Below are 56794 nucleotides of genomic sequence, written 5' to 3' on the forward strand. Positions count from 1 at the left end.
CCGGGATCCTCGCCGAGGCCGTCCTGGCATCCGAGGACCCGGCCGTGGTCATCGGTATGGGGCTGAACGTGTCGCAGAGCCGCGGGGAACTGCCCGTGCCGACAGCTGTGTCCCTGAGGAGCGAGGGCGCCACCGACCTGGACCGGGGCATGCTCCTGGGCGCGTTCCTCGGTGAGTTCGAGGAGCTCTACACGGTGTGGACCGCTGCCGGGGGCGATGCCGAGGCGAGTGGGCTGGCTCCCCTCTACCGGGATCTGTGCTCGACCGTGGGCCGCCGGATCACCGTGCACCTGCCCGACGGTGAACTCCTGGAGGCCGTTGCCACCGGGATCGACGACCGGGCCCGCTTGGTGGTGGCCACGGCGTCGGGGGAGCGGGTGCTGAGCGTCGGCGACGTCGTGCACGTGCGTCCCCGGGCCTGACGACTCGACCGCGGAGCCCCGAACGCGCTCGTCCACAGGGATCTGCTTCACCTTCACGGCCCGGTCCGGCTTGTGCCATGATCACCGGTATGGCTCACGTGGACCGTTGTCTTGCCGACGAGGAGGAACTCGTCCATGTCGCACGCCGGCACCGGGCCGTTCCGGCGGACGAGTGCGTGGCACCGGCCCTCACCACCCAGCGGTCCGTGACGAGAGAGGGCATCGGCTCCGAACAGGGCCGCCCCGAGCCTCTGACCCGAGTGAACGGCGTCTCCTACGGTGTTTCCCTCTGGGAACGTCTGATGCGGTACGGAACGTTGTCAGTGCAGCCGGCTTCGGTGAAGGAGAGCATGACGCTGCAGCGTGTGCCCCGTCCCCAGCGCTTCCGGACCGTGACCCACCGCCGGGTGAGATCGGCGCAGAGCCCCGGGTGCCGGTCGGCCCCATCGGCCTGACCTGGGGCCGGGGATAAACTGGGAGACCTGGAACTCAACGAGCCGTCGCCAGAAGAACGTGCTCCTCGCAGCCTCGCGGGGACGGGCAGTGAAAGAGAACGTATGCCGCCGAGTCCTGACCCGAAAGAGATCGAGGCCGTCCTCCTCGGCGGTGAGGCGGTGTACACCCGGGCCCAGGCCATCGAGCTGTCCGGTGTCGACCCCGAACTCGCCGGCCGTATCTGGCGCGCCCTGGGGTTTCCCACACAGGGCGACGAAGAGGTCATCTTCACCGAGAGCGACGTGGAGGCCCTGCGTGTCACCAACTCCCTGCTCCAAGGGGGTGCGCTCGACGACGAGGGCGTGGTCCGTTTCGCACGGGCGATGGGCCAGACCATGGCCCGCTTGGCCGACTGGCAGACCAGTATCCTGAGCACCCTCATCTTCAAGGACGGGGAGAGCAGCACCGACAACCCTTTGACAGGGCAGGTCAAGGAGTTGCTGCCCGACGCAGAGCGCCTCCTGTTGCACATCTGGCGCCGCCAGCTCGCCGCCTCGACCTCGCGCACCCTCGCGGTGATGTCCAACGGCAACGACATCGTCCCGAACTACTACCCGCTCATCGTGGGCTTCGCAGACCTGGTCTCCTTCACCACGCTCAGCCGCGAGCTCGACGAGGTCGAACTCGCCGGTGTGGTCGAGTCCTTCGAGGCGGCCGCCGCCGACATCGTCGCCTCCGGGGGCGGGCGTGTGGTCAAGACACTCGGCGACGAGGTGCTGTACGTGGCCGACTCGGCGGCCGAGGCCGCCGACATCGCGCTCCGGCTCGCCTCGGGAATCCGCACCCACGTGGAGGTTCCCGACGTGCGGGTGGGTGTGGCCTCGGGCCCGGTGCTGACCCTGCACGGCGACGTGTTCGGCACGACCGTGAACCGCTCCAGCCGCCTGACCTCCTTCGCCCGCCCCGGCACCGTCCTCATCGACGACACACTCGCCGGCGACCTCGAGGGTGCCGAAGGGCTCCAGGTCGTCCAGGTCCGTGCCCGCCATGCGCACGGCCTCGGCCTGATCCAGCCCTACACGCTGCGCCGCAACTTCGAACCCGGCGGCCATCCCCAGGCCTGACCTTCCGGGAGGGGAGGACCCACCGGCGCGGAACCGGGTCCGGAAAAGCTCGAAGTTCCACAAAGTCAAACGCTGCTCTTACCCGACACGCAGGTGTCGGTGGGGGCTCGCGGTATAGGCTCTTCTCCGCGCCGTGTCCGACCGTGAGACGTGTCTTGGTGGTGAGAGAGTGAACTCCCCTTCCCCTGTCGAGCGTCTGCGAACCTCGGGTGTGATCAGCCTCGAGGGCGGTGAGTTCGACGTAGAGAACAACGTGTGGATCGTCGGTGGCGAGGAGAACGCCGTCGTCATCGACGCCTCGCACGATCACGAGGCGATCGCGCGCGGCCTGGGCGACCGCGAACTCATGGCGATCGTCTGTACCCACGGGCACAGCGACCACGTCAACGCCGCTGCCGATCTCGCCGACCTCACCGATTCACCGATCCTGCTGCACCCCGACGACACCGAGCTGTGGCACCACGTGCACCCGGGGCGGGAACCCGATGCCCCGCTCCTGCACGGCGAAGTGCTGCGCGCGGGTGGCGTGGAGCTCCAGGTGTTGCACACCCCGGGCCACACCCCGGGCGGGGTCAGCCTGTACGCGCCGGAGCTGTCGACGGTCTTCACCGGTGACACTCTCTTCCCCGGAGGGCCGGGCGCCACGGAGCAGGCCTCCTCCGACTTCCCGCGGATCATCGCCTCGATCCGCGAGCACCTGGTGTCCTTGCCCGGTGACACCGTTGTCCACCCCGGGCACGGGGAGTCCACGACCGTCGCCGAGGCGGCCGAGAACCTCGAGGTCTGGGCCAGCCGGGGGTTCTGAGTCCCGGGCCGGGTGCTTCTTGCGCAGGGCGCGGCTCTGGTCGGCAACCGGTTCCGTCGGCCCCGTTCGAAGGCCTTCCGGGCGCGGGCTTCGTGTGGAGGCCACCGTGGATTCCATCTCCTGGCGATTCGCTCCAGGAGGCCACGGTAAATCGCTGTGGCCAACGTCACGCCGCGGGTTTCGGGGAGGCCCCAGGAAAAGGGTGTGAAATGCGCCACTATCTGTGTCTGTTCGGGGGGCTTTTTGTCGGTTGGTCGGATCAGAGGCTCTTTATGGAGAACACGGTCGGGGAGGCGGAATCCCTGCCGTACAAGGGATCACAGAATTCCGGAGGGTCTTGTGCAGTGCAGGAGAAACCGGGCCGGAACGGGAAAGGTCCTCAATCGGCGGCCGTTTCCTCCGAAAGTGACAACCGGCCCCGTTCGGCTGCGCCGGCGTCCACGGCGGAGATGAGTACCTCCAGGTCCGGGCCGAGCTGTTCCGGGGGCAGCTCCAGCAGGTAGGTGTTCAGGTGCCGGCGGAAAGCCTCCGCCGAGTGGGAGGGTTCCACGTCCCGCCGCCGCGCCAGGGCGATCGTGCGCAGAAGCCGGGGCCGCGCCAGCGGGGTCCCGCGCAGGCCGGGACGGTTCTTGAGCACCATGCTCGGCACCACCGCGAGGCCCAGGCCGACCTCCACGAAGCGCAGGACCGCGTCCATCTCCCCGCCCTCGACCGCCAGCGCGGGTTCGAACCCGGCAGCCCGGCAGGCCCGCAGGGTCGCCTCGCGTACGTCGTAGCCGCGGCGGAACATCACCAGGGGCCGTTCGCGCAACTCGGTGATGCGCATCGACGCCCGTTCGTTGGGGGAGGGGTGCGCCATCGAGCTGGCCACCACGAGGCTCTCCCGCAGGATCGGTGTGGTGATGAAGTCGGGGTCGCTGCTCTGCAGGGGCAGGATGATCAGCGCCAGATCCAGCTCGCCGCGGCCGAGATCCCTGATCAGGTCGCGTGAGCCGCTCTCCTCGACCTGGAGTTCGATGCCGGGGAAGCGGGTATGGAAATTGGAGAGCACGTCGGCGAGCAGCCCTGCGCACAGGGACGGTGTGGCACCCAGCCGCACCCGGCCACGGCGTACTCCGGCCAGCTCCGCCACTTCACGGCGGGCGGTCTCCAGGTCGGTGAGCATGCGTTGCGCGAGGGGAAGCAGCGCTTCACCCGCCGGGGTGAGTGTGATGTTTCCCCGGGCACGACTGAATAACGGCGCACCCAACTCACGTTCGAGGCTACGGATCTGTTTGCTCAAACTCGGCTGTGCGACACCGGAAACCTCGGCTGCGCGGGTGAAATGGCGTGTGCGGGCCACTGCGAGGAAGTATGCGAGCTGTTGGAACTGCATGCTGTATAGCCTACGGCTATCGACACCAGGGCTCTCATGACTTGGACGTCGGACTTAACGCGAAATTAAAGTGACAGCTTGTGGCGAACAGTACCTTGACCAAGAAGCGGTCTACGGCCTACGGGTCCACGGTGGCGCTCAAGGCAGCGATGGCGGTCACCGGTGCGATCCTCGTGCTGTATTTGATCGCGCACATGTACGGCAACCTGAAAGTCTTCTCGGGTCAGGAAGCCTTCGACGGCTATGCCCATAATCTCCGCGTGCTGGGCACTCCGCTGCTGCCCGAGCACGGCTTCCTGTGGCTCGCCCGTCTCATCCTTCTGGCGAGCGTCCTGATCCACATCTACGCGGCGGTCAGCCTGTGGCTCCGTGCACGGCGGGCACGGCCGGCTTCGCAGCGCTACCAGGTGACGAAGCGGGTGCACCGCACCTACTCCTCCTACACCATGCGGTGGGGAGGTGTGCTGATCGCGCTCTTCACGATCTTCCACATCCTGCACCTGACGGTGAACGTCATCTCGCCGGGAGGCGCCTCCGACAGCCCCTACGAGCGACTCGTCAACGGCTTCCAGCCCGAGTTCTGGTTCGTGACGCTCTTCTACGTCGCGGCCGTCATCGCCGTCGGGTTCCACCTGCGGCACGGCATCTGGAGCGGTCTGGCCACGCTCGGCGTGAATCAGGCGAACCGGCAGCCCAAGATGAACGCTGTGGCCACCGGTCTCTCGCTGATCTTGACCGTCGGTTTCCTGCTTCCGCCTCTGGCGGTCACCTTTGGACTGGTGAGTTAATTGTCTGAGAACGACCTCTACATCGAGGGCGAGCCGATCCGGGACGAGAAGGCCCCCGAGGGCCCGATCAGCGAGCGCTGGGACCAGCGCCGTTTCTCGGCCAAGCTGGTCAACCCCGCGAACCGGCGCAAGCTCTCCGTCATCATCATCGGAACCGGCCTGGCCGGTGCCTCCGCCGCAGCGACCATGGGCGAGGCGGGCTACAACGTCACCACGTTCTGCTACCAGGACAGCCCGCGGCGCGCGCACTCCATCGCCGCCCAGGGCGGTATCAACGCGGCCAAGAACTACCGCAACGACGGCGACAGCATCCACCGCCTGTTCTACGACACGGTCAAGGGCGGCGACTTCCGTTCGCGCGAGTCGAACGTGTACCGCCTGGCCCAGACCAGCGTCGAGATCATCGACCAGTGCGTCGCCCAGGGCGTGCCCTTCGCGCGCGAGTACGGCGGCCTGCTCGACAACCGCTCCTTCGGCGGTGTCCAGGTCTCCCGTACCTTCTACGCCCGGGGCCAGACGGGTCAGCAGCTGCTGATCGGCGCCTACCAGGCCCTGGAGCGCCAGATCGCGGCCGGCAGCGTCCAGATGCACACCCGCCACGAGATGCTCGAGCTGATCATCTCCGGGGGCAAGGCCCGCGGTGTGATCGTGCGCGACATGCTCACCGGCGAGATCGAGACGCACTTCGCCGACGCCGTCGTCCTGGCCACTGGTGGTTACGGGAACGTCTTCTACCTGTCCACCAACGCCATGGGCAGCAACGTCACGGCGACCTGGCGTGCTCACCGCAAGGGTGCGCACTTCGCCAACCCGTGCTACACGCAGATCCACCCGACCTGCATTCCGGTCAGCGGCGACTACCAATCCAAGCTGACCCTGATGAGTGAGTCGCTGCGCAACGACGGCCGCATCTGGGTGCCCAAGGACAAGGGGGACAAGCGCGACCCGCGCCAGATCCCCGAGGACGAGCGCGACTACTACCTGGAGCGCAAGTACCCGGCCTTCGGCAACCTGGTGCCGCGTGACATCGCCTCCCGCGCCGCCAAGAACGTCTGCGACGAGGGCCACGGTGTCGGCCCCAGCGGTCTGGGCGTGTACCTGGACTTCGCCGACGCCACCGAGCGCATGGGGCGCGAGGCCGTCGAGTCCAAGTACGGCAACCTCTTCGACATGTACCAGCGCATCACCGGTGAGAACCCCTACGAGGTTCCGATGCGCATCTACCCGGCCGTGCACTACACCATGGGCGGGCTCTGGGTCGACTACGACCTGCAGAGCTCCATCCCGGGCCTGTTCGTGACCGGTGAGGCCAACTTCTCCGACCACGGCGCGAACCGTCTGGGTGCCAGCGCGTTGATGCAGGGTCTGGCGGACGGCTACTTCGTCCTGCCGAACACCATCAACGACTACCTGGCCGACGGCCCGTTCGAGGCGATGGACGAGAGCCACCCCGACGCGCAGGAGGCCAAGGAGCAGGTCACCTCCCGCATCGACAAGCTGCTCTCCATCCAGGGCTCCCGCACCGTCGACTCCTTCCACAAGGAGCTCGGCACCATCATGTGGGAGTACTGCGGCATGGAGCGCACCGAGGAGGGCCTGCGCAAGGCCATCGAGCTCATCCGCAACCTGCGTTCCGAGTTCTGGCGCGACGTCAAGGTGCTCGGTACCAACGAGGAGCTCAACCAGGCTCTGGAGAAGGCCGGCCGTGTGGTCGACTTCCTCGAACTGGGCGAGCTCATGTGCATCGACGCCCTGCACCGCCGCGAGTCCTGTGGCGGCCACTTCCGCGCCGAGAGCCAGACCGAGGACGGCGAGGCGCTCCGACACGACGACGAGTTCGCCTACGTCGCGGCCTGGGAATTCGGTGGCGATGACAACAAGCCCGTACTCCACAAGGAGAACCTGGAGTACGAGTACGTCGAGATGAAGCAGCGGAGCTACAAGTGAACATCACCTTGCGCGTGTGGCGTCAGAAGGGCCGTGACGACGAGGGCCGGATGGTCACCTACAAGCTCACGGACGTCTCGCCCGACATGTCCTTCCTGGAGATGCTCGACGTCCTCAACGAGAAGCTCACGCTGGAGAGCGAGGAGCCGGTCGCGTTCGACCACGACTGCCGCGAGGGCATCTGCGGTGCCTGTGGTGTCGTGATCGACGGCGAGGCACACGGTCCGGAGCGTACGACCACCTGCCAGCTGCACATGCGCAGCTTCAACGACGGCGACACCATCACCGTCGAGCCGTGGAGGGCCAGCGCCTTCCCGGTCGTCAAGGACCTGGTCGTCGACCGCGGCGCGTTCGACCGCATCATCCAGGCGGGCGGCTACGTCAGCGCCCCCACGGGTACCGCGCCGGACGCCCACGCCAACCCGATCCCGAAGCCGGACGCCGACCGCGCGTTCGACGCCGCGACCTGCATCGGCTGCGGCGCCTGCGTGGCGGCCTGCCCGAACGCGTCCAGCATGCTGTTCACCGCAGCCAAGGTCACGCACCTGGGCATGCTCCCGCAGGGCCAGCCCGAGCGGGCCTCCCGCGTGGTCCAGATGGTGAACCAGCAGGACGCCGAGGACTTCGGCGGCTGCACCAACATCGGTGAGTGCGCCGCGGTCTGCCCCAAGGGCATCCCGCTGGACACGATCTCCCAGCTGAACCAGGACCTGCTGGGCTCGCTCGGCAAGGGCATCGGCTAGTGCCGCATCGGCCGAGGTCCGCTCCTTGACGGGCAGACCCTGACCGACACAGCACTGGTACCGGTTCCACCCGGACACGACGAGGGCCGCGCCCCCTTCGAGGGGACGCGGCCCTCTGTCGTCGCCATGGGGTTCTCGCTCCCCCGGTCGGCAGGGGATCAGGAGGCGGCCGGGCGGAGCATGCTGTAGGCGGTCGGGGTCCCGGTCTCGTCCATGACCTTCGTGACCCGGAAACCGTGACGCTCGTAGAAGGGCAGGTTGTCGGGGCTCATCGTCTCCAGGAAGACGGGGAGGCCGTCGGCATCGGCACGCTCCAGTCCGGTTCGCATGAGCGCCGATCCCACACCGGTGCCCTGCACGACCGGGTCGGCGCCGATGGCGGCCAGGTACCAGTGCGGCTCGGCCGGGCGCGCCTCACCCACCCGCGCGAAGTACCGGGAGACCCCCGGAAGCCGGGAGAGGCCGACCAGTCCGGCCAGGTGCGGGAGGCTGCGCAGCAGGAACGACGGCCGGGACTCCGCCTCGTGTCCCGGGGCGTCCCACCACGCGGCCCCGCGCACGACCGGGCGCGGCGGCGACTCCACCCGTTCCTCGACCACGTCCACGGTCCCGTCGGGCACGTACGCGAACCCGGCGAAGAGCGCGTGGAAGCGGGTCGTCCGAGCGCGGCGGGTCATGGTGTCCGGGAACAGCCACCGGTACAGCGGGTCGTCCCAGAAGGCGAGACCGAGGGCCCGGGAGATGCCGGGCACGTCCTCCGTCGTCGCGGAACGCACGGTCCGGGCCGTCACCGCGTAGCTCATGAACGAAACCTCTCTGACGTGGTCTTATGTCGCTCATGTTAGGTCAGGGGCCGGGCGGCGGGCGTGGACCGTGTTCCGCGTCCCGGGCGGCGGAAACGGGCCCCTCCGGCTCATCCGCGTTGGAGGAAGTGGGTGGTGCCGCCCTCCAGATGGTCGACCTCACGGACCACCTCGAAGCCGAACCGCTCGTAGAACCCGATGGCCTTGTCGTTCATGGTCTGGGTGAAGACCGGCATCCCTTCGCTGTCAGCGCGCTCCAGGCCCTGCGAGAGCAGGGCGCCGCCGACCCCGGTGCCGGCGACCGCGGGGTCCACGCCCAGTGCGGCGAGGTAGAGGTGGGGGTCCTGCGGGGCGGCCAGTTTCCACTCCGCGAAGACCCGCACGAAGGAGCCGATGCGGCCGCGTCCCAGCAGCGGTCCCCAGTGCGGCCACAGGCGGGGTGAGACCAGCGGCCCCTCGGGGTTGCGCTCGGCCGGGGCCCACAGCGCCGCCGCACGCACCACGGGTTCACCGGCCGTGGGACCGGCGGACTCGGCGACCCGGGTGTCACCGTGCGGTACGTACCCGAACCCCGCGGCCATCGCGTAGAAGCGGCGGGTCCGGGCCATGCGGGTCTGTTCTTCGGGGAACAGCCACTGGAAGAGCGGGTCGCCGTGGGTCGCCCGGCTCAGGACTCGGGCCACGGAGGGGACGTCATCGATCGTGCAGGGGCGGGCAGACGCGGACACGGTGGCGCTCATGCGGAACTCTCCGGGCTCGGGGGTGACTCCGCCCATGATAGATCACGCTGGGATCACGACAAGGTGGGGAATTCGCTACGGGAGGGCGCCCCGTCGACGGATTGGTCGAACACGTGCGCCCGCACCCAGGCGTGCATGGCGACCGCCGCGGCCGCACCGGCGTTGATCGATCGGGTCGACCCGAACTGAGCTATGGAGAGCACGGCCTCGCAGTCGCGGCGTGCCTCCTCCGACAGGCCGGGGCCCTCCTGTCCGAACACGAGCACGACCGACCGCGGCAAGGGATGCTTCTCCAACGGCACGGCACCGGGAAGGTTGTCCACACCGATGAGGGGGAGTTCGCGCTCGTACGCCCATTCCAGAAGGGCCGCGGTGTCGGGATGGTGGTACACGTGCTGGTAGCGGTCGGTGACCATGGCGCCGCGTTTGTTCCAGCGCCGGCGGCCGACGATGTGCACACCGGCGCAGTTGAACGCGTTCGCGGTACGCACCACCGAACCGATGTTGAAGTCGTGCGACCAGTTCTCCACCGCGACGTGGAACGGATGGCGCACGGTGTCGAGGTCGGCGACGATCGCCTCGCGCCGCCAGTACCGGTACTCGTCGACGACGTTGCGGCGGTCGCCCTCGGCCAAGAGCTCGGGGTCGTAGTGGTCGCCCTCGGGCCAGGGGCCGACCCACGGGCCCACACCGACCTCGCGTGCCTCGTCCTCACCATTGGCGGTGGGGAGCGGGTCGGGTTCGGGTGCGGGTGGCTCGTTCATCACAACCAGCTTACGGAATCATCAGAGTCGGAGGTCACCGTGGAAGTCCCGACCCTGGACGACCTTCGCCTCGTCGGAGACCCCGCCGTGGATGGTGTTGACCACCGAGCCCCCGCCACCGGTCTCGGCGGCCCGGCGCAGCTCGGCCATCAGGCGGGCGATCTCCGGATCCTCCTGCTCGGCACGGTGCAGGTGGCCGGCGACCGTTTCCAGGGCAGCGCTGTCGTCGCTGTCCAGGCGGGCCTCGTCCAGGGCCTCCTGGGCCTGCGGGATACCGCGGAAACGGGCGAAGACCTTCTTGCAGAGGGAGGTGAAGGCCTCGACGGTGCCCTCGGCCGCGGACTCGCTGATCTTCTGCACGGTGTTGGTGACGATGGCTGTGACGATGGCGATACCGGCCGGATCGGACACGCTCTCCTCCATGGGGCGGGGGTCAACTCACCCCAGTCTGCCCCGAACGCTCGGCCTCGGGGTACCGCCGGGAGACCATCCGGGCGATCGCGCGCCATCCGAGCACGGCCGCGGCGAGGAACGAGGCCGTCACGACGACGAAGCTCGTGGGCGCCCCCTCGCCGCTGAACAGGCGCAACACCATGCCGCCCGCCACGGTGACCGCCCACACGAACACCCCCGATGGCCAGATGCGGACAGGCGTGCGCCAGGCCGACGTGACCACCCACCCCAGTACGAGCCCGCCCAGGAACGGCCACGCGGTGACCGCGACCGCGGCCACGGCCGTGCCGGTCTCGTGATCGACCTTGCCGATCAGGACGAAGGCGAGCACGCACAGGACATCGGCCGCGAAGGCGAGCGGCACCGCATACGAACGCATACGCCCAGGCTAGAACGCCTCGACCGGGACCCCGATCCGGGGCCGCCCGGCCGTGACGGGCGTGGTGTGTGCGGCGGAGGACGGGACCACCGACGCAGGGCGCTCGGCGAACCGGGCGCGCTCCACGACGGCCGGCGTCGATCTCGGCGAGCCCGTGTACGTGTCCTATGCCGGAGAGATCCTCCCCGAAGGTCCCCGGCCCCGGGCGCCCTCTACGTACGATGGCGCTCAGTTCCCGCGACAGAACGGTTCCGTATGGTCCCCCCGTCCCCCGCCCCTGATACCGCTGCCCCGCTGCCGCCGCTGCCGCCCGGTGTGGAGCCCTTGGACGGGCGTGACCCGCGCCGGGTGGGACCGTTCCGTCTGGTGGGGCGTCTGGGTTCGGGCGGGATGGGCGTGGCGTACGCGGCGCTGGACGACGAGGACCGGCGTGTGGCCGTCAAGACCGTGCACCGGGTCTTCGCCTCCGACACCGAGTTCCGTACCCGGTTCGCCCGCGAGGTGGACCTGGTGCGGCGGGTGCGGGCCGCGTGCGTGCCGCGGTTCATCGGCAGCGACGCCCGCGCCGAGGTGCCGTGGCTGGCGACCGAGTACGTGCCCGGCCCGACCCTCGCCGAGCACCTGCGGGCCTGCGGGCCGCTGAGGGGCGCTGCGCTCGTCCTCTTCGCGCTCGGATCGGCCGAAGCGCTGAGGGAGATCCACGCGGCCGGGGTGGTGCACCGCGACCTCAAGCCCGGCAACGTGATCCTGGCGCCCGACGGTCCCAAGGTGTTGGACTTCGGTATCGCGCGGGCCGTGGAGGAGACCGCGCTGACCCGGACCGGCGGTGTGGTCGGCACCCCCGGCTGGATCGCCCCTGAGCAGTACCGGGGTGAGGACGCCACGGGGTACTCGGACGTGTTCGCGTGGGCCTGCCTGATCGCCCGCGCCGCGACCGGACGTGAACCGTTCGGGGCCGGCAGCACCGGGGCCGTCCTCACCCGGGTCCTCGATGCGGAACCCGACCTCGACGGTGTCCCCGGAACCCTGGCGCTGATCCTGGAACAAGCGTTGGCCAAGGACCCGGACCGGCGCCCGCGGGCGGATGCGCTCATGCGGGAGCTCGCGGTGCTCGTGCCCGACGAAGCCGCGCCTGCCGTCGCCCCGGGCGGTGAGGTCGACGTCGTGCTCGTCATGGGGCAGGCGTGGCAGGGGCCGTCGGCGCGGCCGGGGACGGGTCCCGGCGCGGGGCCGGGGAGTCCCGGGAACGCGGTCGGCGGCGAGATCGGCCGGTGGATCGCGCACGCGCCCCCGAAAGAGCCGTGGGTGCGCCGCCACCGTCGGGGGATCGCCCTCGGAACGGGCGCGCTGGCGCTCACCCTCGTCGCCGCGATGGGGCTCGGCGCGTGGGCCGGGCGTGAGGACGGCCGTCCGACGGCGCCGCCGGAGGCCCAGAGCAGCCAGAGAACCGACGGTGAAGGCGGAGAGCAAGCCATGGAGGTACCCGACGACGTCCCCGACGAGTACCGCGAGCTCTACGAGAGCGGCACCGTCGTGGTCGAACCGGACCCCGGGGACGGGACCACCCTCGTCCGTTCGCTCGTCTCCGAGGACGGTCGGGAACAGCTCGAGCAGTTGCGGATCGATGTCTACGGCGGCGACAACGGGGAAGCCCACCAGAACGCGAGGGTCGAGCTCGAGTACCTGCTCGACTTCGGTTCCGTCCACGTGCGCCCCTCGGACTTCGGCTGGGCGGAGCGCATCGTCCCCGACCAGGGCCACATCGAACTGCTCTGGTGGGAGGAACCGGTGCAGTCGAACCTCGCGATGTCCCCGGACAGCGGGACCCGCAGGTACTCGATGAGCTTCTCGGCCACGGGCGACGGTGTCGTCTACTACGCGCCGGAGGAAGTGCGCGAGGACGGGCAGATCCGTGACCTGGACTACTCGGGAGGGGTCTGCCACCTCGGAGAGGTCGGCTCCGAACAGCTCGGCGAGGAGTACGGGCCGGACACCGTCCTCTTCCCGCACGACACGACCTCCTCCGACGGTGTGCCCCGCAACAGTTGCATCTTCGACGGCACCTGAACCGTTCAACTCCACCGACCCCTTGCATGAAAGGCCCGAGCATGGCCCGATCCCCCTCATCCGAACCCTTCGACCGGGACCGTCTGCCACCGGGCATCGAACCGGCGGCAGACACGGACCCGGGCACTCTCGGCCCCTACACGGTCGTGGGCAGGATCGGTGCCGGCGGTATGGGGGCCGTGTACGCCGGCATCGCCGAGGACGGAAGACGATCGGCACTCAAGGTCGTGCACCCCCATTTCGCCTTGGACCCGGAGTTCCTGGCCCGGTTCGGCCGTGAGATCGACCTGGTGTCGCGGGTCGACGCCTCCTGCACCCCGGACTTCCATGGCGCCGACCTGTCGGCCGAGACCCCGTGGCTGGCCACGGAGTACGTCCCCGGCCCGACCCTGCGCGGCCACGTCCGTGAGAAGGGCGCATTGAGCGGCGGGATGCTCACGGCGGTGGCCGTCGGGCTCGCCGAGGCGCTCCAGGCGATCCACGCGGCAGGTGTCGTCCACCGTGACCTGAAACCCGGGAACGTGCTCATGTCCGCCGAGGGCCCGAAGGTGCTCGATTTCGGGATCGCCCGAGCCCTGGAAGGCACGGCCCTGACCTCGACCGGCGGGATCATCGGGACCCCCGGGTGGATGGCGCCCGAACAGTACGAGGGCACGGAGGCCTCGCCGAGCTCGGACATGTTCTCGTGGGCGGCCCTGGTCTACTTCGCCGCCACCGGCCGTGAACCCTTCGGTAGGGGAGCGGTCGAGGCCGTCTCCCACCGGACACGGAACGAGCCTCCGGACCTGGCCGGGGTACCGGAGGAGGTCCGCGGTCTCGTCCGGGCCGGTCTCGACCGCGACCCCGGGCAGAGGCCGACCGCAACGCAGGCGCTGGAGGAGCTCACCGGGCGCTGGTCCAGGACCCGGGCGGGGGCGGACGCGCAGGAACCGGCGCAGGAAGCTCCGGTCGTGATCGCCGCCGAGTGGTCCGGGGTGGAGGTTCCCGGACCCAGGAAGATCCGTCGCCGCCGGCGAGGCCTCCTCCTGTTCCCCGTGGCCGCTGCCGTCCTGGTGCTGGGACTGCTCGGTGCCTGGTTCCTCTTCGACCCCGCGGCGGAGGCCCCGGACGAGGACGTCTCCACCGAGGAGGACGGAGGGTTCGCCGTGGAGACCGCCCCCGAGGACGCGGCAGCTGTCGCGCAGGAGGCGGTCGACCTCGCGCGCGGGGCGGAGAGCTTCGAGAGCGCCTACTTCATGACCGGGACGGAGCTGGGCGATCCGCCGTGGCAGGAGTTCACGTACACCGAGGACCCCGAACCGATCTACTGGCAGAGCGACCGGGGCGGCCCCGCCGTGGCCGAGATCATCGAGATCGGCGAAGGCCCCGACGACGTCATCCGCAACTCCAGGATGAGCAACGAGGGGGCCGAGGACGCTTTCTACCGGGATCCTGCGGACGAGGCCTACGACACCAGGCGCGAACTGTGGGAAGACCGGCTGGGACAGGTCCCCGAGGCGGTGGAACAGGCGCAGGAGATCACCTATGGGGGAGTCACCGAGGTGGGCGTCGGCGAGGGCGTCGCCGAGAACGACATGGTCGACGAGAGCTTGGGCGGGTCGGCGGGCCACCACTACACGGGAAGCCTTCCGTCAACGATCGAGGAAGGGGAATCGGACGAATACTTCTTCCACCTCTGGATCGGGGAGGACGGGTACCCGCAGCTCCTCTACAGGCACGAGGAATGGACGGTCGAGGCGGCACAAGGGGCCTTCGAGAACCATGTCGACGAGTACGTCCTGTTCGAGCAGTTCGGCGAACCCGTGAGGATCGAGCTCCCCGACGAGGCCGAGATCGGGGACGGGCGCCCGGACACGGGCCCCTGACGCGCCGGCGCGCGGCCGGGTTCCCGTGCCGGGCCCGGCCGCACCGCCGACGGGCGCGGCACGGGGCCTACCCCTCCACGCCCAGGCACTCCTTCAAGAACTCCACCTGCAACAGCAGCAGGTTCTCCGCGACCGTCGGGTCCGAGGGCGAGTGCGTCACCCCCGACAGCGGGAGCACCGTGTGCGGGCGACCGGCGGCCAGCAGCGCCGACGACATCCGTTGCGTGTGCGCGAAGACCACGTTGTCGTCGGAGAGCCCGTGCACGAACATCACCGGCCGCTCCAGGTCCCCGGCGTCGGCCAACAGGGAGCTGCGTTCGTAGGCCTTCGGTTCGCCCTCCGGGGTTCCCAGGTACCGCTCGGTGTAGTGGGTGTCGTAGAGCTCCCAGTCGATGACGGGGGCACCGGCGACGGCGGGGTGGAAGGNACCACCCCTGGATCCCCACGCGGGAAGTGTCCAGGCAGCCGAACCGCTCGGCGGCGTCCTCCAACGCGGAGACCTGGTCCTCCAGGACCGGGCCGGCCAGATCCAGGTGGACGTCCTGTTCCCACTCCACGCCCACGCCCGGGGTCCCGCGGCCGTCGGCGATGAGCACCGCGAAGCCCTGCTCGGCGAACCACTGGCTACTCAGGAACGCGCCCCGTGCATGCAGTACCCGTTGTGCGTGCGGGCCGCCGTAGGGGGCGACGAGCACCGGCAGCGGGTCGTCGCCGTCGGTGTACCAGGACGGCAGGACGAGGGCGCTGGGGATGCTGCGCTCACCGGAACGCCAGAACTCCACGCGCGGCTCGGGCAGATCCGGGGTCTGCGCGAAGCTCTCGACCTCGGTGTGGGAGCGCCGTGTCTCCGTGCCGGCGTTGCGCACGACCACGGTGCGGACGCCGGTGCGGTCCATGGACCGGTGCTGGAGCACGAGGGTGTCCCCGCGCATGCGACCGGAGCGGAGCCCGCCGTGGGCGGCGCCGTCGGAAGGGCCGGTGCCGGGAAGCTCCACAGGGGCGGACAGTCCGCTCTCCAGGTCGACCAGCCACAGGGACACGTCTCCGGGACGGCCGGCGGGCGAACCCGAGTACAGGATCCTCTGGCCGTCCACACTCACGACACCGCGCACGTACACGTCGGCCGGGCTGACGGGGGTCTCTCCCACGTACACGCGCCGCTCACCGTCGCCGCCGTGGTCGCGGCCGATCCACACCAGGGCGCCGGAGGAGGTGTGGTCGGGCACGCCCGGCATGAGCTCGACCCACACGTCGTCGGTCTCGGTGCGGGCCTCGACGACGAGCCCGGTCACCGGATCGGCCGAGAACAGGGTCAGAGTGCGCTGGTCGCGGCTCTGGCCGGTGAAGACCACCGTCGGGGTGCCGTCGGGGCCGGTCGTCCACCCGGCGGTCGGCACGTAGGGCAGGGCCTCGCGGTCCCACTCCACCCAGGTCGGTGACAGGTCGCCCCCGGCCCGCTGCCGCGCGGCGGAGACGACCGGGAACACGGCCAGGCGCACGTCCGGGTTGTCGGTTCCGGCGGCCGGGTAGCGCAACGCGGTCGGTTCCTGCCCGGGGGAAGCCGGATCGTCCGCGTACCAGCGGGCGACCCCGGCCTCGTCGACCCGGGTGGCCAGCAGGGACGCACCGTCCGGGGCCCACCAGAAACCGCGGAACCGGTTCATCTCCTCGGCCGCCACGAAGTCGGCCAGACCCCAGGTGACGAGCTCGCCGTCGGGGGAGGCCACGATCCGGTCCCCGTGGTCGGGCTCGGCGTCGGAGATGTCGATGACCTTGAGCGCGCCGCCGCTGACGTAGGCGACACGGTCACCGCCCGGGTTCACCCGCGGGTCCACGACCGGCTGGGTGGCCGGCAGCTCTCGGGGCTCGTGGTCGTCACCGGCCAGGTCGACGTGGAACAGGCGGCCGGAGAGCGTGAAGACGGCACGGGTGAAGGCGCGGTCGACGGTGTAGGAGACGATGCCGCCGCCGTGCTCGCGCAGGCGCTCGCGGCGGGCCCGCTCCTCCGGGGGCAGATTCTCGTCGTCGGCGCCGAGGACCCGCGGGTCGGCGAGGAGCTCGGTGGTGCCGCGCTCGGTGTCGTGGACCCACAGGCACGTGGCCGGGTCCGAGCCGTCGCGTGAGCGGAGGAAGGTCACCCGGTCCCCGTCGGGGGAGACCTGGAAACCGCGGGGCACCCCGATGGTGAAGTGCTGGGTTCGGGCCTGTTGGCGAGGAAAACTCATACGGCGATTGTGTCGTACGCAGGGAAGGGTCGGCTCCCGTCCCAGGGATGGAGCTCCGGGGAGGTCCGTTCGGGCCGGAAAGAACCGGTCTGAACGGTATTGTTCCTTGCGTGATGGACAGGCGACTGATGATGGTGCACGCACACCCCGACGACGAGAGCATCGTCACCGGTGCCACGCTGGCCAAGTACGCGGCCGAGGGCGCCCAGGTCACGCTGGTGACCTGCACGCTGGGCGAGGAGGGCGAGGTCATCCCCGCGAACCTCGCGCACCTGGCCTCCGACCGCGACGACACCCTCGGCGAGCACCGGCTCGAGGAGCTCTCCCGGGCCTGCCGCGCGTTGAACGTGCGTGACCAACGGTTCCTCGGGGGAGCGGGACACTACCGCGACTCCGGGATGATGGACGGATCGACCAACGACCACCCGAAGGCTTTCTGGGGCGCCGGCGTCGACGAGGCCGGGCTCCGGCTCGCGGAGATCATCCGTGAGACCAGGCCGCACGTGCTGGTCAGCTATGACGAACACGGCGGTTACGGGCACCCGGACCACATCCAGGCGCACCGGGTCACGCGCCGGGCGTGGGACCTGGCCGCGGACCGGTCGGTGCCCGGGGACCCGTGGCAGGTGGAGAAGCTCTACGCCATCGCCCAGCCGGTCTCACGGATCGAGGAGATGGTGCGGAGCATGAAGGGGTTGCCCGGCCCCTTCACCGCCCCCGAGGCGGTCTCCGACATCGCGCGCGGGACGCCGGACTCGCGGGTGACGACGCGGATCGACGCGAGCAAGCACTGGGCGGCCAAGGCGCTGGCCATGCGCGCGCACACCACGCAGATCACGGTGGACGGGGAGCGGTTCGCGCTGTCCAACGACATCGCGCAGAGGTTGGACGCGGTGGAGTACTTCACGTTGTTGCTCGGGCCGCCGGTACGGCCGGGGGAGGACGGGTACGAGGCGGATCTGTTCGCCGGCCTGTGAGGGATCGGTGCCCGTGACCGCCTACCCTCGGTTCACGTGACCACCACAGAGCCTCGAGAGTCCCAGCCGAACAAGTCTTCCGACCGCGCCAAGGTCCTGTCCTCGGTGCTGACGGGCGCCACCTGTGTGGTCCTGTTCCTTCTCGGAATCGTGCTGGGCATGGTGTCCACGGTCAGCGCCGGCTGGTTGACCCGGTACTGGGACGGGGGGCAGCCCGCGCCTGCGCTCGCGATCACCGGCCTCCTCCTCTTCGTGGTGCTGCTGTACGTCCTGTGCCGCCTGCTGGCCTGGGGCGGACGGCGCCGATCCGTGGTGGTCGCTTTCGCGCTCGGGTTCGCCGTGGTGCTCTTCGCGGTGACGAGTTACCTGCCGGGCGGGGACGTGCTGCTGCAGGACGACATGGTGCACTACGGATTCCTCATCGGCGCGATGGTGGCCCTCGCCGCCGCGGTGGTCCGTTCCCCGCCCCGGGTCCGGGTCGCCGAGTCCCCTTGACCGCGCCGGGGCCTGCACCCAGGGCCGCGGTCCAGGGGTGAGGTCCGAGCAACCACAGAAAGGCCCGGGCCAGGGCACGTGCACGGTGCACGGTCTCCCCGGCCGCAAGGGACCCGGATGCTCGACCACGTGAAGGGCCGGGTTCCAGGGCTCGTGCACGGGGCGCTGCCTCAGGCGGCCCAGAACTGCCAGAGGAGCTGGCCGAGGAAAGCCGTGCCCGGGAAGGTCGGGTTCGGCATGACCAGGTCGAGCAGGGCGAACACCGTGTCCTGCAGCCACGGGTTGATCACCGGCAATGCCAGCACGGCGAACACGCCCACGGAGAAGAACAGCTGGTTGACGCGGGCCTTGCGTACCCATGGGCGGTCCGGGGCCACGGCCTCGAACATGTCCAGACCCGGGATCGGCAGCAGGTTGACCAGTGCCGATGTCAGGTTGGCCAGGCACAGGAACGCGAGAGCGGCCAGCCCCCAGTTCGTGGTGTCGTTGCCCGGGGGCACCATGATCGAGACGGTTCCGCCGAAGACCGCGGCCATCAACAGGCTCGCGGCCGGTCCGGCGAGGGCGACGGACACACGCCGGCCGCGGGTGGGGATCCGTTCCCAGTCGACGTAGCCGGCGGGCCCGTTCATGCCGAAGCCGCCCACCCCGAGGTAGAGGACGGGCAGGATCGCACCGGTGAAGGTCTCGCGGTAGGCGAAGGGGTTGAGACGCAGGTNCGAACTCGTGCACCGCGGTCGAGACGATCCATCCGATGAGGATCAGCAGTGGCGGGATCAGGGGTGTGACGTTGGTGTCGTCCGAGGCCCAGTCCATCTCGACGGCGGTCCAGGACAGCCATCCGGCGAAGCCCCCCAGTCCGAGCAGGAGCAGGAAGACGGGGCTGGGAAGGAAATCCATCCAGGACCCGTCGGCCCGGCTCTTCGCGGTCCCGGAGTCCTGGGTGTGCTCGGCAGCCTCGCGCACCTCGGCGCCCTCGGTCCCGGTCTCCTCGGCCCCCGTGCCCCCGGTTTCCTCCTCCGCCGACCCCTCGGCCTCCAGGTCCGGGACGTTCGCGGCGTCGTCGGGCATCCGCTCCCACAGATCCTCGGGAGCGTCGGGCTTTTCGGGCGTGGGCATGGTGCTCCTGCTGGTCGCGGGTGGATCCGCGCTCCAGATTAGGCCCTGCGGACGACCTCTTCGCAGCGGGTGCGGGGGAGCCTCAGACCACCGCGCGTGGCGCCACGGCGGACTTGTGCAGGCATGCGACCGCGAAGGCTCTTCCCGGGGCGGTCAGATCCCGTTGGCCGCTTGTGTCCTCCTCCGTGACGAGGTTGAGCGCTTCCAACAGCCATCCCGTGGACATCACCATCGCCCGGACCTGGTCCGAGGCGGCCTCGGCGGTGCGCCGGTGCGCGGCAGCGTGGCGGCCCGCCGGCTGTTCGACGGGTTTCCACCCGGTCTCGGTGAGTACCCGTTCGGCGGCCTCGATGTCCGGTTCGGCGCGGCGGGTGTGTGAGCCGCTGCCCTGGGGCGTGCGTATGAGGAGGAGTCCCAGGAGGGTCTCCGCGGCCGCCTGTTCCAGACCTCCGGTGCGGCACAAGGTCTCGGTGGCCGCTTCCCACAGGGCCTCGGGATCCTCGCGCAGTCGGCGCCCGCGCCGGGTCAGGACCAGGCGCCGCCCGGCGCGGCGCACCGCGCGCATGCCGCGCAGCACCTGGTGCAGCGCGATGAGTTGGGTGACGTCGGTCTCACTCCGAGGCGGGTGCGGGTTGGTCCGCCAGCCGAAGTCCTCGCACATCTGCCGCACGACACCGGGTGAGATGTAACCGATCTGGGTCAGGGGCACCCCCTCGGCCGCGAAGCCGAGGAGGCGCTGGATCGGCGCGAGCACGGCGTCCGCGGAGCGCGGTACGTCGGTGCCGGCGATGAGCTGCCCCACGAGGGGCCACAGCCGCAGCCGGTGGGGGTGTGCGCTGGAGTTGAGCCAGGCGCGTACGCGTTCCTCGCGCACCCGGTCCAGATGGCTGAGGCCGTGGCCGTCGGGTTGGGTGAGGAAGGACCGGGCGAAGCGCTCCTGAGCGGGCCGCCACCCGCGTTTGCCGGGACGGATGTCCCGCAGCGAGATCGCCAGTTCCAGGGAGGCCGCGGTTTCCGCGCGGGCCCGCAGCTCGGCGTCGCCCACGGCGGTGCCCCAGGTCAGCTCCGGCAGGTCGGGCGGTTCCACCCCGGACTCCCACATGAGGCGTTCGAACATGGCCACACCGGCCTCGTGGTCGTCGCGGTAGACCGACAGCAGGGTCAGCGTCTCGGGCGCCCGGCAGATGTGTGCGTACTGGTAGAGCTGCAGCAACGAGAACAGGTTGCTGAGGGAGCGCGCCGCGAACAGCTGGTCGTCGTGGTGGTTCTGGAAGCGCACCGGCAGCTCGTACCAGCAGAACCGTTGGACGGAGTGCTGGGTGAGCCGTTCCAGGTCCCGATCGGGGACGAGGGTGTCCAGTGCCAGACCTGCCATGTCGGCGGCCCGTTCGTCCCGTTGCGCCAACTCTGCCAACGCGGACGTCACCGCTTCACGCACGAGCGTTCACCACCTCCCCACGTGACTGGCGCCCGGGCCGCACGGTGTCGCGGCGGGGCGCGGAGCTCGATGTGGATACCCGAGACGGTGCGCAGGGGGCTTCGCCCGCGGGACTGTGCCCCTCCTACCCGCACGGGAAAGAAGAATGCCTGGTTGATCAGGGACGTCCCCGGCGTTTCGGGGGTGTCTGCGGGACGACCCGGCTGGCCGCGATCGAATCCTCCGCCACCTCCGCCAGGGAGTCGTCGCGCCGCCGGAGCGTGAGGGTCCCCTGTTCCCAGGACTCCACCACCCCGACGATATCGGTGAAGCCCCCTTCCGGCAGGCGGATGCGCACAGTGACCCGCTTCCCGACGTCCTCGGGACCGATGCGGTGGACGAATCGTCCGGACAGATGCATGGAACGCGCCCCCCGATTGTGCTTCGAGTATTCTCCGAAGCCATACTAGGAGTACGACATCTGTGCCAATAGCTTGCGGACCCCGGCAGGGGCGGCGCCCGCACGCCGTCCCTGAGCCCGGGATCCGAAGGTCCCCGCCCTCTCCTTCGTGGGAGAGCGGGGGTGAGATCAAGGAGTACGACGTGACCTACGTCATCGCGCAGCCCTGTGTTGATGTGCTGGACAAAGGCTGCATCGACGAGTGCCCCGTGGACTGCATCTACGAGGGTGAGCGCATGCTCTACATTCACCCGGACGAGTGCGTTGACTGCGGTGCGTGCGAGCCCGTTTGCCCCGTCGAGGCCATCTACTACGAGGACGACCTGCCCGAACAGTGGTCGGAGTTCTACAAGGCCAATGTCGACTTCTTCGACGACCTGGGCTCCCCCGGCGGTGCCTCGAAGGTCGGCAAGATCGAAAGTGACCACCCGATCGTCGCGAAGCTTCCGCAGCAGGCCTGACGCGGGAGCCGAACCCAACCAGGGACGGGCGCGGCCCTGAGCGGTCCCCGCCCCGGGGTACCCCTATGGCGCAGAGGGTGCCCCGAGCACGTCAGAGCACGTGTGTCGCGTCGGCCTCCACACAGGGGGCCGACGCGGCCCCGTTTCCCGTGCGCCACGGCCGGTACCGGTCGGTCCAGATTCGGCAGGAGTGATCAGCGATGGGTGAGCGGCGACCGTTGGCGGACCGGCTCCCGGCCTTCCCGTGGGACCGCCTGGCCCCGTACAAACGCACCGCGGCCGCCCACGCCGGCGGCCTCGTCGACCTGTCGGTGGGTACCCCGGTCGACCCGGTCCCCGAGACACTCCAGCGTGCGCTCGCCGACGCCGCGAACTCGCCCGGCTACCCGCAGACGTGGGGTACACCGGAACTGCGCGCCGCCATCGAAGGCTGGCTGTCCCGCCGCCACGGCGTGGACGTGGCCGAGGGCGCGGTCCTGCCCACCATCGGCTCCAAGGAGACCGTCGCGTGGCTGCCGAGCCTCCTGGGCCTGGGGGAGGGCGACACCGTCGTCCACCCCGAGCTGGCCTACCCGACCTACGACGTGGGGGTGCGCCTGGCCGGGGCCGCCCCGGTCGCCTCCGACGGGCTCGCGTCGCTGGGCCCGGCCCGTGTGTCGATGGTCTGGGTCAATTCCCCGAGCAACCCCACCGGACGTGTCCTGGGGACGGACCATCTGCGCAAGGTGGTGCAGTGGGCCCGCGAGCGCGGTGCGATCGTCGCTTCCGACGAGTGCTACCTCGACCTGGGCTGGGACGGGACCGAGCCGGTCTCGATCCTGCACCCGGACGTGTGCGGTGGTTCCCACGAGAACCTGCTCGCCCTGCACTCGTTGTCCAAGCGCTCCAACCTGGCCGGGTACCGCGCCGCGTTCCTGAGCGGCGACCCGGCGCTGGTCCGGGAGCTGCTGGAGGTGCGCAAGCACTCCGGCATGATCGTGCCCGCACCCGTGCAGGCCGCGATGAAGGCCGCCCTGGACGACGATGCCCACGCCGAGGAGCAGAAGGAGCGTTACCGGGCCCGCCGCACGCGTCTGCGTGCCGCATTCGAGAGCGCCGGCTGGAAGGTCGAGCACTCCGAGGCCGGTCTGTACCTGTGGGCGAGCCATCCGGACCTGGACGCCTGGGGTGCCGTGGAGCACCTGGCCGAGCGCGGTGTCATCGTGGCGCCCGGCGACTTCTACGGCCGTGCCGGCGCCGGGCACGTCCGGGTCGCCTTCACCGCCACCGACGAGCGGGTCGGGGAAGCCGCCGCTCGTCTGGACTGATCCGGGCCGCGCGGGCGGACGGAGCGCTCGAGCGGGCGTGAACCGGCCGGGCCGCCTCAGTTCAGGGCGAGCTGTCCACCGCTGTCCTCACCGGTGTCCTGCCATGCCTCGGCCCCGTCGGTCCCGTCCGTGGCGGTCCACCGGTGACCGTCGTAGCCGACCGAGGTCAGCCCGTACTCCTCCGCGTGCGTGACCGACCACAGCGCCATCGCCCACCCGAGGTCCCCGGTGGCGGGGTCGTGGTCGGCGGGCAGGTCCTCGGGGCCGGTGCCGAACACCCGCTCCAGCTCCTCGCGCGCACCCTCGGGGTCGGCCCCGGTCTCCTGCAGGTCGGCCAGGCGCTGCTCGTCGAACCAGCACGTGGCCGCCGGACCATCGGCGCCCCCGAAGACCGCCATCATTTCCTCGGAGAGCTGTTCGTGCTGGTCATAGGCCCAACCGTCGGCGCTGCGCTGCACCTGTTGGGCGGCTTCGTGCACCGGCATGTCCCGCCAGCCCTCCACGTCCATCAGGGTGTCGTAGAAACCCCGGCTGGAGAAGACCGGGTCGATGATCTCGTCGGTCTCACCCCACTCCTGCGACGGGCGCTGCTGGAACAGGCCCACGGAGTCGCGGTCGCCGTGCTCCACGTTGTGGAAGGTCGATTCCTGCCACACCGTCGCGTAGGCCACCGTGACCGCCTCGGGCGGCAGGTCGCGGCTGAAGGCGACCCCGCCCACGGTCGCGGCGTTGGCGGCCTGTGAGACCCGTATGTCGTAGGAGCCCTCCGGCAGGTCCAGACGGCATCCCGGCTCGGTCTCCTCCGTCTCCAACGGGTCGACCGTGGTCAGCACGTAGTAACCCGCGGCGGCCAACAGGCCGCACACGAGCGTGACACTGAACAGGATCTTGACGAAGGCAGAGATTTTGCGGCGCTTACTGGGCACGTACGCCCCAAGAGGTCGGGAGCAGGAACGGGCACGGCCTGCTCCTGCGGACGAAGGGACGGGCGGGCCGCGCGCGGCGCACACGGCGCCTGCACCCGCATTCTAGTCGGCACCCGGAGTGAGCAGAGGGGAACCCGGGTCGTTGTGGGCTTTTCCGCGCGCGGGGTGTGGGCCCGCCACTCGGCGGAGTCCGTTAACGTGAGGCACATGACCAGCTCGTACACCAGCCCGCTGCCCGACCAGATCGACGAGCTCTGGCAGCAGCGCCCCGAACTCACTCCCGACCACACCGAAGCGCGGGAGGTCATCACCGGCGCGATCGACATGATCGACGAGGGCAAGGCCCGCGTCGCCTTCGTCGACCCCACCACCGACGAGGTGGTCGTCGACGAGCGCGCCAAGCGTTCCATCCTCCTCGGGTTCAAGGTCCTGGACATGAAGGAGTCGCAGGTCGGCGACTTCTACCACCACGACCGTGTGCCGCTGAAGACCCGCTTCGACGGTGTGCGTGTGGTGCCCGGCGCCATCGCCCGCTGGGGCGCCTTCCTCGCCCCCGGCGTGGTCCTGATGCCCTCCTTCACCAACATCGGCGCCTACGTCGGCTCCGGCACCATGGTCGACACCTGGGCCACCGTCGGTTCCTGCGCCCAGGTCGGTGAGAACGTCCACTTGTCCGGCGGCGTGGGTGTCGGCGGTGTCCTCGAGCCTCCGCAGGCCTCGCCCGTGATCATCGAGGACGACGCGTTCCTCGGTTCCCGCAGCATGGTCGTCGAGGGAGCCCGCGTGCGCACCGGCGCCAAGCTCGGTGCCGGCACGATCCTGACTTCCTCCACCCGTGTCTTCGACGCCGAGACCGGCGAGGAGCTGCCCCGCGGCGAGGCCCCGGCATGGTCGGTCTGCGTGACCGCCAACCGGAACAAGAGCTTCCCCGGCGGCGACTTCGGCATGCCGGTGCTGCTGGTGCTCAAGCGCCTGGAGAAGGGTGAGGAGCACGACAAGCTCGCCCTGAACAACCTTCTGCGCGAGCACGGCGTCAACGCCTGATCCGGGCACACGCCTGCGGTGCGGCCGAGCCGCGCCGTTTCCGGGGCGCTTCCTCCCACTGGGGAGGGGCGCCCCGGCGTCCTATCGTGGGGCGCGAGAGCAACGACACGGACCTGAATCGAAAGCGGGCGAGAGCATGCTGGACCTGACCTCGGACGCGGTGGACCTCACCGGCGTCCTCGTGGACGTGCGTTCGGAGAGTGGTGACGAGCGGGTCCTCGCCGACCTCGTCGAGGCCGGGCTCCGGGAACTGGACCACCTGACCGTGCACCGGGACGGTGACGCCGTCGTGGCCCGTACCGATCTGGGGCGTGATCGCCGGATCGTCGTCGCCGGCCACATCGACACCGTTCCGATCGTGGACAACGTGCCCTCCCGCGTGGAGGACGGGCGGATCTACGGCTGCGGTTCCACCGACATGAAGGCCGGGGTGGCCGTGCAGCTCCGCCTGGCCCAGCTGGTCACCGAGCCCGTGCACGACGTCACCTACGTCTTCTACGACAACGAGGAGGTCGACGCCTCCCGAAACGGTCTGGCGCGGCTCTCGCGCAACCATCCCGAGTGGCTGGCCGGGGACTTCGCGATCCTCATGGAACCCACCGACGGGATGATCGAGGGCGGTTGCCAGGGCACGATGCGCGTCGCGGTCGCCGCGTACGGCAAGCGCGCCCACAGTGCCCGTTCCTGGATGGGTGAGAACGCCGTCCACAAGGCCGGGGAGATCATCGACCGGCTGCGCGCCTACACCCCGCGGGAACCGGTGGTCGAAGGACTGCAGTTCCACGAGGGCCTCAATGCTGTCTTCATCGAGGGCGGTGTCGCCGGGAACGTCATCCCGGACGAGTGCGCCGTCGAGGTCAACTACCGTTTCGCCCCCGACCTGTCGGTGGAAGAGGCAGAGGCCCATCTGCGCGAGGTCTTCGACGGGTTCGAGGTCACCGTCGTCGACGCCGCCGCGCCCGCCCGCCCCGGGCTGGAGGCCCCTTCCGCCGCTGCCTTCGTCGACGCCGTGGGGGAGGGCCGGGCCCGTGCCAAGCTCGGCTGGACCGACGTCTCCTTCTTCTCCGGCCTGGGTGTGCCCGCGGTCAACTACGGTCCCGGCGACCCCATGCTGGCCCACACCCGCGACGAGTACGCGGAGACCGCCAAGATCGCCGACGCCGAAGAGCGGATGCTGGCCTGGCTGCGCGGCTGACCCGCCCGTGAGCCGCCCCGGCAGGCACGCTCGGGATCGGGGCCGCTCTTGTGGTGTTCCTGGTGCTCGTAAGAACTGTGTTGTCAGCGGATTCACTCATGTGTCGCGTGTGGGCCCTGATCAGCCGGATAGCTTTGGCCCATGACGGAAGAAGAGCAGATTCGCCGAGCGGGCCCCTTGACCTACCGTGGGCGGGCCATTCCCACGACCACCACCGACCAGCGGCTCCTCGACCGCCGAGGGCCCACCGACTGGGTGCACACCGACCCGTGGCGGGTGCTGCGCATCCAGTCGGAGTTCGTGGAGGGTTTCGGCCTGTTGTCGGAACTGCCCTCGGCGGTGAGTGTCTTCGGTTCGGCGCGTATCGAGCCGGGCACGCGTTACTACAACCTGGGCGTCGAGGTGGGCCACGAGCTCGCCGAGGCCGGGTACGCGACCATCACAGGCGGCGGCCCGGGGATGATGGAGGCCGCCAACAAGGGGGCCCAGGAGGGCGGCGGCCGTTCGGTCGGCCTCGGTATCGAGTTGCCCTTCGAGCAATCCCTCAACCCCTACGTCGACGTGGGGATGACCTTCCGCTACTTCTTCGTGCGCAAGACGATGTTCGTCAAGTACGCGCAGGCTTTCGTCGTGCTCCCCGGCGGGTTCGGCACCCTCGACGAACTCTTCGAGGCGATCACGCTGGTGCAGACCAGGAAGGTGACCCGTTTCCCCGTGGTGCTGGTCGGTTCCGACTTCTGGAGCGGCCTGCGCGAATGGATCGAGGGCGCACTGTTGGAGAACGGGCTCATCAACCCGGAGGACATGGATCTCGTGCAGCAGGTCGACGAGCCCGCCGAGGTCGTGGAGCTCATCCAGCGCACCCACAAGGACCTCGAGCGGGGGCAGGGCCAAAGCTCCTGACCCGTGCGGCCGCTCTCGCCCTCCCCAGGGGAAGGGCGCTTGTGGCACGATCGTTCCCGTGCCTGTCTTCATCATGATCCTCATCGGGTCGGCCGTGCTCGCCGTCCTTGTCGGCGTCGTCTACGTCGTACTCGGCAAGGGCGGTCAGCTCGCCCGATACGAGGCGGACTTCCCCCCACTCGACCTGCCCGAGGACCGACCCGTGCGGTCCTTCGAGCTCGGCCGCCTGATGGTCCCCCTGTCGCTGTGGGGTTACCACGTGCGTGCGGTCGACGAACTCCTGGTGCGCCTGACCGGGACCCTCAAGGAGCGCGAGGAGCACATCGCCGACCTCGAGTGGCGCCTGTCCCGCCTCGATCCCTCCTACGTCCCGGAGGGCATCGGACCGGACGCGGGAACGCGGGTTCCCGGCGACCCGGGGCCGACGGTCGGTGAGGACCGTTCCTCCCCGCGCGAAACATGCTCCGAGGGTGAGACCACAGACACTTCCGGGGAAGCCGGACGGGCGGCGCAGGAGACGTCGGTGGGCAGCGGAAACCGAGGCCACGGCGCCTGAGGGGCGTTCCGGGAGCAACACTCGGACAGAACGCTCATGTGTCGTGTATCACATTCAACCCGGCCTTCTCGGGTGATGCTTCGCGGAACTGTGCTCTATTGTCGCTTGCTGTACATGCGTCTCCCCGCCCCTCCTGCGGACGGGGACCCTTTGGGTGAGGATGGCGAGGATGGACACAGCAGCCGAGCTCGGACCGGGCCCCGACGGTGAGCACGGTGCGGAGGCTTCCGCTTCGCCCGTGCGCCGGATGTCCCTGTGGCCGCCGCCGCGCTCGAGCCGGCACACCGGCCGACGCCGCCGCAAGATCACGATCACGGCCGTGGTCCTGGTGCTCCTGCTGTCGCTCGGTGCGGGCGGCTACGCACTCTGGGCCTCCGTGCTCGACGAGACGGCCGCCCCCTCCGGCGACAACGACGCACCCGTCTCCGCTTTCGAGGGTTCCTGGTCGGGCCAGATGCGGCAGGTCGACACCGACGGCACCCCCGTCGCCGAGTGGGACGCCCAGGTGCGCATCGAGGAGGACGCCGAGCGCGGCAGCACCGCCTGGACCACCTTCAGCTGTTCGGGCACGCTCGAACTCAGCGCCCGCGACGGCGACCGGCTGGTCTACGCCTACACCGAGACCTCCGACCCGCAGGACCGTTGCGTCGACGACTCCGAGTTGACGGTCTGGCCGAACGAGGGCGGCGGACTCGACAGCGAATGGGCCTCCGTCACCGACGACGGGACCCGCATGGTCTCCACCGGGGTCCTCGAGTAGGGGGCGGTGCATCCGCCGCCCCTCCGGTTGCGGCCGGTGCCGATATAACCTTACTGATCGACGATTCTTCGTTGGTGGGCGTCCGTGGGGGGCGATCCGGCCGTCGTCCGGCGCACATCCAGGGATCAACGTCCGAGATAATGGTCGAAGAGTGATTCACGTCCCTTGAGTCGCATGGGCGTGGGCACACGTAGCCGGCCCGGGGCTCCGGAGCCGAGACGCAGCAGCGGATCGGCATCGGCCCAGTGGCCCGGCCACCCGCGAGGAACACCAGAAAGGGGAATGGCATGGCGGCCATGAAGCCGAGGACCAGCGACGGGCCTATGGAGGTCACCAAGGAGGGTCGCGGCATCATCATGCGCGTCCCGCTCGAGGGTGGTGGCCGCCTGGTCGTGGAGCTCACGCCCGACGAAGCCAACCAGCTCCGTGACGAACTCCAGGGTGTCGTCGGCTGACCCGGCGCATCCGCATCCCCCGTAACCCCCGAGGTACACACCTCCGACCCTGAGTGAACGATTGTGAGCGGCCTGTGCCATTCGCCACGGAGATCAGCCCGGTTCCGGGCACTCTCACCGAATCCACCGCGGACCTGCTGGTCCTGCCCGTGACGAAGGAGGACGGCTCTCCCTCCGGGGCTGTCGACGGCGGTCTCACCGCGGTTCTCCCGGCACCGCTCACCGAACTGATCGCTCACTACGAGCTCACCGGCGGGGCCGGCGAACTCTCCCAGTTCCCGGTCCGGCGCGAGGCCGGACTGGCCCGTCTGGCACTTCTGGGGGTCGGATCGGGCACACCCGACGACCTCCGGAAGGCCGGGTCCGCGATCGCGCGTGCCGCGCGCGGCAAGCAGCGTGTGGCGCTGGCCTGGCCGGAACTGTCCCCCGAGGCCGCCACCGCCTTCGCCGAGGGCGCTCTGCTGGCCTCCTACACCTTCACCCTGAAGTCCGGTGAGAGCCCAGAGGACAAGCGTCCCGCGCCCGCGATCGACCTCGTCGGCGACGCTCCCGCGGAAGCCGTGGAGCGCGGCACGCGCCTGGCAGCCGCCACCGCCCTGGCGCGCGACCTCATCAACACTCCCTCGCGCACCAAGACCCCGGTGTGGATGGCCGAGCAAGCCGGCGAGATCGCCCGCAACGGCGGGCTGACCGCGCGGGTCTGGGGCGAGGAGGAGCTGCGTGACGCCGGTTTCGGCGCCATCCTCGGTGTCGGCCAGGCCTCCGCGTGTCCGCCGCGCCTGGTCGAGCTCTCCTACACCCCCGAGAACCCGACGGCGCACGTGGCACTGGTGGGCAAGGGCATCACGTTCGACACCGGCGGCCTGTCGTTGAAGCCGAACGACAACATGAAGCTCATGAAGACCGACATGAGCGGTTCGGCGATCGTCCTGGGCGTGCTCTCGGCGCTGCGGGACGTGGGCAGCAACGTGCGGGTGACCGGGCTGCTCGCCCTGGCGGAGAACTCCTTCTCCGGTGACGCCACACGCATCGGCGACGTGCTCACCACCTACACCGGCACCACCGTCGAGGTCCTCAACAGCGACGCCGAGGGACGCCTGGTCCTGGCCGACGCCATGGGATACGCCGCCACCGAGCTCGAGCCCGACATCATCGTGGACGTGGCCACCCTGACCGGCGCGGCCAAACTCGCCCTGGGGACCGGGATCGGCGCGCTCTACAGCACCGACGACGGCCTGGCCACCGATCTGGAACAGGCATCGAAGGACTCCGGTGAGCCGCTCTGGCGGATGCCGCTGACCGAGGAGTACACCGAGACCACCCGGTCCCGGGTGGCCGACCTGGCCAACATCGGCACCAGGGGCACCGATTTCGGTCCGGCCGGGGCCACCGACGCCGCCCTGTTCCTGCGTGAATTCACCGGCGGTCTGCCCTGGGCCCACCTGGACATCGCCGGACCGGGCCGCTCGATGAAGGAGTCCGGTCTGTTCAGCAAGGGCGGGACCGCCTTCACCACGCGTACGCTGCTGCGCTGGCTGGCCGGGGATTAGCAGCACCACGGTCCCCGGGCGCCCCGCCGGTACCGAGTCGGCGGGGCGCCCGCACGTCGGGGTCAGGCCCCCTGGAGGGTGCGCTCCAGGGCGAAGGTCCGCTCGACCGGACGGAACCCGAGGTCGGCGGCGGTCTCGCGGGCCGCGGTGTCCTCCGGGTCGGTCCGGGCACGCACACGCTCCCGTTCGGGGAAGGCGCGGGCCAGTTCGGTGAGGTTGCGCAGCCACAGCCGGCTGCCCAGGCCCCGGCCGCGGTGCTCGGGCAACACGAGTGTCCCGGCCTGGTCGGCGGCCCCGGAACCGGGCAACAGGACCAGCTCGCTCAGACCGACCGCCGTTCCCGAGGTGTCGAGGGCGACCGACACCAGGGAGCGCACACCCTCCTCGGCCCGCCGGGCCTCCGCCAGGCGCACACGTTCGGCGTAGTCCTCCACGGCGGGTGAGTCGTCGCCGTCCGCCTGGCCGTCCTCGTCGCCGTGGGCCCGGCCGTGGCCCAGGGCCTGGCGCAGGCGGGAGCAGGGTCCCATCAGGTCGTCGGGGCACTCGTCCTGCCAGCCGGTCACCTCGGGCTCGCCCTCACCCGGGCGTACACGCTCGCGCAGGAGGGCGTCGACGGCCGGCGGCAGCGGCAGCTCCAGGACGTGCAGGTCCTCGGCGCCGACGACCTCGAACCCATGGGCGAGGGCGAAACCGCCGCCGGGTCCGGCGGCCAGGTCCTGGTCCGGCCCGGAGGAGATCTCGACGACCTGGGTGGTGCGGCCCAGGTCCGAGCCGACCGTCTCGGCGGTCCGCAGCAACGCGGTGCCGTGCCCGCGCCGCCGGGCCCGGGGCAGGACCGCGATGTCGACCTCGACGGTGTCGGATTCGGCCTCCTCGTCGTACTCCAAGAGCAGCGCGCCCACGGGCGTGCCGTCCTCCTCCAGCGCCACGAAGGCCAGGGCGTGCCCGCCGGAGCCGTCCGGTCTCAGGGCCTCGCGCATGTCCTCCAGCGGCAGCACCGCCTCCTCTGCGTCCTCGGCGCCGTCTTCGTCCAGCGCTCGGCACAGGACCTCGTACCAGGCCGTCAGCGAGGCCTCCTCGGTCGGGTCCACACGCCGGACACGGGTCGTCTGTGCACTCAATCGGGAGCCTTCCGTTCGGGGATCGGTCGGGGACCGGCCCGAACGTAGCGGACCGGGCCCCTGTTCCGCGCGTTTTTCGGCTACCGGTCCCGGGCCGACCGCCGGCGCCCCCGGAGGAGGAACCGGAACGGGGTCGGGTCAGGGGCCGGGAACAGCGCTCAGGAACGGATCGCTGCGAGCAGCCCCGGGCCCACCGGCAGCAACAGCGCCACCATGCTCTCGTCCTCGCGCACCATCCGGATCACCTCGCGCACCGCTGTCTCACCCGGGTCGGGTGCGCGCAGAGGGCCGTCCGGCTCGGGGGAGGCCGCCATCGCGTTGTGGAAGACCACCAGACCGTTCGGGCGCAGCAACCGCCGTGCCTCCTCCAGGTAGAAGGGGTAGGAGACCGCGTCCGCGTCGATCAGGACCAGGTCGTAACCGCCGTCGGTGAGCCGGGGCAGTACCTCGCTCGCCGCTCCGCGGATGAGTCGTGCCCGGCCCGCGCCCGCACCCGCACGGGAGAACAGGCCGCGTGCGAAGTCCTGGTGGGCGCCGTTGACGTCGACCGTGGTGAGGATCCCTTCCGGCGCCATCCCGCGCAACAGCCACAGACCCGACGTCCCGCACCCGGTCCCGACCTCCACGACCGAATGGGCACGGGTGGCCGCGGCCAGGAACCGCAGCGCGGAGCCCGCCGCCGTGTCCACCGGGGCGGCCCCCGAGCGGACACCGGCCTCGTGGGCCTCGGCGAGGACCGGGTCCTCCAAGGCGTCCTGTTCGAACCTCGTCTGCTCGGTCCTGGCCCAGCTCATGTGGATCGTGCTCTCCTCCGGCGTGGTGATGACGGCCTCCCACTGTGGTGGTGCGGGTGTCGGTCCAGGGCGATGACCAGGAAGAGGTCACTCACCGTAGGATGAAGATGGCCGCCAGGTCACGTCCCAGGCAAAAGACTAGCCTGAACCGGAGCGAACTCCGAGTGTGACCGCGGGAACTTATCAGGCGTCCCTGAGCGTTGGAACGGAATGAACGTACGTTGATTGCGACCAATGCCCAACTCCCCCGACCAGCCTCTCCTGAGGGTGGGTCGACCCGATGAAGGGAGCAGCGGTGCCCGAGACCGGCCCTGCCGTGGACTTCGAGCCATGGGAGCCCCCGAGCTGGGACGAGGTCGTCCGAAACCACTCCCCGCGCGTGTATCGGCTGGCCTACCGTCTCACCGGTAACAAACACGACGCCGAGGACCTGACCCAGGACGTCTTCATCCGGGTCTTTCGCTCCCTGGCCAACTACACCCCGGGCACCTTCGAGGGCTGGCTCCACCGCATCACGACCAACCTTTTCCTCGACGGTGCGCGCCGCAAGGCCCGTATCCGGTTCGAGGGGCTGGCCGAGAACGCGGACGAACGTCTGGAGGGCCGTGAGCCCTCACCCGCCCAGCGCTACCACGACCGGCACTTCGACGCCGACGTGCAGGGCGCGCTGGATGCCCTGCCCGCCGAGTTCCGCGCACCCGTGGTGCTGTGCGACATCGAAGGCCTCTCCTACGAGGAGATCGCCGCCACACTCGGCGTCAAGCTCGGGACCGTCCGCAGCAGGATCCACCGCGGCCGTGCGCAGCTGCGCCGCGCCCTGGAGCACCGGCGGTCGCTCGCCGCGCAGGCCGAGCGTGAGCAGGATCTGGACGGGGCGAACGTGAATCAGGGGGAGGCGCCGTGAGCAGCGAGCACCTGGGTGAGCGTCTGTCCGCGCTCGTCGACGGTGAGCTCGGACCCGACGAGCACGAGCGCGCGCTCATCCATCTGGCCAAGTGCGAGCCCTGCCGTTTCGAGGCCGACATGACCCGGCGCCTCAAAAGCCGCCTGCACGGCTTGGGCGAGCCCGAACCCGACCTCGACTTCATGGGGCGCCTGTCCTCCTTGGACGGACGCTCCGGACAGGACGGGCCGAACCCTTTCGCCCCTCCCCTCGGCGGCGGGTTCGGGGCCGGTCCCCCTCTGGGGTCCTCCCGTCCCCTCGGCGGTTTTCCCGGCGACCCGGATGGCCCGGGCGGCGAACCGCTCGCCGCGAACACCCCGGGGACCGCGGCACCCGGGGAGCCCCCGACGGCGGCGGAGGAACGCGGTGAGCGCGGCCGGTCGGAGTTTCTCGCCCAGCTGCTGACACCCTTCCCCGGCGGCAGGTACGCCGTGGCCGGGGCGGCCGTGGTCACCGCACTGCTGGGCACCGCCTTCGTGGCCGGAGGTGAGGCCGAGGACACCCCCGTGGTCGAGCCGCGGCTCGCGGACTTCGCCGTCGAGCACGCTGTCACCAGCCGTCACATCCCTGTCGAGACTTCGCCCGAGGCTCAAGAGACCCGGGCCGAGGCCGGAGCGGAGCAGGCGGGCCGGTGAGCACGGAGGATCCCTCCTCCCGCCCACGCCGCTCCGCACCTGCTGCACTGCTCGCCGTCACCGCCCTGTGTGTGCTGCTGCTGGTCTCCGCAGTGCACCCCGAGGCGAACCAGGTGCCCGCCGAGGGCGCGGACGACGGTCTGCCCGTGCTGCGTGCCGCCGCCGAGGCCGAGGAGGAGACACACTACGCCGCCGTCCGACGGGTCACCGGTCCCGAGGGGCGGTCGGCTTCACTGCGTGTGGCCAACCACCCCGACCGAGGGATCGTGTTCGCACCGGCCGGGTCCGAGGACGAACCCTTCGTCGTCGAGGCCTCCCAGGCCCTGGAGTCGCTCGACGACCGCCTGCTGGAGGTGCTGCGCGAGACCTACCGGGTGGTCGATGCCGGACGCACCGAACTCGGCGGACGCTCGGCCCGCCTGGTGGAGGCGGTGCGCGCCGACGGTACCGTCGCCGGCCGTTTCTGGGTCGACACCGACAACGACCTGCTCGTGGGGCGGACCGCCTACGACCGTGACGGCGGCGCCGCCCTGTCCATGAACCTGACCGACCTGGAGACGGGCGAGGGCGAATGGCCCGACCACGCCTGGACCGGCCAACCGTGGGGTGAGGCCCTGGAAGCGGGGGACCGCGAGGACCTGCGTTCGGAGGGCTGGGAACTCCAGGAGCACCTCACCTGGGACCTGCATCTGGTCGACGCCCGCGCCACACGGCACGAAGGACACAAGGTCGTGCACGCCGTCTACTCCGACGGGCTCGCCCAGATCTCGCTCTTCCTTCAGCGTGGGAAACTGGAGACGGATCACCCCACGGCCCCCTTCGGCGGATATGTCGGAACCGAACAGGGGGGAGCGGGCATCTCATCCGGACATGACACCATCTTCGGCGGCGATGCCGGTCAGTACCAGACCATGTGGCAGGCGGACGGGTTCGTCTTCACCGTCCTGGCCGATGCCCCGGCCGACCTGGCCACTTCGGCAGTGACGGCGCTCCCCTCACCCGAGGGGTCGTCGGGTTTCTGGGCCCGGGTCGAACGGGGCCTGGACCGTATGGGCCCCCTCTGACCGCAGCGCCGCGAACGAGTGCGCATCCCCGCCGACCCCGAACGCAGAGCGACCAACGGAGCAGGTCTTGAGTGCAGAGCACGGCCATCCCGGCCGTGGTGACGAGTCCGGGCGGCCCGTGGGGCCCTCCGATCCCCACGGGCCGCCCGGGGCCGGGTCCCCCGATCCCCACGCCATGCCCTCCCGCAGCGGAGAACCCATGAACCAGCCCCCGCCCCAGGGCCCGAGCGAGCGTCCCGGGCCCCCACAACCCTCCGGTACCGGTTCCCAGCCCTCCTTCGGGTCGCCCCGGCCCCCCGCCGGGGCTTCGGGCCGGCAGCAGTGGCACCAGCCCGATCCGCAGCAGGCCGGCGCCCAGCAGCCGGGGCCGCAACAGCCAGCACCCCAGGGTCCCGGCCCGCAGCAGGGCGGGCGGCAGGAGCCGGACCCGCAGCAACAAGGCACGCCCCCGGTCGTCCCCCGGCCCGTACCCGGGGCCGTCCCTGCCGCCCAGATCCCGGTCGGTGCGGGTGGGCAGCCACCCCACGCCCCCGGCCCCCAGGCACAGCACGAGGGCGGGGGAGCGCCCCGCGGGCGCCGTGGGATCCCAGCCTGGATGGCGCTGTCGGGCATGCTCGTGGTCGCCCTCATCGCCGGAGGGGCCGGCGGTCTCGCCGGGACCGTACTCGGCCCTGCGGGAGGCGGTGCCGAAGAGGAGCAGGGTGAATCGCCGCAGATGAACGAGCCGCCGCCCGAGGCGCCCGAACGCGACCCCGGCACCACAGCGGGTGTGGCGCAGCGGGTCAGCCCCAGCGTCGTGCACATCATGAGCGCCGATCCCCGGATCCCCGCCACGGGTTCCGGCTTCGTGATCGAGGGCGGCTACGTCGTCACCAACCACCACGTCGCCGAACCGTTGGAGGAGGGCGTCCACATCGAGTACAGCGACGGAAGCACCTCCGAGGCCACCATCGTGGGCACCGAGCCGGAGTACGATCTGGCGGTGCTGCACCTGGAGGACCCGCACGAGGTCGAGCCGCTGGAGTTCGGCGACTCCGAGCAGGCCATCGTCGGTGACGAGGTCATCGCCATCGGTGCGCCGCTGGGCCTCGCGGGCACCGTCACCCAGGGCATCATCAGTGCCCTGGACCGGCCGGTGGGCTCGGAGGAGGGCGGCAGCCAGTTCTACGCCATCCAGACCGACGCCGCGATCAACCCCGGCAATTCCGGCGGCCCGCTCGTCGACGGCCGGGGCCGGGTCATCGGCGTGAACTCCATGATCGTCACGATGAACGGCATGACGGGTGAACCCCAGGGCAACATCGGCCTCGGGTTCGCGGTGCCCTCGGCCGACGCCGAGGGGGTCGTCTCCTCCCTCGTCGAGAACGGCGGGGAGTCCGACGAGGAGTACGCCGACCTCGGGGTCGCCCTGGACACCGAGAGCCCCATCGCCGGCGCGGTCATCGACGACGACGGGGTGCAGGCCGGCGGACCGGCAGACGAGGCGGGGCTGGAGGCCGGGGACGTGCTCGTGGAGTTCGACGACCGGCGCCTCAGCTCCGGCCAGGAACTCATGGCGATGCTGCGCGACTACGGGCCCGGCGAGGAGGTCGAGGTCGGTTACGAACGCGACGGCGGCAACGACTCGACCATGGTCACCCTGGGGTCCTCGGAGGAATGACACCCCGTACACGTGGCGCCCGCGCACACTCCTCGGTGTGCACGGGCGCCACGTCGCGGATGGAGGAAGGAGGACCGGGTCAGCGCTCTGCCGGGGAGATCCCCAGCTGCATGCCCGCGAGTCCGCGGGGCTTGCCGACCAGATTCCCGGCCATCTCGTTGATGATCTTGCTGACCTCGTTGTCGGGCTCGCTCAGTACCAAGGGCTCGCCGGCGTCGCTGCCCTCGCGCACGCGAGGATCCAGCGGAACCTGGCCCAGCAGTGGGATCTGGGTCCCCAGCGTCTTGGACAGCGCGTCGGCGACGCGCTGACCGCCGCCCTCACCGAAGAGGTGCAGCTTCTCGCCACCCTCCGGCGGGAGGAAGTAGGACATGTTCTCGATGACACCGGCGATGCGCTGGTGCGTCTGTGCGGTGATCGCACCGGCGCGCTCGGCGACCTCGGCGGCGGCCTGCTGCGGCGTGGTGACCACGAGCAGCTCGGCGTTGGGCAGCATCTGGGCGACGGAGATGGCGATGTCGCCTGTGCCCGGGGGCAGGTCCATGAGCAGGACGTCCAGGTCACCCCAGAAGACGTCGGACAGGAACTGCTGGAGCGCCCGGTGCAGCATCGGACCGCGCCAGACCACCGGCTGGTTGCCCTGCGTGAACATTCCGACGGAAATGACCTTGATGTCGTGCGCCGTCGGCGGCAGGATCATGTCCTCGACCTTGGTCGGGAAGTCCGACGCACCGAGCATGCGGGGCACGGAGTGGCCGTAGATGTCGGCGTCGACCACGCCGACCTTGTGGCCCTCGGCGGCCATGGCGGCGGCGAGGTTCACGGTCACGGAGGATTTGCCGACGCCGCCCTTGCCGGACGCGACGGCGTAGACCTTGGTGAGCGAGTTCGGCTTGGCGAAGGGGATCTCCTTCTCCGCCTGGCCGCCACGCAGCTTGGTCTGCAGGTCCTTGCGCTGTTCGTCACTCATGACGTCGAGCTCGACCGTCACATGACGGACGCCCTCGACGGTGCGCACGGCCTCGGACACATCGTTCTCGATTCGCCCCTTCATGGGGCAACCGGCCACCGTGAGGTAGATCCCCACGTGCACGGCACCGTCGTCAGCGACGTCGACGCTCTTGACCATGCCCAGGTCGGTGATGGGTCGGTGGATCTCCGGGTCTTGCACCGTGGTCAGGGCCTTGTGCACCTGCTCGGTGGATGGTGTGGAGGACATGTACCCAATCGTAGGTCAGCGGGACGGGGAACAGGTCTGTGCACAGCCCGCGCACGGACCATTGTTCCCAACGAGGGCGGCGCATACCCCTATTCCGCGCCCTGGGTGTCCGGGACGTCCGACATGGCCGAGGCCGTGGGGGCGGGTCCGCTGCGTGCGCAGGTGGTAACGGCGCGGTCTTAACACTGGCAATACACCGCCGGATAGTAGCCTCGGCGCACGATGGGAAATGTGCCGCCACCGCCTGGTTCGTCCTGGCCCGCTGCCCCGGAGGGGGTCGAGGGGCCGGTCGACGGGCGGTATCCGCAGGATCAGGACTGGGCCGACCCGCCCGGTGGCAGGCTGACCCCACCCGGGGGACATCCTGAGGTCGACACGGACTCGGGGGTGTGGGCTTGGCCACCCCCGCGGCCGGTGCGCACCAGCGCCTTCGCGCCCGCGGAGGTTCCGTCCGGTGAGTCCTACCACACCTTGGCCCGGACCACACGGTCGCGCTGGTGGATGGCGCCGCTGACGCTGCTGGTCTTCGCCCTCCTGCTGTCCGTCCTGTGGATGGGCGTGGTTCTGGCGATGACCATCGTCTCGGTCATCGGCGGCAGCGGGCTCGCCCCGGACTCGATGAGTATCGGTGCCATCGCCACGCTCGCCTTCGGACTCGCGTCCACGGCGCTGCTCATGCCGATCGTCTTCTTCCTGGTGCGCGTGGTGCAGTGGCGCCGCCTCGGTTCCCTGATGTCGGTCGAGGGCACGCTCCGGTGGTCCTGGCTGGTCCGCTGCCTGGTGTTGGCCCTCGGGCCCGTGGCGCTGTGTCTGCTGCTGTCCTGGGCGCTCTCCGACACCCTCGTGGCCGGTACCGCGCCCGAGGCGGTCTCGTCCGTCGCGGTATCGGGGACCGGGGTCTTCCTGGGGGCGCTGCTGGTCATCTTCCTCGTCGTGCCCTTCCAGGCCGCCGCGGAGGAGGTGACCCTGCGCGGCATGGTCATGCAACTCGTCGGGTCGCTCGTGCCCCGGGAGAGCACCAGCGCCGCCGCGCGTGTGCTGCGTTCGCCCTGGCCGGCGATCCTCGCGGCCGGAACCCTGTTCGCGTGTCTGTACGCGGCGGGCCACCCCGGCAACGTGTGGACCACCGCCGCCCTCGCCGTGCTGGGCGTGGCGATGGCCTGGTTGACCTGGCGTACCGGCGGTATCGAGGCCGCGGTCGGACTCCACCTGGTCAACAGCCTCGTGCAGTACACCCTGGTCGTCTACGACGGCCGCATCGACGAGATCGGGACCGGCGCCGTGGTCGGGGCCGGGCTGCCGCCGGGCGCGGGTACCCCCTTCGGGTTCGTGTTCACCGTCGTGCAGGCCGGTCTGTTCACGCTGCTGGTCGTGGTCTCCGCGCGCCGTCACGGGGTGAGCCGGGTCAGTCCTTGACCGGCCCCTCACCGTCTTGGCCGCCGAACTCCCCGCCCACGTCCGTGTGCAGGAGTTCGGCCAGCGACGCGAACACCGTGGCCACCAGCAACGACACCGACAACCAGTACCCCGGCAGGTTCTGTCCCGGGGCCATGGCCTGCAGGGCGTTCTGGCGCTGCACCACCATCGCGGTCGCCGAGACGGTCACCAACAGGCCCATGAGCACCATCAGGATCGACGGTCTACGCAGGCCCACGAATGCCAGAGCCGCCGCAGCCACCACCAGAACGGCCACCGGGCCCGGACCCGGGACCGGGGCGCCCGACGGTGCCAGCGCGAGCACCTCGAACCCGGTCAGGCTCTCCGGAGACGGATGCGCGCCCGCGAGCCCGTAGAACGGCAGTACGAAGCACACCAGTGCCGCCGCCGGGGCCAGGATCCGAGCCAGGGTGAGTCCGCGTGGCGGGCGGCTCACGCGCTCCTCCGCGCAGCGCCGTCGCCGGTTCCGCCCGGGCCGGGGGACGGCTCCGGTCCCGACCGCTCGGGGAAGACCCACGTGCGGTACGAGAAGAACCGGAACAGCGTGCCGAGACCGACACCTACGACGTTGCCTGCGATGTTCTGCGCGAGGGGGCCGTCGAACCCGAGCACGTACAGGGAGAAGGCCTGGCACCCCAGCTGGACGAGCATGCCGACACCGTTCATCGCCAGGAACAGCACCGTCTCGCGTCCGTAGCCGGTCCGCGCGCGAGAGGCGAAGGTCCAGAAGCGGTTGCCCGCGAAGGCCACCGCGATGGAACAGACGGTGCCGATGACCTGGCCCGTCATGACCGGCAGGCCGGTCAGGGCCCACAGCAGGTTGGTCACGCCCAGCTGCACCACGTACGCCACGGCACCCACGGAGCCGAAACGGGCGATCTCTCCCGCCAGCTTCGCCGCCCGGGGGTGGTTCTCGAGGAAGTGACGCACGGACGGCCTCCGCTCGTTCCGTAAGGGGTACTGCCTGGCGTTCCGACGGCCCTCGGCACAGTGGGCGCTTCGGTTTCCCCTCTGTGCACGTCCTAGACTCTAACGAGGGGGAACCCTGTCGACCCCGGCCGCGGGTTCCGAGCCTTCGGGCCGGGTTCCACCCGGAGCGGAACCGCCCCGTCACCGCGGCGTCGAGCATGAGCTGAGGAACTGTGAGCGAGCGTAACCGCACCGTCCCCCGTGTCGGCATGGTGGGCGGTGGCCAACTCTCCCGCATGACCCATCAGGCCGGTATCGGCCTGGGCGTGCACTTCTCGGTCCTGGCGGCCGACCCGTCCGACAGCGCCGCCCTGGTGTGCGGTGACGTCGCCCTGGGCGACGACCGCGGCTCGGAGGACGTCCTGGCCTTCGCCAAGGACCGCGACGTGGTCACCTTCGACCACGAACACGTGCCCGAACCCGTCCTGCGCGCGGTCGAGGGGGCAGGCGGCCTGCTGCGTCCGAGCAGTGACGCTCTCCGCTTCGCCCAGGACAAGCTCCGCATGCGCACCCGCATGCGTGAGTTGGGCGCCCCGTCCCCCCGGTGGCGCGCCGTCGCCGCCCTCGACGACGTGGCCGCCTTCGCCGAGGAGACCGGTTGGCCGGTCGTGCTCAAGGCCGCACGCGGGGGTTACGACGGCAAGGGTGTGTGGCTGGTCGACGGCGCCGAGGAGGCCCACGAGGTCGTGGCCCGCGCGGCCGCCGAGGAGGTGCCGCTGATGGTCGAGGAGAAGGTCGCCTTCTCCCGTGAGCTCGCCGTCCAGGTCGCCCGTTCCCCGCACGGCCAGGTCGCGGTCTACCCGGTCGTGGAGACCGTGCAGCGCGCCGGCATCTGCCACGAGGTGCTCGCGCCCGCACCGGGCCTGTCGGAGGACAAGGCCACCGGTGCCCAACAGCTGGCCATCGAGATCGCCCATGCCCTCGAGGTGACCGGGCTCCTCGCGGTGGAGTTGTTCGAGACCGCCGACGGGGTGCTCGTCAACGAGCTCGCGATGCGCCCGCACAACTCCGGCCACTGGAGCATCGAGGGTGCGCACACGTCCCAGTTCGAGCAGCACCTGCGCGCCGTCCTGGACCTTCCGCTGGGTTCGCCCCGCACCAATGCCTCCTTCACCGTGATGGCCAACCTGCTCGGTGGCGAGGACCCCGACGTCTACAGCCGCTACCTGCACGTCATGGCCAAGGATCCCGAGGTGAAGGTGCACTTCTACGGCAAGGACGTGCGTCCGGGCCGCAAGATCGGGCACGTCACCGTGATGGGGGAGGACCACCAGGACCTCCTGGAGCGTGCCCGCGATGCCGCCGCCTATCTGCGAGGAGACCAGCAGTGACCACCGAGAAACAGCCCACCGTGGGCATCGTGATGGGGTCGGACTCCGACTGGCCGGTGATGCGCGAGGCCGCCGACGCCCTGCGCGAGTTCGGTGTCCCCTTCGAGGCCGACGTCGTCTCGGCACACCGGATGCCGAACGAGATGATCTCCTACGGCAGCGAGGCCGCCGGACGCGGGCTCGAGGCGATCATCGCCGGGGCCGGCGGTGCCGCCCACCTGCCCGGCATGCTCGCGTCGGTGACGACCCTCCCGGTCATCGGTGTGCCCGTCCCGCTCAAGCACCTGGACGGGATGGACTCGTTGTTGTCCATCGTGCAGATGCCCGCCGGGGTCCCGGTGGCCACGGTCGCGGTCGGCGCGGCCCGCAACGCCGGTCTCCTGGCCGTGCGGATGCTGGCGGCCCGGGACCCCGACCTGACCGAGCGCATGGCCCGGTTCCAGGAGGAGTTGAAGTCGCAGGCCCACGCCAAGGGTGAGCGGTTGCGGCGTGAGGTCGCCGACGCCGACCGTACGGCCGGGTTCGGGTTCTGATCCGTTGAACCCTTGCGGGCCCGGGGCGCACGTCCCGGGCCCGGGACGTGTCGGAGGAGGTCAGCGCCGCACCCGCGGAGAGTGGTCGACACACGCCTCGGCGGAGCGTTCCTGCAGGTAGTCGGCGTTGATCAGGTCAGCGACGGGTGCGTAGGGGGCGGCGTCCACCTCCGGCAGGCCCTCGGCCGGAACCAGGACCTGTTCGCCGCCGCCGGGCTGCTCGAAGTGCGGTGCGATGGGGCCGACGAGCGCCTCGAGATCCGCTGTGACCTCGTAGCAGGAGTAGTTGTGCTCGTTGCCCTGGGGCCAGGTGTTGAGGGAGTCCGGCGGCAGGGCGCGCTCTTCGAAGGGTGCGCCGGCGGGTGCCAAGAACGTGCCGTAGGGGGACCCGAAGCGGTCGAGGAGCTCGCCCTCCTCCAGATCCACCGTGTCTGTGACGGGTGTGCCGTCCTCGACGACGAACCCGTCGTGGTCCGGGTAGCCCCAGGTGTCGCCGTCCGTGCGCCAGGTGTGGAGGAATCCCCTCGGGCTCTGCCCGCCGAAGGGTTCGTAGGTGCGGGTGAGCTCGGCGACCGGGCCCTCCTCGGGCAATTCGAGGGGGCCCAACCGCGGGTCGCCGCACACGTACCGTTCCCGGTCCTCCTGAGAGGGCGGGAAAGCTTGGACGGGGCAGTCCTCGATGCTGCCGGGCGCGGTGTCGCCGTGGGCCGGGGCGGTCGCGGCCAGGACCGGGACGGCCGCCAGGAGTGCGGCGCACACGGCCGGGGAGCGGGTGGAGAGCTTCACGGTGGTTCCCTCTCGACGAGAGCTGTGTATTCGAACGATGACGGAACGTAGTCAAACACGAACGGCCCGGAAGGTGCCACGATCGGCACATGCGTATGAGCGTCCACGTACTGCTGTTGTGGGAAGACCGTGTCCTGCTCACTCTGAGGGGGCCGTCGGCGGCCTTCGCCCCCGGTCTGTGGCACGCAGGGGTCGCCGGCAAGGCCGAACCCGGTGAGGAACTCGTGGCGGCGGCGCTCCGGGAGAGCGGGGAGGAGCTCGGGGTCACGCCCGCGTCGGACGATCTGTCCCTGCGCCACGTCGTCCACCAGAGAAGTGCCGTGGGGGAGTGGGAGCACGCTTTCTTCGTGAGCCACCGGTGGTCGGGTGTGCCGTACAACCGCGAACCGCACAAGCATGCGCAGATCCGTTGGTGGGCCTTCGGGGCCCTTCCCGGGAACCTGGTGCCCTACTGCGCAACGGCACTGGCACGCATGCGTTCCGGGGAGAGTTTCACCCGTCTCGGCGACACCGCCGACTGAGGTCCGGCCTCAGGCGGGGTCGGGCTGCACGAGCAGGCGCAGCCCTTCGACGGCCTGGTCGGGGCTGGGAAGTCCCTCGGGTTCGACGAGGTACTGCAGGACGTAGCCGGTGACGAGGTTGTAGAGGATCGAGCCCAGGCCGGCGGCTGTGGCGTCGCCGACCTCTGCGGGGGAGAGGTCGAGGAGCAGGGCCGCCATCTCCCTGCGGGCCTCGTGCAGTCCTTCGCGCAGTGGTGCTCCGATGTCGTCGTCGAACTGTGCCTGGCCGAAGGCCTGGACCCCGGCGACCATGAGGTCGTGGTGCTCGGGCATGCTCGCGAAGAGTGTCGTGAGCAGGACGCGCACGCGCTGGTCCGGCCGTTCGGAGCGGGAGGCCCGCAGGGCACTTTCGAAGATGTCGCCCCAGTCGCCGGTCGCCTCGATGACCGCGGTGTTCATGAGCTTGTCCTTCGACCCGAAGTGGTACCCGATCGAGGCCAGGTGTGCGCCGGAGGCGGCGGCGATGTCCCGCGCGGTCGTCTTCCCGTAGCCCTTCTCCGCCAGGCACTTCTTCGCGCCGGCGAGCAGGTCCTCACGTTGGCTCATGAACGGAACTCTAGCACTCTTGGACGTACGTACATATTGACCGCTGATTTTGACGGACGTACGATCAATTCCATGGATACGCGACACCAGGAACGCGCCGGGACCCGTACCTGGCTCGGCGCCCTGCTCCTGCTCCTTCCGGCCCTACTCGTCTCCATGGACATCTCGGTCCTCTTCGTCGCCGCACCCGCCGTCGTCGAGGACCTCGATCCCACCGCCACCCAGTGGCTGTGGATGATGGACGTCTACGGTTTCGTCCTGGCCGGACTGCTCATCACCATGGGCGCGCTCGGCGACCGCGTCGGCCGTCGGCGCCTGCTCCTCGTGGGCGCCCTCGCCTTCGGCGCCGCCTCGGCCCTGCTCGCGGCGGCGCCCACCCCGGAGTTCTTCATCGCCGGCCGTGTCCTGCTCGGTTTCGGCGCCGCGACCCTGGCACCGTCCACGCTCTCCCTGATCCGCGTGATGTTCACCGACCCGGACCAGCGCCGCGTCGCCGTGGGCATGTGGACCGCCGCTTTCGCGGGCGGCGCGGTCGTCGGGCCCGTCATCGGCGGGGCCCTCCTGGAGTTCTTCTGGTGGGGCTCGGTCTTCCTCGTCAACCTGCCGGTCATGACCGTGCTCCTGGCCGCGGGGCCCTTCCTGCTGCCGGAGTACCGGGGCACTGCCCGGGCCGCCTTCGACCTGCCCGGGGCGGCGGCCTCCCTCGTGGCCGTCATCGCCCTGGTGCAGGCGGCCAAGCGCTTCGTCGAACACGGCGTCGACGGGACCGGGGCGGTGGTGCTCGTGGTCGGTGCCGTGGCCCTGATCCTGTTCGTCCTGCGCCAGCGCCGTGCCCGGGCCCCGCTCGTGGACGTCTCGCTGTTCACCAGGCCGACCTTCAGCGCCTCGGTACTGAGCAACACCGCGGTGTCCTTCGCCGTCGCCGGGCTCGGCCTGCTCACCTTCACGTTCCTGCAGGTCGTGCACGGGTTGAGTCCGCTCTTCGCCGCCCTGTACGCGTTGCCCACCGTGCTCGGGACCGTCCTCGGCGCCACCCTCGCGGGTGCCCTCGCCGGGCGGGTGCGCCCTGCCGTCCTCATGCCTGCGGGGCTCCTGACGGGTGCGGCCGGCTTCGGTACCGTCGCCGCGGTCGGCGCCGACACCCACATCGCGGTCTTCATCGGCGGCTACACCGTCCTGACCCTGGGTATCGGTGTCGTGGCCACTCTCGCCAACACCCTGATCCTGGCCACCGCCCCGCCCGAGCGCGCCGGTGCCGCGGCAGGGGTCTCGGAGACCAGCACCGAGCTGGGCGCGGCCCTGGGTATCGCCGCGCTGGGGACCGTCGCGACCTCCGTCTACCGCGACACGATGACCGGCGCCGCACCCGACGCGGGCCGGGCCGCCGCCGAGAACGTCGCCGGTGCCGCGTCCACGGCCGCACATCTGCCACCCCAGGAGGCCGCCTCCCTGTTGGCCACCGCCTTCGACGCCTACACCTCGGGTGTGGTCACCGCTGCGGCGGCCGGAGCCGGCACCCTGCTGTGCGTCGCCCTCGTCGCCGCCGTGTCCCTGCGCCGGCTGCCCGCGGGCACGGGCCGGGAACCGGCGGACACCGATCCGGACGAACCCGCTGCCGTGTGAGGGCGCGCGAAGGGCCGGGCCCGACCGCGGAGGTCGGAGCCCGGCCCTGGCCGGCGGGTCGTGGCTACTGGCGGCCCAGCGCCCGGTAGGTCCAGCCGGAGGAACGCCAGTACGTGGGGTCGAGGGCGTTTCGCCCGTCCACGATCTTGCGCTGGGTGACCACCTCGGCCAGTTTCTCGGGGTTGGCCTCCCGGAACTCCGTCCACTCGGTGAGCAGCAGCACCACGTCGGCTCCCTGGGCCGCCTCCATCATGCTGGGCGCGTAGTTGAGCTGCGGGTGCTCCTCGCGGGCCCGATCCATCGCCTGCGGGTCGTAGACGGTCACGTGCGCGCCCAGCGACGCGATCGTGGAGGCCACGTCCAGCGCGGGCGAGTCGCGGATGTCGTCGGAGTTGGGTTTGAACGCCGCCCCCAACACGGTGATGGTGCGTCCGGCGAAGTTGCCGCCGATGAGCTGGCGGGCGATGTCGATGGTGCGAGCGCGCCGGCGCTGGTTGATCGCATCGACCTCGCGCAGGAAGGACAGTGCGGGCTCCACGCCCAGTTCGTCGGCGCGGGCCATGAACGCACGGATGTCCTTGGGCAGGCATCCGCCGCCGAAGCCCAGGCCCGGTCCCAGGAACTTGCCGCCGATGCGGTCGTCGTGGGAGAGCGCCTCGGCCAGTTTCATGACGTCGGCGCCGGCGGCCTCGGAGACCTCCGCCATGGCGTTGATGAAGGAGATCTTCGTGGCCAGGAACGCGTTGGCCGAGACCTTGACCAGCTCGGCGGTCTGCAGGTCGGTCACGAGGAAGGGCACGCCCTCGTCGATCTGCTGCTGCCACAGGGAGCGCACGGCCTTCTCCACCCGCGGGGAGTCGGTGCCGATGACGATGCGGTTGGGGTGCAGCGTGTCCTTGACGCCGAAGCTCTCGCGCAGGAACTCCGGGCTCCAGCCGAGCTCGGCCTCCGCGCCGACCGGCGCGAGCGCGGACAGGCGGGCGGACAGGGTCGCGGCGGTGCCGACCGGGACGGTGGAGCGGCCCACGACCACGGTGGGGCGGTGCAGGTGCGGGGCGAGCTGGTCGACCGCGGAGTTGACGTAACTCAGGTCTGCGGCGCCGGATTCGTCGAGCTGCGGTGTGCCCACACAGATGAGGTGCAGGTCGGCGAACTCGGCCGCTTCGGCGAAGGAGGTGGTGAAACGCAGCCGACCGCTCGGCAGGTTCTCGGTGAGCAGCTCGTCCAGGCCGGGTTCGAAGAAGGGGATGCGGCCTTGGCGCAGCATCTCCACCTTGGCCTCGTCGACGTCGACGCCGAGGACCTCGAAACCCATCTCGGCGAGGCACGCAGCGGTGGTGGCACCGAGGTATCCGGTCCCGATGACCGAGACACGCATACGTTCTGCTTCGACCACTGGTGGTGTCCCTTCTTCCTTACTGTCCCGCTCGTGTGCTTCTTGTGCCCGTTCGACCGACCCAGCACCCACGTGAAAGGAGTAAAACGGACATCTGAGCTGTGGTGGTCGGGTGACCCCACCGAGGCGGGGCATCACCTTATGCGCCGCGGAATGGCGTGTGACCGAACACGGCTTGAACGTCAGTCGCTCAGATTACCGGCGGGTGCTGTGGTTCGGTCCACCGGGCGCTCTCAAGGCCGGTCGCCGCGGTAGAACCTGTTCTGTCCTGCTTCATCGTCCAACGGGGTCCAGGACGCCCCGCCCTCGCCACGCCGGAACGGGGTCGTGGTCTTCTCGGGGTCGCCCGCCAGGCCGCTGCCGGGCGGCGGATCGTACGGAACGGGCTGCGCCGGCGGTTCGGGGAGCGTGTCGCCGACCGCTCCCCGGCCCTCGAGGTCCGGCTCCTCCATCGGATCCTCCGGAGGGGCCGCCCGGTATCGACCCCGCTCCGCACGGTCGGGCACGTCGTGGAGCGCCCGCCAACGCATGGGGGTCAGCGCCGAGCCGAACAGCAGGACCCCCAACGGCAGGGCGACCGTCAGACCGGGGCCGGACGGGTACAGGAAACTCTCCGAATTGAGCCAGCCCAACGCCGGCTCCGTCGTCTGCGGCGCCACCACCGGCCACAGAGCGGTCGCGGCCAGCAGCAGACCGCTGGTGGCCGCGACCATCGGGGAGACACGCGTGGCGACCAGTCCGGCGCCGACCGCACCGGCCACCCCGAGCAGGACACCCGCGGAGACCGTCGTGAAGGTGACCTGGCCCTCGGACAGCCGCGGCAGGAGTTCGGCCGACCAGGAGACCGCAGCCCACAGGGCCGGGGCCAGAACGGCGCCGATGAGGAGGCCGGCCAGATGGCGGAGCACGGGGAACCTTCCTACGAGCAGATGTTGTCCTCGGCGGTCGAGGCGGCGGCCGATCCGTCGTCCGGCGACCCGGAAGGGGACTCCTCCGCCGATTCGTCCTCGACCTCGGCCTCTGGAATGTCGAACGTCGTGTAGTCGAACCCGATCACGATCTGGAGCTCACCGTTCAGGGTCTCGTCTTCAACAGCTTCGGAATCGGGGATCATCCCGGACACGTAGGCGGCTTCCTCGGCCATCTCGGGGCTGTGGCGCACCTCGGTGCCGGTCAGGTCCCGGCTGGTCCAGTTCTCGGCCTCCCCGGTCAGCTCGAACCCGGCCTCGGACAGCTGGGTGTCCAGCTCGGCACCGACACCAGGGCTCGCGGTGCCGTTGAAGACCCGCACGGGGACCTCCGACGGGCTCGGACCGCCGTCTTCCCCTTCCTCCCCGGCTGCCTCTTCCTCACCACCGATCGGGCGATCGGCCCGGATGTCGGCGAACAGGTCGCGGGCGGCCGGCTCGTCCCACAGCACTGCGACGTCGCCGCGGTCGGTCCAATGTTCCATGTCGGCGACGGGCACCTGGGCGAAGTCCACCGCGGACAGGTCCAGGCCGCGCATCTGGTGGCCCAGATCGTTGAGGGCGGCGGTGTCCAGGCCCTCGTCCACGGTCAGCGACGACAGGGAGCTGTCCAGGAACGAGGCGAGCTTGGTCGGCTCCGAGAGGGTCTCGGTACTCAGTGCCCGGTCCATCATCGCCGCGACCACCTGCTGTTGGCGGTCGATCCGGTCCAGGTCGCCGCGGGCGGTCGCACGCGTGCGCGCGAAGGCCAGCGCCTCGGCGCCGTCCACCTCGTGGGTGCCGGCTTCCAGGTCGAGCTGGGCCTTGGGGTCCTCGATCGGCTCCTCCAGGCACACCTCCACGCCGCCGAGGGCATCGACCACGTCCACGAACCCGGTGAAGTCCACCTCGACGTAGTGGTCGATGCGCACACCCGTCACCGCTTCCACGGTCTGCACGGACTTCTGCGGACCGCCGTAGGCGTAGGCGGCGTTGATCTTGTCCTTGCCCTCACCGGGCACGTCCACCCACAGGTCGCGGGGCACACCCACGACGGTGACCCGGTCGCGTTCGTGGTTGAGGTGCACCAGCATGATCGTGTCGGAACGCTCACCGGGGGTGGACCCCACACTGAGGGCGTCCTGGTCCTCGCTGCTCATCTCCTCGCGTCCGTCGGAGCCGATGACCAGGAACGTCAGCGCCCCCGTCTCGTTCTCGGGGCGCTCGTCCTCGGCGAGCCCGCCGAACACGTCGGAGCGGTTGATGTTGCCCGAGACCCATGCTGTGGCGCCCCAGGAGACCCCCGAGGCCAGCAGTACCAGGACCGACAGAGCGCTCATGAGCGCGAGGGCGGTGCGGCGGCGGCGCACGGCGGCCGAGGGGACGATGAGACGCCCGCTGCGGGGGGAACGTCGCTCGTGCGGGGGCAGGGGCCGTGAGTGTTCGCGCCGGAACTCGCCCGCCGACTCCTGGCGTCCGGCGTGGTCGTCGCTCATCGACATCCCCGTCCCAACCCCGTCAACGGTCTTCTTCTCCCTAGGTTGTCACCCGATTCCCCGAAGGAAGCAGGATGTCAATGCTCGGCGTGTTGTGGCCCCTTTGGTCAGACGCACACCGGCGCGTGACGGTTCGACGGAAGTCCGGAATCCGTGGACGGTGTGCCCTGGAGAGGAGCGTGGGGAGGGTGCTTGCGGGCCTCTCCGTCCCGTGCTGTCCGGCTTCGTGTGTGCAGTACCGTTGAAGCGTCCCGACATGTCTTGATCCTGGGAAGTACCTGTGTCCTGGCCTTCCGTCTCCGTCGTCATGCCCGTTCTCAACGAAGAGCACCACCTCGCCGCGGCGGTGGAACACGTCCTGGAACAGGACTACCCCGGTGAACTGGAGATCGTGCTCGCCGTTGGGCCCTCGCAGGACCGCACCCGCGAGGTCGCCGACGGTATCGCCTCCGCCGATCCGCGTGTCACGGTCGTCGACAACCCCTCCGGTAAGACCCCTTCCGGGCTCAACGCCGCCATCGGAGCTTCTTCCCACGAGGTCGTCGCCCGCATCGACGGGCACGCGATGATGCCCTCCGACTACCTGAGGGTGGCCGTGGAGACCCTGGAGGAGACCGGCGCGGACAACGTCGGCGGGATCATGGCCGCCGAGGGCGTCACCTCCTGGGAGAAGGCCGTGGCGGCCGCGATGACCTCCAAGATCGGTGTCGGCAACGCCCGCTTCCACACCGGCGGCGAGGGCGGCCCAGCCGACACCGTCTATCTGGGGGTGTTCCGGAGGTCGGCCCTGGAACGCGTGGAGGGTTACGACGAGGCGTTCCTCCGTGCCCAGGACTGGGAGATGAACCACCGCATCCGGCAGACCGGCGGCACCGTCTGGTTCCAGCCGCGCATGCGCGTGACCTACCGGCCCCGCCGCACCGTGCGCCTGCTCGCCAAGCAGTACTTCCACTACGGACGCTGGCGGCACGTGGTCGCCCGCCAGCACAAGGGCACCATCAACCTGCGTTACCTGGCCCCGCCGGTGGCCGTGGCCGGCAACCTGGCCGGCCTGGTCGGCGGGTTCCTGTGGTGGCCGTTGTGGCTGGTCCCCGCCGCCTACGCGGCCCTGGTGACCGCGGCGACGCTGCCGCTGGGCCGAGGGCTTCCGGCCGCGTCCCGGCCGATGATCCCGGTGGCACTGGCCACCATGCACATGTCGTGGGGTACCGGGTTCATCACGAGCCCGCCGAGCCTGGGAGCGGACTCGCGCACCGCGCAGGCCGCCCAGAGCTGACCCCGCTTCGTCGACGACCGGGCCCGGCCGGAACCGGCCTTTCAACCCCGTGCCCTGCCGCCGCGCCCGCTCTTCTGCTAAGCAGAGGGTGAAGCACGGAAAGGGTGGGAATGGACGACCTGCACGGGAACGAGGCCGTCTGGAACTTCGACGGCGAGACGATCGAGATCCGGTACGAGACCAAGGGCTGGTTCAGGAGCCCGCTGCTCAAACAGCTGGGTTCCCTGAGCGTGCCCGTCTCGGCGGTGGAATCGGTCGAGTTCGAGCCCAAGGCCGGCCGGAAGAAGGGCTGGGTGCTCTCCCTGCGCCTTCGTGAGCGCACCGACCCCTACCTGGCCGTCGGGTCCCAGCTCGACCCCAAACTCCAGCCCTTCCGCCTGACCGGTCCGGTCCGTACCGAACTGGTGGCCGAGTACCTCGCCGACCAGATGCGCTTCGCCGCCGAGCAGGCCCCGGACCCCCAGGACCCGTATCTGCCCACGCGCCTGACCCCCGGCCTGCCCCTGCACATCAGCACGTGCGAGGGGGCGGCGGTGCTGGACCCGGACGGGCTGCGCCTGCTCTGGTCGGGTTCCTACGCGAGCTCGTACAAGCGCAGGAAACAGCGGCGCGAGTACACGTTCTCCGAGATCACCGGCGTCGAGATCGTGCCTCTGGACGACTGGGGGTGGACCTTCCTGCGGGTGGTCACTGCCAAGAGCGCCGCGGGGGCAGCGGCCAAACCCAAGCACGACCCCAACATCCTGCGCGCGGACGAGGACGACGACGGCCATTACCGGATCTTCCTCATGGCCGCCACGGTCACTGCCCACCTGTGGTCCCGGGACGCGGCCGCCCGCGCCCGCCTGGGCTCGGGCGAGGCCTCCGGCGCCGACATCGACGACCGGCCCGGCATCAAGGACCCGGAGTGGTGGCGCGAGGCCGCCCAGAACGCGGTCGGGGCGCTGACCGGCCCGCGCATGAGCGTCGATCTTCCCGGTCGCGCACGCCGGGGAGAGGGCACGAACGACGAGGCAGACGCGGGAGCACGGGCCCCCGCGGGCGGCACCGGGCACGACACCGACTGGGTCTACGCCCAGATCGAACGCCTCGGTGAACTCCGCGACAAGGGGTTGTTGTCCGAGGAAGAATTCGGGGCGAAGAAGACCGAGCTCCTGCGCCGCATCTGAACCCCCGGTTCAGCGTGGCCCGCGCAGCGCCGCCAGGGCTCCGGGCACGTGGTCGACCACGACCGCGTCCATGCCCGCAGCGGCGTACCGCGCGGCGTCCTCGGGGCCCGGGCACCACGATATGAGCTCCAGCCCGGCCCGGTGCGCGATCTCGACCGTGTGCTCCAAGGCGCGGCGGCCCGGGCGGGGCTCCTCGCCCTCCAGGCCGAGAGCACGGGCGTCGACCGCAACGACCGGGCAGCCCAGGCCCACCGCGCCGGGGATCGCGGTGTCGGCCGGGTTGCGTACGTACGGCATCCACGCGGTCGGGACCTCGGGGGCGCCCTCCCGCACGGCCAGCAGCAGACCCGGGTCGAAGGAGCACACGAAGACCCGGCGGCGCCGGGCCTCACGGCGCAGGTGGGGCAGGAGCAGAGACACCGTGCGCCGGGTCGGCGCGTCCACGGCGTCCTCCATGACGGTCTTGACATCCACGTCCAGGCCCACGCCCCGGGGGAGGGCGTCCAGCCCCTCGGGCAGGCCCGCCAGCCCCGCCTCGGCGCACTCCGCGGCGCTCAGGTCGACGATGGCGCGCCCATCGGCCAGAGCGGCGTCGTGGTACAGCACCAGGGTGTCGTCGGCGGTTCTGCGCACGTCGATCTCGACCCAGTCCGCACCCGCTTCGGCGGCGGCCGCGTAGGAATCCGGGGTGTTCTCCCGGTGTCCGTCCACCACGCCGCGTCCCAGGCCGCGGTGGCCGATGACCTCGGTGGGCTCGAAGACGCCGCCCATCACACGGTCCCCGACACGGCCGGGTGCGCGTGGGCGCGGCGCAGCAGGGTCTCTGCGATCTCCACGTCACCGGGGTTGGTCACCTTGATGTTGGACTCGTCTCCGGGCACGATCCGCACCTCCTCCTCGGGCAGGTACCGCAGCACCACGCCGCAGTCGTCGGTGGCGACCAGGCCGGGGTCGGCCATCGCCAGGCCGTAGGCGCGGCGGGCCACCCCGAGCCGGAAACCCTGGGGGGTCTGCATACGGCGCAGCTCGGCGCGCGGGGGCACGTCCGCGATGGACTCTCCACCGGCCCGGCCGGGGGCGACACGGACCACGGTGTCGCCGGCGGGGGGGGNCCGAGACCGTGGCCGGCCGCACCAGGGGACGGGCCGCGTCGTGCAGGAGCGCGAGGTCGTCGTCGGAGGCTCCGGACATCGCTTCCAGCGCCGCGTTCGAGGTCTCGGTGCGGGTGGCGCCGCCGGCCAGCACGCGGGTGACCTTGGCGAACCCGGCACCGGCGACCAGGTCCTCGACCCGGCCCACGTGCGTGTCCACCATGAGCACGAGGATCTCGTCGACGTCCGGGCACGCCTCGAAAGCGGCCACGGAGTGCTCGATGATCGGCCTGCCGTCCAGAGGGAGCAGCTGTTTGGGGGAGGGAGCCGCCATCCGGGCACCCACTCCGCCGGCCAGGACGGCCGCGATCACCTTGGGCCGTTCGGTCATGGTGGCCCCCTTCGTCGACGTCGTTCACGGTTCCGGCCGGGACCAGGGCCTGTTCGGCAGGCTCCGACGGAAGGCATCTGCCGGACAGACCTTAGCCGAACGCGCCGGGAAGGCCGCCGCAACGGCGGTAGGGCGGGCGGTCGGGTGCTTCGGAAGGAGCGCCGGCACCGGCGTGGCGCTACATCGGGCGCCGGGTGTTGGACGAGACCCGTCGTTCACGGCGGTACCCTGATGGACGCCTGATATGGCGTGCTCGGTCCAGACCTCCTCTGATTCGGTCGTGGAGCCGGGCGCGGTCCGTGACACTCCCCCGGTCGCCCGGACACACTCTCCCCCGTGCTTCCGGAAGCCGTTGCCGTGGGTCGGACCGCGTGCAGAGGCCTGGTGCGCGCAAGGCAAGACACATGCACGCGGCCGTCCGGCGCATCGCGTTCCGGACGAAGAGAACTCAACCCTTGGAGGTGGCGGTGGCGTCAAGGGCGCTGGCCGTCTGGGAGCACCGGAAGGTCGTCGGCCTCCTGGTCCGGCGTGACCTGAAGGTCAAGTACCAGCAGTCCGTACTGGGGTACGCGTGGACCATGTTGGAGCCGTTGGCTCTGACGATGGTCTACTTCTTCGTCTTCGGAGTGATCCTCCAGGCCGAGCGCGGGATGCCGGAGGAGGCCATGGCCCAGGGCGGGTTCCTGCTCTTCCTGGTGGCGGGCATCCTGCCGTGGAACTCGTTCGGGGCGATGCTCAGTGAGGCACCCCGGGCGATGATCACTCACGGGAAGCTCATCACGACGATGAAGGTGCCACGGGAGATCTTCCCGATGGCCACCGTGGGCACCAAGTTCGTCGAGTACCTGCTCACCCTGCCGGTGCTGCTGGTCTTCGTCGTGGTCCTGGGCGGTTCCTTCAGTGTGATGGGGTTGCTGGTCTGGCTACCGGCTGCAGTCCTGCTGCAGTTCGCGTTCGGTCTGGGCATGACCTTGTTCTTGTCCTCGGTCAACGTCATGTTCCGCGACGTCGAGCGTATGGTGCGTATCATCACACGCTTGTTGTTCTACGGATCGGCGATCCTGTACCCGGCGACCATGGTGCTGCAAGCGGGTATCCCCGAGTGGCTCAAGGTCGTCTATCAGCTCAACCCGTTGCTGGGTATCTTCGAGATGCACCGGGCCGTGTGGTTCGCTGACTTCGCGGAATTGACCCCGACCGCGATCGCGTTGTGGTCGTCGGTGGTGGGTTCGTTCCTGATGCTGGTCATCGGATACTGGACGTTCCGCCGTCTGGAGATGTCCGTCCTGAAGGAGTTGTGATGGCACAGCCCTCCACCTACGAAACGGATGGCGCTGGCCCGGTCATCGAGGCCAAGGGCCTCGGTGTCAAGTTCGCCGTCAACCGTCGGCGCAAGCGCAGCCTGCGCGAGATGTTCATCCATGGCACCAAGCGCGATCCCAATGCCGAGGGCAATGACTTCTGGCCGTTGCGCGACGTGTCCTTCGAAATCGCCAAGGGCGACTGCGTGGGCATCGTCGGCAAGAACGGAACCGGCAAGTCCACGCTGCTCAAGATGATCGCGGGTGTGCTGCTCCCGGACGAGGGCGACGTCAGCGTGCACGGCAAGGTCGCACCGCTGTTGGAGCTGCGGGCGGGGTTCAACGACAACCTGACCGGCCGCGAGAACGTGTACCTCGTCGGTTCCCTGCACGGGATGACCGAGAAACAGCTCGACGAGCGCTTCGAGGAGATCATCGACTTCGCCGAGATCAAGCCGAAGTTCGTCGACACCCCGGTGCGCCACTACTCCAGCGGAATGAAGGTGCGTCTGGGGTTCGCGCTCATCTCGCAGCTCGAGCACCCGATCATGCTCGTGGACGAGGTCCTGGCCGTCGGTGACAAGGCCTTCAAGCTCAAGTGCTACGCGGCCATCGACCGCATGCTCGCCAACGAGCGCACGATGGTCCTGGTCTCCCACAGCGAGAAGGACCTGCGCCGGTTCTGCAACCGCGGTCTCTACATCCGCAACGGCAGCCTGGCGCTGGACACCGACATCGACTCCGCGCTGACGGCCTACAACGAGGACACCAAGGCCGAGATCGAGGAGCGCAAGAAGCGCGACGAGGCCAAGAAGAAGCGTGCCGAGAAGAAGTCCGAGGGCGAGAAGAAGCCCGAGGGCGGCGGGAAGAAGTCCGAGGGCGGCGAGAAGCCGGACCGGAAGAAGCCCGATCCCCCCGACGGCGGCCAGTAGCTTCCGTCCCCCTCCGAAACACCCAGCGAGCGCACCCCGGGTTCCGGTGGTGCGCTCCTGTGTGTCGTGGGCTGTCCGAAACACCCTCTGACCAGGGGTTACCCGTCTTTGTGCGCGTGTCGGCGTTGAATGGTCACGCAGCGTGAGCAACCGTGTCCCTCGGTACATCTGGGAGGGCACGGACATGGCACACGCTTCACCCGCACGGGCGGTCGCACGCATTCTGGAGCGTCGGCATGTCACCCGGTCCGGCATGGCGCGGATCAGTGTGCTGGTCGCTCTCGGCGCAGCCGTCTGGTTCACCCAGGAGGGGGACGAAGGGCCTCTGGTGGGATCGGCCTTCCTCGCACTGGTCCTGTGCTGTGACGCGGTCGGTGCGGCCATGAGTGCCAACCGCCGCGACTCCCTGACCCTGTGGCTCGTGACCATGCTCGGCCAACTGCGCGAGTACATCGTCTACACGGGCCTGGCCCTGGGTGCGGTCGCCGCCGGCATCGCCGGGGCCTGGGCGTGGGCGGCCGGCGCCCTCATCGCCCTGGCGCTGCGCAACTCGCTCCTGGTGGCCCGCAAGGCCCCGGCGGCCCTGGCCCAGGGGCGGAGTGCGGTCCGGGGCTCCGTGCCCGCGCAGCGGAGTCCTGGAGGGCTCCTCGGCGGGCTCGGGGTCCCCGCCCCGCGCCGGTCCGGCAACGGCGACCCCGAACTCACCGGCCGCCTGCTCGGAGCCGACGGCGCGCGGGACGGCCGCGTGAGTGCGGCTCCGCGTGTGCGGCAGGAGGAGGCCACCGGGCACGGGCCGGTCGCCGCCGTGGTGTCCCTGCCCGATCTCGCCTGCCGCTGGCTGTCCTTCACCCAGCCGGTGCGTTTCCTCGTCATCGGGGTCACCACCCTCGTGTGGGACCCCCGGGTCGCCTTCGTCACTCTCGTCATCGGGTGCGCGATCGCCGTCACGAGCGAACTCGTCGGCGCCGGGGAACAGGTGGAGCAGCGGTGAGCGGGGCCGCGCGCGAGGCGGTC

54 protein-coding genes and 3 pseudogenes (1 of these 57 cut by a window edge) are annotated in these 56794 nt (G+C 70.3%); 34 read left to right on the forward strand and 23 right to left on the reverse strand.

Translation table 11 applies throughout. The features are described from left to right. From D473_RS0105960 to D473_RS0105975, 3 genes are all read left to right on the forward strand, one after another. The coding region (locus D473_RS0105960) for a biotin--[acetyl-CoA-carboxylase] ligase (protein WP_017608171.1) at positions 1–422 on the forward strand (422 nt) is incomplete at its 5' end. Positions 423–979: 557 nt separating this feature from the next. Beyond that, the gene (locus D473_RS0105970; RefSeq protein ID WP_017608173.1) at positions 980–1981 is read left to right on the forward strand and encodes an adenylate/guanylate cyclase domain-containing protein; all 1002 of its coding nucleotides are present in this window, start codon (positions 980–982) and stop codon (positions 1979–1981) included. A 169-nt stretch (positions 1982–2150) separates the two neighbouring features. Further along, a complete protein-coding gene (locus tag D473_RS0105975) occupies positions 2151–2786 on the forward strand; it encodes an MBL fold metallo-hydrolase (RefSeq protein ID WP_026126648.1) in 636 nt (211 codons plus the stop codon). Between the two features lie 379 nt (positions 2787–3165). Here the strand turns inward: D473_RS0105975 and D473_RS0105980 are convergent, their stop codons facing one another. Next, a complete protein-coding gene (locus D473_RS0105980; protein WP_017608175.1) occupies positions 3166–4161 on the reverse strand; it encodes a LysR family transcriptional regulator in 996 nt (331 codons plus the stop codon). A gap of 131 nt (positions 4162–4292) precedes the next feature. Here D473_RS0105980 and D473_RS0105985 point away from each other — a divergent pair, with 131 nt between their 5' ends. Genes D473_RS0105985 through D473_RS0105995 form a run of 3 tightly spaced genes read left to right on the forward strand, consistent with a single transcriptional unit; the run spans position 4293 to position 7639 of the window. Next, positions 4293–4949, forward strand: coding sequence for a succinate dehydrogenase cytochrome b subunit (locus D473_RS0105985; RefSeq protein ID WP_083917919.1), 657 nt, complete (start codon positions 4293–4295; stop codon positions 4947–4949). Beyond that, positions 4950–6896: a fumarate reductase/succinate dehydrogenase flavoprotein subunit gene (locus tag D473_RS0105990; protein WP_017608177.1), complete on the forward strand. Its 1947-nt coding sequence runs from the start codon at positions 4950–4952 to the stop codon at positions 6894–6896. Then, the gene (locus tag D473_RS0105995) at positions 6893–7639 is read left to right on the forward strand and encodes a succinate dehydrogenase/fumarate reductase iron-sulfur subunit (RefSeq protein ID WP_017608178.1); all 747 of its coding nucleotides are present in this window, start codon (positions 6893–6895) and stop codon (positions 7637–7639) included. The genes D473_RS0105990 and D473_RS0105995 overlap by 4 nt, the downstream gene beginning before the upstream one ends. Before the next feature lie 158 nt (positions 7640–7797). Here D473_RS0105995 and D473_RS0106000 read toward each other — a convergent pair whose 3' ends face one another. From D473_RS0106000 to D473_RS0106020, 5 genes are all read right to left on the reverse strand, one after another. Then, positions 7798–8442, reverse strand: a complete 645-nt coding sequence (locus tag D473_RS0106000) for a GNAT family N-acetyltransferase (RefSeq protein WP_017608179.1) — start codon at positions 8440–8442, stop codon at positions 7798–7800. Between the two features lie 110 nt (positions 8443–8552). Then, a complete protein-coding gene (locus D473_RS0106005) occupies positions 8553–9182 on the reverse strand; it encodes a GNAT family N-acetyltransferase (protein ID WP_017608180.1) in 630 nt (209 codons plus the stop codon). Between the two features lie 53 nt (positions 9183–9235). Further along, positions 9236–9946 carry a TrmH family RNA methyltransferase gene (locus D473_RS0106010; RefSeq protein ID WP_017608181.1) on the reverse strand — a complete coding sequence of 237 codons (711 nt, stop codon included), beginning with the start codon at positions 9944–9946 and terminating at the stop codon, positions 9236–9238. Between the two features lie 21 nt (positions 9947–9967). Beyond that, positions 9968–10357, reverse strand: a complete 390-nt coding sequence (locus D473_RS0106015) for a hypothetical protein (protein ID WP_026126650.1) — start codon at positions 10355–10357, stop codon at positions 9968–9970. 22 nt (positions 10358–10379) lie between these two features. Then, a complete protein-coding gene (locus D473_RS0106020; protein WP_017608183.1) occupies positions 10380–10778 on the reverse strand; it encodes a DUF3054 domain-containing protein in 399 nt (132 codons plus the stop codon). Between the two features lie 255 nt (positions 10779–11033). Between D473_RS0106020 and D473_RS24270 the strand changes: the two genes are divergently transcribed. Further along, entirely contained in the window at positions 11034–12845 is a 1812-nt protein-coding gene (locus D473_RS24270) for a serine/threonine protein kinase (protein WP_051042971.1), read from the forward strand. 41 nt (positions 12846–12886) lie between these two features. Next, positions 12887–14710, forward strand: coding sequence for a serine/threonine protein kinase (locus tag D473_RS24275; RefSeq protein ID WP_033352801.1), 1824 nt, complete (start codon positions 12887–12889; stop codon positions 14708–14710). Positions 14711–14777: 67 nt separating this feature from the next. Here the strand turns inward: D473_RS24275 and D473_RS25540 are convergent. Continuing rightward, a pseudogene (locus tag D473_RS25540) lies at positions 14778–16935 on the reverse strand (prolyl oligopeptidase family serine peptidase). Positions 16936–17045: 110 nt separating this feature from the next. On the opposite strand from D473_RS25540, the gene mshB reads away from it, so the two are divergent. After that, positions 17046–17912 (forward strand): N-acetyl-1-D-myo-inositol-2-amino-2-deoxy-alpha-D-glucopyranoside deacetylase, encoded by an 867-nt coding sequence (mshB, locus tag D473_RS0106055; protein WP_193373254.1) that lies wholly within the window; start codon positions 17046–17048, stop codon positions 17910–17912. A gap of 36 nt (positions 17913–17948) precedes the next feature. Beyond that, positions 17949–18407, forward strand: coding sequence for a hypothetical protein (locus D473_RS0106060; RefSeq protein WP_017608189.1), 459 nt, complete (start codon positions 17949–17951; stop codon positions 18405–18407). 170 nt (positions 18408–18577) lie between these two features. On the opposite strand, the pseudogene D473_RS25545 reads toward D473_RS0106060, so the two are convergent. From D473_RS25545 to D473_RS0106075, 3 genes and pseudogenes are all read right to left on the reverse strand, one after another. After that, positions 18578–19526, reverse strand: a pseudogene (locus D473_RS25545) (site-2 protease family protein). An 82-nt stretch (positions 19527–19608) separates the two neighbouring features. After that, positions 19609–20964, reverse strand: coding sequence for a hypothetical protein (locus tag D473_RS0106070; RefSeq protein ID WP_017608191.1), 1356 nt, complete (start codon positions 20962–20964; stop codon positions 19609–19611). Between the two features lie 157 nt (positions 20965–21121). Further along, positions 21122–21364: a putative acetyltransferase gene (locus tag D473_RS0106075; protein ID WP_017608192.1), complete on the reverse strand. Its 243-nt coding sequence runs from the start codon at positions 21362–21364 to the stop codon at positions 21122–21124. A 182-nt stretch (positions 21365–21546) separates the two neighbouring features. Between D473_RS0106075 and fdxA the strand changes: the two genes are divergently transcribed. Both fdxA and dapC read left to right on the forward strand, forming a co-directional pair. Beyond that, positions 21547–21864 (forward strand): ferredoxin, encoded by a 318-nt coding sequence (gene fdxA / locus D473_RS0106080; protein WP_017608193.1) that lies wholly within the window; start codon positions 21547–21549, stop codon positions 21862–21864. Between the two features lie 200 nt (positions 21865–22064). After that, a complete protein-coding gene (gene dapC / locus D473_RS0106085; RefSeq protein WP_017608194.1) occupies positions 22065–23171 on the forward strand; it encodes a succinyldiaminopimelate transaminase in 1107 nt (368 codons plus the stop codon). A gap of 56 nt (positions 23172–23227) precedes the next feature. Here dapC and D473_RS0106090 read toward each other — a convergent pair whose 3' ends face one another. Further along, on the reverse strand, positions 23228–24097 hold the full coding sequence (locus D473_RS0106090) for a hypothetical protein (protein WP_017608195.1): 870 nt from the start codon (positions 24095–24097) through the stop codon (positions 23228–23230). A gap of 207 nt (positions 24098–24304) precedes the next feature. Here D473_RS0106090 and D473_RS0106095 point away from each other — a divergent pair, with 207 nt between their 5' ends. The 7 genes from D473_RS0106095 (at position 24305) to D473_RS0106125 (ending at position 30560) form a co-directional block, all read left to right on the forward strand. After that, positions 24305–25141 carry a 2,3,4,5-tetrahydropyridine-2,6-dicarboxylate N-succinyltransferase gene (locus D473_RS0106095; protein ID WP_017608196.1) on the forward strand — a complete coding sequence of 279 codons (837 nt, stop codon included), beginning with the start codon at positions 24305–24307 and terminating at the stop codon, positions 25139–25141. Positions 25142–25277: 136 nt separating this feature from the next. Beyond that, positions 25278–26336 (forward strand): succinyl-diaminopimelate desuccinylase, encoded by a 1059-nt coding sequence (dapE, locus tag D473_RS0106100; RefSeq protein WP_017608197.1) that lies wholly within the window; start codon positions 25278–25280, stop codon positions 26334–26336. A gap of 141 nt (positions 26337–26477) precedes the next feature. Next, entirely contained in the window at positions 26478–27239 is a 762-nt protein-coding gene (locus D473_RS0106105) for an LOG family protein (protein WP_193373255.1), read from the forward strand. A gap of 58 nt (positions 27240–27297) precedes the next feature. Continuing rightward, positions 27298–27795 (forward strand): hypothetical protein, encoded by a 498-nt coding sequence (locus D473_RS24290; RefSeq protein WP_017608199.1) that lies wholly within the window; start codon positions 27298–27300, stop codon positions 27793–27795. A gap of 169 nt (positions 27796–27964) precedes the next feature. Further along, a complete protein-coding gene (locus D473_RS0106115) occupies positions 27965–28555 on the forward strand; it encodes a hypothetical protein (protein WP_017608200.1) in 591 nt (196 codons plus the stop codon). Between the two features lie 287 nt (positions 28556–28842). Continuing rightward, positions 28843–29010, forward strand: a complete 168-nt coding sequence (locus tag D473_RS26365; protein WP_083917920.1) for a DUF3117 domain-containing protein — start codon at positions 28843–28845, stop codon at positions 29008–29010. 74 nt (positions 29011–29084) lie between these two features. Then, a complete protein-coding gene (locus D473_RS0106125) occupies positions 29085–30560 on the forward strand; it encodes a leucyl aminopeptidase (protein ID WP_017608202.1) in 1476 nt (491 codons plus the stop codon). 62 nt (positions 30561–30622) lie between these two features. On the opposite strand, the gene D473_RS0106130 is transcribed toward D473_RS0106125, so the two are convergent. Together D473_RS0106130 and D473_RS0106135 are read right to left on the reverse strand one after the other, a co-directional pair. Further along, on the reverse strand, positions 30623–31681 hold the full coding sequence (locus tag D473_RS0106130) for a GNAT family N-acetyltransferase (protein WP_017608203.1): 1059 nt from the start codon (positions 31679–31681) through the stop codon (positions 30623–30625). A 158-nt stretch (positions 31682–31839) separates the two neighbouring features. Then, positions 31840–32475, reverse strand: coding sequence for an O-methyltransferase (locus D473_RS0106135; RefSeq protein WP_017608204.1), 636 nt, complete (start codon positions 32473–32475; stop codon positions 31840–31842). A gap of 280 nt (positions 32476–32755) precedes the next feature. Here D473_RS0106135 and sigE point away from each other — a divergent pair, with 280 nt between their 5' ends. The 4 genes from sigE (at position 32756) to D473_RS0106155 (ending at position 36777) form a co-directional block, all read left to right on the forward strand. Next, positions 32756–33379, forward strand: coding sequence for an RNA polymerase sigma factor SigE (gene sigE / locus D473_RS0106140; RefSeq protein WP_017608205.1), 624 nt, complete (start codon positions 32756–32758; stop codon positions 33377–33379). Further along, on the forward strand, positions 33376–34053 hold the full coding sequence (locus D473_RS0106145; protein WP_017608206.1) for an anti-sigma factor family protein: 678 nt from the start codon (positions 33376–33378) through the stop codon (positions 34051–34053). The genes sigE and D473_RS0106145 overlap by 4 nt, the downstream gene beginning before the upstream one ends. Further along, complete coding sequence (locus tag D473_RS0106150; protein ID WP_017608207.1) at positions 34050–35117, forward strand: LolA-like protein; 1068 nt, start codon at positions 34050–34052, stop codon at positions 35115–35117. The genes D473_RS0106145 and D473_RS0106150 overlap by 4 nt, the downstream gene beginning before the upstream one ends. A gap of 67 nt (positions 35118–35184) precedes the next feature. Continuing rightward, entirely contained in the window at positions 35185–36777 is a 1593-nt protein-coding gene (locus D473_RS0106155; RefSeq protein WP_241474716.1) for a trypsin-like peptidase domain-containing protein, read from the forward strand. A gap of 79 nt (positions 36778–36856) precedes the next feature. On the opposite strand, the gene D473_RS0106160 is transcribed toward D473_RS0106155, so the two are convergent. After that, complete coding sequence (locus D473_RS0106160) at positions 36857–37996, reverse strand: Mrp/NBP35 family ATP-binding protein (protein WP_017608209.1); 1140 nt, start codon at positions 37994–37996, stop codon at positions 36857–36859. 414 nt (positions 37997–38410) lie between these two features. Here D473_RS0106160 and D473_RS0106165 point away from each other — a divergent pair, with 414 nt between their 5' ends. Next, on the forward strand, positions 38411–39412 hold the full coding sequence (locus D473_RS0106165; protein WP_017608210.1) for a CPBP family intramembrane glutamic endopeptidase: 1002 nt from the start codon (positions 38411–38413) through the stop codon (positions 39410–39412). Here the strand turns inward: D473_RS0106165 and D473_RS0106170 are convergent. Further along, positions 39402–39869, reverse strand: a complete 468-nt coding sequence (locus D473_RS0106170) for a hypothetical protein (protein WP_017608211.1) — start codon at positions 39867–39869, stop codon at positions 39402–39404. The two genes, D473_RS0106165 and D473_RS0106170, sit on opposite strands and share 11 nt — an antisense overlap. Beyond that, positions 39866–40363, reverse strand: a complete 498-nt coding sequence (locus tag D473_RS0106175) for a GtrA family protein (protein ID WP_017608212.1) — start codon at positions 40361–40363, stop codon at positions 39866–39868. The genes D473_RS0106170 and D473_RS0106175 overlap by 4 nt, the downstream gene beginning before the upstream one ends. A 212-nt stretch (positions 40364–40575) precedes the next feature. Here D473_RS0106175 and D473_RS0106180 point away from each other — a divergent pair, with 212 nt between their 5' ends. Continuing rightward, positions 40576–41733: a 5-(carboxyamino)imidazole ribonucleotide synthase gene (locus D473_RS0106180; RefSeq protein ID WP_017608213.1), complete on the forward strand. Its 1158-nt coding sequence runs from the start codon at positions 40576–40578 to the stop codon at positions 41731–41733. Positions 41734–41765: 32 nt separating this feature from the next. After that, positions 41766–42266 (forward strand): 5-(carboxyamino)imidazole ribonucleotide mutase, encoded by a 501-nt coding sequence (purE, locus tag D473_RS0106185; protein ID WP_193373257.1) that lies wholly within the window; start codon positions 41766–41768, stop codon positions 42264–42266. 60 nt (positions 42267–42326) lie between these two features. On the opposite strand, the gene D473_RS0106190 is transcribed toward purE, so the two are convergent. Further along, on the reverse strand, positions 42327–43052 hold the full coding sequence (locus D473_RS0106190; RefSeq protein WP_017608215.1) for a TNT domain-containing protein: 726 nt from the start codon (positions 43050–43052) through the stop codon (positions 42327–42329). Positions 43053–43141: 89 nt separating this feature from the next. On the opposite strand from D473_RS0106190, the gene D473_RS0106195 reads away from it, so the two are divergent. Further along, positions 43142–43573 carry an NUDIX domain-containing protein gene (locus D473_RS0106195; RefSeq protein ID WP_017608216.1) on the forward strand — a complete coding sequence of 144 codons (432 nt, stop codon included), beginning with the start codon at positions 43142–43144 and terminating at the stop codon, positions 43571–43573. 9 nt (positions 43574–43582) lie between these two features. Here D473_RS0106195 and D473_RS0106200 read toward each other — a convergent pair whose 3' ends face one another. Further along, positions 43583–44158 carry a TetR/AcrR family transcriptional regulator gene (locus tag D473_RS0106200; protein WP_017608217.1) on the reverse strand — a complete coding sequence of 192 codons (576 nt, stop codon included), beginning with the start codon at positions 44156–44158 and terminating at the stop codon, positions 43583–43585. A 72-nt stretch (positions 44159–44230) separates the two neighbouring features. Here D473_RS0106200 and D473_RS0106205 point away from each other — a divergent pair, with 72 nt between their 5' ends. Next, positions 44231–45781, forward strand: coding sequence for an MFS transporter (locus D473_RS0106205; RefSeq protein WP_017608218.1), 1551 nt, complete (start codon positions 44231–44233; stop codon positions 45779–45781). A 64-nt stretch (positions 45782–45845) separates the two neighbouring features. Here D473_RS0106205 and D473_RS0106210 read toward each other — a convergent pair whose 3' ends face one another. From D473_RS0106210 to D473_RS0106220, 3 genes are all read right to left on the reverse strand, one after another. Then, positions 45846–47177 (reverse strand): UDP-glucose dehydrogenase family protein, encoded by a 1332-nt coding sequence (locus D473_RS0106210; protein ID WP_017608219.1) that lies wholly within the window; start codon positions 47175–47177, stop codon positions 45846–45848. A gap of 233 nt (positions 47178–47410) precedes the next feature. Then, positions 47411–48085, reverse strand: coding sequence for a hypothetical protein (locus tag D473_RS0106215; RefSeq protein ID WP_017608220.1), 675 nt, complete (start codon positions 48083–48085; stop codon positions 47411–47413). Between the two features lie 11 nt (positions 48086–48096). Continuing rightward, positions 48097–49620 carry an LCP family protein gene (locus tag D473_RS0106220; protein ID WP_026126657.1) on the reverse strand — a complete coding sequence of 508 codons (1524 nt, stop codon included), beginning with the start codon at positions 49618–49620 and terminating at the stop codon, positions 48097–48099. Between the two features lie 280 nt (positions 49621–49900). Here D473_RS0106220 and D473_RS0106225 point away from each other — a divergent pair, with 280 nt between their 5' ends. Then, entirely contained in the window at positions 49901–50896 is a 996-nt protein-coding gene (locus D473_RS0106225; RefSeq protein WP_017608222.1) for a glycosyltransferase family 2 protein, read from the forward strand. 110 nt (positions 50897–51006) lie between these two features. Continuing rightward, positions 51007–52065, forward strand: a complete 1059-nt coding sequence (locus tag D473_RS0106230) for a DUF4429 domain-containing protein (protein WP_017608223.1) — start codon at positions 51007–51009, stop codon at positions 52063–52065. Positions 52066–52074: 9 nt separating this feature from the next. Here the strand turns inward: D473_RS0106230 and D473_RS0106235 are convergent, their stop codons facing one another. Further along, positions 52075–52836 carry a glycerophosphodiester phosphodiesterase gene (locus D473_RS0106235; protein WP_017608224.1) on the reverse strand — a complete coding sequence of 254 codons (762 nt, stop codon included), beginning with the start codon at positions 52834–52836 and terminating at the stop codon, positions 52075–52077. Continuing rightward, positions 52836–53547, reverse strand: a pseudogene (locus D473_RS25550) (IspD/TarI family cytidylyltransferase). The gene D473_RS0106235 and the pseudogene D473_RS25550 overlap by 1 nt, the downstream one beginning before the upstream one ends. A 455-nt stretch (positions 53548–54002) precedes the next feature. Between D473_RS25550 and D473_RS0106245 the strand changes: the two are divergent. The 4 genes from D473_RS0106245 to D473_RS0106260 all read left to right on the forward strand — a co-directional run. Next, complete coding sequence (locus tag D473_RS0106245) at positions 54003–54848, forward strand: ABC transporter permease (RefSeq protein ID WP_017608226.1); 846 nt, start codon at positions 54003–54005, stop codon at positions 54846–54848. Next, entirely contained in the window at positions 54848–55780 is a 933-nt protein-coding gene (locus tag D473_RS0106250; protein WP_017608227.1) for an ABC transporter ATP-binding protein, read from the forward strand. Before D473_RS0106245 ends, D473_RS0106250 begins: the two co-directional genes overlap by 1 nt. Positions 55781–55964: 184 nt before the next feature. Then, positions 55965–56771 (forward strand): hypothetical protein, encoded by an 807-nt coding sequence (locus D473_RS0106255; RefSeq protein WP_017608228.1) that lies wholly within the window; start codon positions 55965–55967, stop codon positions 56769–56771. Beyond that, on the forward strand, positions 56768–56794 hold the 5' end (the start) of the coding sequence (locus D473_RS0106260) for a DUF5941 domain-containing protein (protein WP_017608229.1). The gene runs 618 nt beyond the window's last position; 27 of the gene's 645 nt are visible here — the first part of the coding sequence; its start codon is at positions 56768–56770; its stop codon lies beyond the right edge, outside the window. The genes D473_RS0106255 and D473_RS0106260 overlap by 4 nt, the downstream gene beginning before the upstream one ends.

It is taken from the genome of Nocardiopsis xinjiangensis YIM 90004 (assembly GCF_000341145.1).
GTDB classification, from domain to species: Bacteria; Actinomycetota; Actinomycetes; order Streptosporangiales; family Streptosporangiaceae; genus Nocardiopsis; species Nocardiopsis xinjiangensis.

Coding starts and splice junctions, on each gene's coding strand:
- D473_RS0105970 (WP_017608173.1), top strand. CDS start 980: ATGCCGCCGAGTCCTGACCCGAAAGAGATCGAGGCCGTCCTCCTCGGC.
- D473_RS0105980 (WP_017608175.1), bottom strand. CDS start 4,161: ATGCAGTTCCAACAGCTCGCATACTTCCTCGCAGTGGCCCGCACACGC.
- D473_RS0106000 (WP_017608179.1), bottom strand. CDS start 8,442: ATGAGCTACGCGGTGACGGCCCGGACCGTGCGTTCCGCGACGACGGAG.
- D473_RS0106005 (WP_017608180.1), bottom strand. CDS start 9,182: ATGAGCGCCACCGTGTCCGCGTCTGCCCGCCCCTGCACGATCGATGAC.
- D473_RS0106010 (WP_017608181.1), bottom strand. CDS start 9,946: ATGAACGAGCCACCCGCACCCGAACCCGACCCGCTCCCCACCGCCAAT.
- D473_RS0106020 (WP_017608183.1), bottom strand. CDS start 10,778: ATGCGTTCGTATGCGGTGCCGCTCGCCTTCGCGGCCGATGTCCTGTGC.
- D473_RS24270 (WP_051042971.1), top strand. CDS start 11,034: ATGGTCCCCCCGTCCCCCGCCCCTGATACCGCTGCCCCGCTGCCGCCG.
- D473_RS24275 (WP_033352801.1), top strand. CDS start 12,887: ATGGCCCGATCCCCCTCATCCGAACCCTTCGACCGGGACCGTCTGCCA.
- D473_RS0106075 (WP_017608192.1), bottom strand. CDS start 21,364: ATGCATCTGTCCGGACGATTCGTCCACCGCATCGGTCCCGAGGACGTC.
- dapC (WP_017608194.1), top strand. CDS start 22,065: ATGGGTGAGCGGCGACCGTTGGCGGACCGGCTCCCGGCCTTCCCGTGG.
- D473_RS0106095 (WP_017608196.1), top strand. CDS start 24,305: ATGACCAGCTCGTACACCAGCCCGCTGCCCGACCAGATCGACGAGCTC.
- dapE (WP_017608197.1), top strand. CDS start 25,278: ATGCTGGACCTGACCTCGGACGCGGTGGACCTCACCGGCGTCCTCGTG.
- D473_RS0106105 (WP_193373255.1), top strand. CDS start 26,478: ATGACGGAAGAAGAGCAGATTCGCCGAGCGGGCCCCTTGACCTACCGT.
- D473_RS0106115 (WP_017608200.1), top strand. CDS start 27,965: ATGGACACAGCAGCCGAGCTCGGACCGGGCCCCGACGGTGAGCACGGT.
- D473_RS26365 (WP_083917920.1), top strand. CDS start 28,843: ATGGCGGCCATGAAGCCGAGGACCAGCGACGGGCCTATGGAGGTCACC.
- D473_RS0106135 (WP_017608204.1), bottom strand. CDS start 32,475: ATGAGCTGGGCCAGGACCGAGCAGACGAGGTTCGAACAGGACGCCTTG.
- sigE (WP_017608205.1), top strand. CDS start 32,756: ATGAAGGGAGCAGCGGTGCCCGAGACCGGCCCTGCCGTGGACTTCGAG.
- D473_RS0106160 (WP_017608209.1), bottom strand. CDS start 37,996: ATGTCCTCCACACCATCCACCGAGCAGGTGCACAAGGCCCTGACCACG.
- purE (WP_193373257.1), top strand. CDS start 41,766: ATGGGGTCGGACTCCGACTGGCCGGTGATGCGCGAGGCCGCCGACGCC.
- D473_RS0106195 (WP_017608216.1), top strand. CDS start 43,142: ATGCGTATGAGCGTCCACGTACTGCTGTTGTGGGAAGACCGTGTCCTG.
- D473_RS0106200 (WP_017608217.1), bottom strand. CDS start 44,158: ATGAGCCAACGTGAGGACCTGCTCGCCGGCGCGAAGAAGTGCCTGGCG.
- D473_RS0106205 (WP_017608218.1), top strand. CDS start 44,231: ATGGATACGCGACACCAGGAACGCGCCGGGACCCGTACCTGGCTCGGC.
- D473_RS0106220 (WP_026126657.1), bottom strand. CDS start 49,620: ATGAGCGACGACCACGCCGGACGCCAGGAGTCGGCGGGCGAGTTCCGG.
- D473_RS0106230 (WP_017608223.1), top strand. CDS start 51,007: ATGGACGACCTGCACGGGAACGAGGCCGTCTGGAACTTCGACGGCGAG.
- D473_RS0106235 (WP_017608224.1), bottom strand. CDS start 52,836: ATGGGCGGCGTCTTCGAGCCCACCGAGGTCATCGGCCACCGCGGCCTG.
- D473_RS0106250 (WP_017608227.1), top strand. CDS start 54,848: ATGGCACAGCCCTCCACCTACGAAACGGATGGCGCTGGCCCGGTCATC.
- D473_RS0106255 (WP_017608228.1), top strand. CDS start 55,965: ATGGCACACGCTTCACCCGCACGGGCGGTCGCACGCATTCTGGAGCGT.